This is a genomic window from Kitasatospora aureofaciens (assembly GCF_001188955.3).
GTDB classification, from domain to species: Bacteria; Actinomycetota; Actinomycetes; order Streptomycetales; family Streptomycetaceae; genus Kitasatospora; species Kitasatospora aureofaciens.
Genome location: NZ_JPRF03000017.1, coordinates 1 through 57671 on the forward strand (window position 1 = coordinate 1; position 57671 = coordinate 57671).

Below are 57671 nucleotides of genomic sequence, written 5' to 3' on the forward strand. Positions count from 1 at the left end.
GAGGCGGCGGCGCTCGGCGGGCTGCCCGCGCTGCGGCTGGACGCGGCCACCGTGCTGCCGGTGCTGCCCTCCGATCCGCAGACCGGCACCGCCCACGCGGCTGCCGGCCTGGGCCGCCGCTACCCGACGCCCCAGCAGCGCGCCGCCCGGCTCGGTCCGCCCCCGCAGCCCGACCAGTCCGCACCGGGCCGCCGCCCACCCGGTCCGCTACCCTCCCAGCGCGAACCCGCCCCGCGCGAACCCGCCCAACGTGAACAACGCGAACAACGCGAACAGCACGATCAACGCGAGGCCGCACAGGCCACCCCCGCCGTCCGCCCCGCCGCCGTCCTGGGCGGACCGGTCGGCACCCCGCCCGTCCCGTTCCCCCACGGAGGAGGAGCCACCATCGAGCAGCAGGCCGCCGCCGTCGAGTCGTCCGCCCCCGGCGTCCCGCCGCGCCGCGCCGACCAGGCCCCGCCCGGCACCGTCCCCGCTCCCGCCCCCGCCCCCGCCGAGGGGCAGCCGAGCGGCCGGCTGAGCCCGTTCCTCACCAACGGGCAGGCCGGCGAGCAGCTGGCCCTGCTGAACGAGGTCGGCGGCAAGGTCGGCACCACCCTGGACCTCGGCTTCACCGCCCGAGAGCTGTGCCAGGTGCTGGTCCCCCGGGTCGCGGACTTCGCCTGCGTGGACCTCGTGGACGGACTGATCTCGGACTCCGAACTGCCGGTCGCCCGTCCCGACGACGACACGATGCTGCGCCGGGTCGCCCTGGTCTTCAACCAGACCGGCGGTGCCTGGGACCACGTGCTCGCCGAGGGCTCGCTGGTCTGCATGCCGCGCCGGACCCCGCCCGGGATGGCCCTGCAGCTCAACCAGCCGGTGCTGGTCCCGGTGGTCAGCGCGGACGTCGCGGTCGACTACGCGATCGCCCTCGGCGGCGCCCGGCTGGCCCCGGTGGTCTCCGGCCGCTCGATGCTGGTGGTCCCGCTGTCCGCCCGGGGAACCGTGCTGGGCATCCTCAAGCTGCTCCGGCTGCCGGACCGCGCCCCCTTCGACGAGAGCGACGCCGCCACCCTCAAGGAGCTGGCGGTACGGGCCGCGCTGTCGCTGGACAACGCCCGGCTGCACCGCGCCGAGGCGCGGGTCGCCACCACCCTGCAGCGCTCGATGATCCCGACCCGCCCGCCGCAGATCCCCGGCGTGCAGATCGCCCACCGCTACCTGCCGGGCGATCCGAAGGCCGAGGTCGGCGGCGACTGGTTCGACGCGATCCAGCTGCCCGGCAGCCGGGTCGCCCTGGTGGTCGGCGACGTGATGGGCCACGGCATCCACTCGGCCGCCGCGATGGGCCGCTTCCGCACGGCGATGCAGACCCTCGCCGCCCTCGACCTGCCGCCCGGCCAGCTGCTGCGGCACCTGGACAACCTGGCCCAGAAGCTCGGCGACGACCACCTGGCGACCTGCCTCTACGCGGTCTACGACCCGATCAACCGGACCTGCGAGCTGGCCAGCGCAGGGCACGTCCCGCCCGTCCTGGTGCACCCGGACGGCACCGGCGAGCTGCTGGAGATCCCGGCCGGCGCGCCGATCGGCGTCGGCGGGGTGCCGTTCGTCGCCAAGACCATCGACGTCTCGGACGGCTCGATGCTGGTGCTGTGCACCGACGGGCTGGTCGAGGTCCGGGGCGGGGACATAGGAGCCGGCCTGGCGGCGCTGTGCGGCAACCTGATCGACCCGCAGCAGAGCCCCGAGCAGGCCTGCGACGAGGTGCTGCGCCGGCTGCACTCGGACGACCGCAAGGACGACGTCGCCCTGCTGGTGGCCCGCTTCGACGGGGTCGCCCCGTCCGAGGTGGCCACCTGGGACCTCACCGTGGACCACCGCGAGGTCCGCCGGGCCCGTTCGCTGGTCCGCGAGCAGCTGGCCGCCTGGCACCTGGAGGCGCTCAGCGACACCACCGAGCTGCTGGTCAGCGAGCTGGTCACGAACGCCGTCCGGGTCGCCCGGGACCGGGTGCAGCTCCAGCTGATCCGGGTGGACAAGCTGCTGGTCGAGGTCAGCGACGACAACCACAACCTGCCCTCGCTGGAGCCGGCCGAGCAGCTCGGCGAGACCGGCCGCGGCCTCACCCTGGTCACCAAGCTCGCCGAACACTGGGGCACCGCCCGCAAGGCGGTGGGCAAGGTCGTCTGGTTCGAGCTGCCCCTCCCGCACGCATGACAGCCGCGTACGGGCAACGCCCCGTACGCGGCCGACACGCCAGATGGAGCGTCCCTCAGGGGATGACGGCCCCCGCCGGACGGCGCCGGGCCTCCTTCGCGACCTCCAGGGAGGCGACCGTGGCCACCGAGGTGGCGGCGCCGACCCCGGCCAGCACCCGCGGCCAGAAGTCCCCGAACACCTCGACCGAGACGGCGATCAGCAGCGCGGTGATCACCGCGACCACGTGCTCCAGGCCGGCCAGGTTCGGCAGCACGACGGCCTCGCCGACCATCAGCACCACCACCAGGGTGGCGGTGAACCAGGCCCGGGTGCGGAACGCGATGCAGATCGCCAGCGCGACCACCGCGGCCGACGGCCCGGTGTCCCGCACGTAGGCGACCCACTTCGGGAAGCCGAACAGGTGGCCCGGCCCGATCGCCACCCCGACCCGGGCGAACAGCGTGCCCGCCAGGGTGCACGCGTAGGCGACCACCAGGGTCATCCGCCGGCCGAGCACGACCTCGGCGATCGCGAAGACCACGAACACCTGGGCCAGCGCCCCCCAGACCGGCAGGTCCAGCGCCGGCACGTACAGCGACAGCGGGGTCCGCAGCAGCGAGAGGTCGAGCGGCAACGAGGCCCGCACCACCCCGATGTGGTTGACGAAGCGCTCGCCGCCCGGCAGGTGCTGGACGATGCTGAACAGCAGGATCAGAAACGTCGCCATCGTGGCCAGCGGGAATGCGGCGAACCTCTTCCGCGCCACCGCGCCCCGGACCGTCAGGTACAACGTTCCCCACTCGGCGACAGCGGCCTTTCCGGCTGATGCCAGCGGCCCCTTTCGCACGCCCCCCGCGTGGGTCCTGTGAATCACAACTGTTTCTCCCGAATCCCCGAACTTGTCAGCTACTCCAACATTAGAAGCCCGTTAACAAATCCACATCGGCATGGATGGGGATTGAGGTCATCCTCAGGAGGGAGACGAATCCCCCCTCCGGACCCCCCTTACGACCGATGGCCCCAGGTCCCCCACGACCCTGGCCCTAGGTACACCCCCCGGCCGTCGGCCCCCCTCCGCCCCCCGACGGAGGGCTACCCCTTCCCGTCCCGCGCCGGCACCGGTACCCGGGGCGCCACCACGGCGGCGCCCGCGTGCCGACGACGGAACAGGGCGGGCAGGCTCGGCGCGACGATGAAACCCTCGGCGCGCGCGCTGGCGATGCCGATCCGCGGAATCTCGCTGCTCTTCTCGAACAGCAGGTAGCGCGGTTCCCAGATGGGCCGGTACTTGGCGTTCGCGCGGTACAGCGACTCGATCTGCCACCAGCGCGAGAAGAACCCGAGGACGGAACGCCACAGCCGCAGCACCGGTCCGGCGCCGAGCCGCGAGCCGCGCTCGAAGACCGAACGGAACATCGCGAAGTTCAGCGAGACCCGCTTCAGCCCCACCTCGTGGGCGCGCTGCAGCAGCTCGATCACCATGAACTCCATCAGGCCGTTCTCGGTGTCCCGCGCCCGGCGCATCAGGTCCAGCGAGAGCCCGTCCGGGCCCCACGGGACGAAGCTCAGCAGCGCCTTGAGCTCGCCCTCGCCGTCGCTGCACTCCAGCATCACGCAGCGGCCGTCGCCCGGGTCGCCGAGCCGGCCCAGCGCCATCGAGAAGCCGCGCTCGGTCGCCCCGTCGCGCCACTCGTCGGCCTTGGCCACCAGCTCGGCCATCTCCGCCTCGGAGATGTCCTCGTGTCGGCGGATCCGCACCGTGTACCCGGCCCGCTTGACCCGGTTGTACGCCTGTCGGACCACCCGCATCGCGCGGCCGTCCAGCGAGAACTCGTCCAGCTCGACGATCGCCTCGTCGCCCAGTTCCAGCGCGTCCAGGCCGTGCCGGGCGTAGATCACCCCGGCCTCCTCGGAGGCGCCCATCACGGCCGGCGCCCAGGCGTGCTCGCGGGCCTCGGACAGCCAGGCCTCGATCGCGCCCGGCCAGGCCTCCGGGTCCCCGATCGGGTCGCCCGAGGCCAGCGAGACCCCGCCGATCACCCGGTAGGTCACCGCCGACTTGCCGCTGGGGGAGAAGATCACCGCCTTGTCCCGGCGCAGCGCGAAGTACCCCAGCGAGTCCCGCTCGCCCTGCTTGTCCAGCAGGCCGCGCAGCTTCGCCTCGTCCTCGGGGGTGAGCAGCTCCTTGCCGCGCGGGCTGCGGAAGGCCACGTACAGCACCAGCAGGAACAGCACCGCGCCCATCGCGTTGATCGCGGCGTTGACCCAGGTCGGGGCGGCGATCACCGAGCGCAGGTGCTCGGTCGGGGTGACGGTGATCATCCGGCCGACCGAGTAGCGGAAGAGGTCCCACCAGCCGGCGCCGTTCAGCTCGTTGGTCAGCCAGACCAGCAGTGCACCGACCGCGCCGCCGAAGAACAGCCCGCCGACGAAGGTGGCCGCCGCGGTCTTCGGGTTGGAGCGGTCGCCCTTGGAGGTGAACTCCTTGCGCCCGATCAGCAGCGCCAGCACGAACAGGCAGGTCAGGACGGTGGAGACGTAGTTGAGCGGGTGCCTGTTGAAGTGCTCGCCGGGCACCACCATGACCGCCAGGTACAGCAGGGCGAAGACGCTGCCGAGAGCCGTGTTGAAGATCCAGGCGGCCCGCTTGCGCCGCCTCATCGCGACCGCGAGGAAGACCGACAGCACCGCGGCCGCCAGGCCGGAGGTCATCAGGTACGGGGTGAAGTACTCACCCTCGTTGTGCTCGGAGACCTGGTTGCGCCACGGCACCAGCAGCACCGTGGTCACGTTCAGCAGCGCCAGCAGCCTGAGGTACCAGACGGAGGCGACGGCGGCCCTCGGGCGCCAGCGGTCGAGCACGCCGACGGGCCGGGGCCCGGCGGACGTGGCGGACGGCTCCGACTTCACAGTGGACGACACAGCTCAATTCCAAACGATCAGATGGTGGGGCGCATCCGCAACGGCCCGGCGCCGGGCGCCCGCACGGGCCCGACGGACTGACCGACCGCCCATGCCCACCGACCGCCCGCATCGAGCGGCAGGTCGGAAAGGGCAGCCAACTCCATGGTTCCGCACCATTCCTGAGAATTACGTGAACCGGGTAGCGGATTCCCACCCCCGCCGAACGGCGGGGGTCCATATCCCCCATGCGTTCGGCGACCCGCCCCGCCTACCCCTACTCTCAGAGCGACCCCCGCGGACCGTCCGAACCCGGCCGCCCGAACCGAGGAGGCACCATCACCACCACCCGCGTGCTGATCGTCGACGACGAGATCCTGGTCCGCTCGGGCCTCGGCCTGATCGTCGGCTCCGCCCCCGACCTGGAGGTGGTCGGCGACTGCTCCGGCGGGCAGGCCGAGGAGCACGTCCAGCGCCTGCGCCCGCACGTGGTGCTGCTCGACATCCGGATGCCCGACCTCGACGGCATCTCGGTGCTGCGCCGCCTGCGCGCCCTGCCCGACCCGCCCGCCGTGGCGATGCTCACCACCTTCGACACCGACGAGTACATCGGCACCGCGCTGCGGGCCGGGGCGGCCGGCTTCCTGCTCAAGGACACCGCCCCCGAGCAGCTGGTGCACGCGGTCCGGGTGCTCGCCGCGGGCGGCAACATCCTCTCCCCGACCGTCACCAGCACCGTGATCGGCGGCTACGTGGACGGCGGCGGCCCGGACGCCGAGGCCACCGCGCTGGCCCGCACCCTGACCGTCCGGGAGCTCGACGTGCTCGCCCTGCTCGGCGAGGGCCTGTCCAACGCCGAGATCGCCGACCGGCTCTTCCTCGGCACCGGCACGGTCAAGGACCACATCAGCGCGATCCTCGGCAAGCTCGGCGCCGCCAACCGGGTGCAGGCCGCCGTGCTCGCCCACCGGGCCGGCCTGGTGCGACCCAAGCCCGGCGACGGGGCATGACGCCCGCCGACCAGCTGCCGTCCCGACGGCTGCCGGCCTGGTGCACCGCGCCCTGGCTGATGCTGCTGCTGCCCGTCCTGTACTCCCTGATGGACGCCGCGCTGGTGGCCCGGGACGCCACCTGGTGGCAGATGGCGCTCTCCACGCTGGCCGCGGTGGCGCTGTTCTGGCGCCGCCGCTTCCCGGTGACCGTGTTGCTGCTCACCATGCCCGGCACCTGGGTCGAGGCGATCTGGCTGGCCCCCATCACCGCCGTCTACACGGTGGCCACCGAGCGCCCCGGCGCGAGGGTGCTGTTCCCCTGCGCCACCCTGTTCACCCTGGTCTCCTTCTTCCACTGGCCGCTGCCGACCCCGGTCATCGACCTCAGTCGGAACACCGCCCTGGACGCCATCCAGGCCGTGATGCTGGCCGCCGGCCCGGCCGCCACCGGCCTGCTCTCCCGCACCCGGCGGGAGCTGGCCGCCCGGCTGGACGAGCTGACCCGGGGCCAGGAGCGGGAGAGCAGGCTGCTCGCCGAGCGGGTGCTGATCAGCGAGCGCGGCCGGCTGGCCCGGGAGATGCACGACGTGGTCTCGCACCAGGTCAGCCTGATCAGCATCCAGGCCGGGGCGCTCCAGGTGAGTACCGCCGACCCGGCCGCCGCCGGCGTCGCCCGCACCATCCGCGAGCTGTCCGTACGGACCCTGGACGAGCTGCGCCAGATGGTCGGGGTGCTGCGCGGCACCACCAACGGCCCGTTCCCGGCCGCCCCGCTCGCCCCCCAGCCCCGGCTGACCGACCTGCCCCGGCTGATCGAGCAGAGCGGCCTGGCCGCCGACACCGAGCTGAACCCCGGCGACCGCCCCTGGCCCGAGGCGGTCGAGCGGGCCGCCTACCGCACCGTCCAGGAGGCGCTGACCAACATCACCAAGTACGCGCCGGAGGCGGTGGTGCACGTGAGGGTCCGGGCTAAGGGACGCCGACTGCGGGTCGAGGTCCGCAACGAGGCGCCTCCGGTCCACCCGGCCGAGATCCTGCCGGGCGGCGGCCACGGACTGGTCGGCCTGCGCGAGCGGGCCCAGCTGCTGGGCGGCACCCTCACGGCCGGCCCCACCCAGGACGGCGGCTTCGAGGTCCGCGCCGAACTCCCCGCGAGCCGCTCCTGACCACCCGCGCCCGAGCCTCCGGGCCGGGCGCCCGAGCCGTCGCCCGTACGGAACGGACCGGCGCAGGGAACGAGAAAGCCCCGCAGATCCGAAGATCTGCGGGGCTTCGCTGTGCGCGAGGGGGGAGTTGAACCCCCACGCCCTTTCGGGCACTGGAACCTGAATCCAGCGCGTCTGCCTATTCCGCCACCCGCGCATGGGTGTTGTCTTCTTTGCCGTCCGGTCCTCGGAACCGCCGGTACCATGTGGCCCTTCGCGTTTCCTCGGTCCGGCTCCCTTCCGGGCGGCCCTTCCGACGTGGAAAACAGTAGCACGACCTGGGGGGCGGCTCCGAATCCGTTCCCCGGGGAGACCAACCGCATCCCGAACGGGTGCACGACGAACGGGTGAGCGAACGGCACGGACGGCTCCGATGGACACACCTGGCGTGCCGGACCCTGGATGCGTCACCCTGTGTGTCCGAGCCCACCCCCCGGCACCACGCGGTCCGGGAACCGTACGGAAGGGCCCGGCGTGGATACGATCAGTACGGAAGTACCGCAAGTAGGCACGACCGGATCCCCGGAGGAACACTCCACCGGGGGGCCGGGACGGCAGGCAGGCGAACGAGCCCTGGAAGGGGGTGCCCCATGGGGATGCTGAAGAAGTTCGAGCAGCGGCTGGAGGGTCTCGTCAACGGCACCTTCGCCAAGGTGTTCAAGTCCGAGGTCCAACCCGTGGAGATCGCCGGCGCTCTGCAGCGCGAGTGCGACAACAACGCGAGCATCTGGAACCGCGACCGCACCGTCGTGCCGAACGACTTCATCGTCGAGCTCAGCCCGCACGACCACGAGCGGCTCAGCCCCTACTCGGGACAGCTCGGCGCCGAGCTCGCCGGGATGGTCCGCGAGTACGCCGAGGCCCAGCGCTACAGCTTCATGGGCCCGCTCCAGGTGAACCTGGAGAAGGCCGACGACCTGGACACCGGCCTGTACCGGGTGCGCAGCCGCACCCTGGCCTCCGAGGAGCCCCAGCAGTACTCCCCGCCGCAGGCCCCGCAGCAGCAGTCCGGCTACGACCGCCAGCCGGCCGCCCCGGCCCCCGGCGCACCGTGGCAGCAGGGCGGCGCCGGGCAGTACAACGCGCCCCCGCCCCCGGCGATGCCCCCCGGCCCGCCGGCCGGCGGCAACGTCCGCAACTTCCCGGGCGCCGGCCACGGCGCCTCGGTCCGCCGCTGGATCGAGGTGAACGGCGCCCGCCACCAGATCACCGGCGCGGCCTGCGTCCTCGGCCGCTCGACCGAGGCGGACGTGCGGATCGACGACCCCGGGGTGTCCCGCAAGCACGCCGAGATCCGCCCCGGTACGCCTTCGATGGTCCTCGACCTGGGCTCGACCAACGGCATCGTGGTGGACGGACAGCACACCCAGCGCGCTACGCTCCGCGACGGCTCCCGAATCGTCGTGGGCTCCACCACCATCGTCTACCGGCAGGTCGAAGGGTAGTGTCCGAGTTGTTCGCGCGCCTCGCTCACCGACTGGCGGGACGGTCATGTCAGAACTGACCCTCACGGTCATGCGGCTGGGCTTCCTGGCCGTGCTGTGGCTGTTCGTCATCGTCGCGATCCAGGTGATCCGCAGCGACCTGTTCGGTACCAAGGTGAACCCCCGCACCTCCCGCCGTGGCGCCGCAACCGCGTCCGGCGGCGGCGCGGCCACCACCGCGGCAGCCGGACGTCCCGCGGCACCCGCCGCCCCCGCCGGCAGCGGGGGCCAGACCCAGGGCGGCGGCCGCCGTCGCGGCGCCCCGACCCAGCTCGTCGTGGTGCAGGGCTCGCTGGCCGGGACCACGGTCGCGCTGCAGGGCCAGACCATCACCCTGGGCCGCGCGCACGACTCCACCATCGTGCTGGACGACGACTACGCGTCCTCCCGGCATGCCAGGATCTATCCGGATCAGACTGGGCAGTGGACGGTCGAGGATCTAGGCTCCACCAACGGCACCTATCTGGACCGGCAGCGCCTGACCGCGCCCACCCCGCTCCAGCCGGGCATGCCGATCCGTATCGGCAGGACCGTCATCGAACTGCGGAAGTAGTAGCGCATGAGGGACAGCATCCCGTCCATGACCCAGAGGGGGGCACAGGTCGCATGACCCTGGTGCTGCGCTTCGCCGCCGGCTCCCACAAGGGACTGATCCGGGAGGGGAACGAGGACTCCGGCTACGCCGGGCCGCGGCTGCTGGCCGTGGCCGACGGCATGGGCGGCGCCGCGGCCGGCGAGGTCGCGTCCTCCGAGGTGCTCGGCTCGATCGTCCGCCTGGACGAGGACGTGCCGGGCGCCGACCTGCTGACCCTGCTGGGCGACGCCGTCCAGGGCGCCAACGACCGGCTCCGGCAGATGGTCGAGGAGGACCCGCAGCTGGAGGGCATGGGCTGCACCCTGACCGCCATGCTGTGGACCGGCCAGCGGATGGGCCTGGTGCACGTCGGCGACTCCCGCGCCTACCTGCTGCGCGACGGGTCGCTGGTGCAGATCACCCAGGACCACACCTGGGTGCAGCGCCTGGTCGACGAGGGCCGGATCACGCCCGAGGAGGCCGAGACCCACCCTCAGCGCTCGCTGCTGATGCGGGCCCTGGACGGCCGCGGCCAGGTCGAGCCCGACCTGTCGATCCGCGAGGTCCGGGCCGGCGACCGCTACCTGATCTGCTCCGACGGCCTCTCCGGCCCGGTCAGCCACCAGACCCTCCAGGACACCCTCGGCAGCTACTACTCGCCCGAGCAGACCGTGCAGGAGCTGATCCAGCTCGCCCTGCGCGGCGGCGGTCCGGACAACATCACCTGCATCGTGGCGGACGTCATCGACGTCGGCGCCACGGACACCATGAGCGGCCAGTTCAACGACGTCCCGGTGGTGGTCGGCGCGGTCGCCGACACCCCGCCGTCCTCGACCGCCGCCGACCACTCGATCGCGGACACCCCGGCGGGCCGTGCGGCCGGCCTGGGCCGCGGCCCGCAGGGCGCCTTCGGCCCGGCCGAGGGCTACCAGGACGGCTACGGCGCCGCCCAGGGCGGCTTCGGCCCGGCCGAGGGCTACGAGGGCGAGGAAGGCTACGGCTACCCCGCAGAGCCTTCGGTGTACGGCACCGACGAGTTCGACGAGGAGCAGCCCCCCAAGCGCAAGCGCCGGGGCCTGACCGTCCCGCTGGCCGTCCTGATCACGCTCGGCCTGCTCGGCGGCGCCGGCTACTTCGGCTACCAGTGGACCCAGGACCAGTACTACATCGGCGAGGACGGCGACCACGTCGCCATCTACCAGGGCATCAACCAGAACCTGGCCGGGCTGAGCCTCTCCTCGGTGCACGAGTCGCGCAGCGACGCCCCGCTGAAGTGGCTGCCGCAGGACCAGCGCACCCAGGTGAACCGGACCATCTCGGTCGGCAGCCTGAAGGACGCCGAGAAGACGGTCAGCGACCTCGCGGACTGGGCCAAGCTGTGCCAGAAGGCCGCCACCGCGCCCCCGCAGGGCACCCAGACCGCCCAGCCGGGCCAGCCGGCCCAGGCCACCAAGACCGACTTCGTGGCCGCCACGCCGGTCACCCCGGGCGAACGGGAGAAGCGCAACCCGCCCGCGGCCGCGCCCAGCACCTCGCCGACCGCGAGCGCCCCGGCCACGCCCGCTCCGACGCAGACCGCCACGCCCCCCGCGGCCGGCGCCCCGAGCGAGCAGGCCCAGCAGCCCCAGCAGGCGCCGCTGAGCGATGACGAGCGCACCCGGGCCGAATCCTGCCCGAAGCCGTGACGTCCGCGATCCGACACTGGTCCGCCCGGAGCGGGTCCGCCGGCCGGCAGGGAGCGGTCACCACGTGAGCAGCTACGACCTGAGCGGTGACACCGGCCGCGCCGGCGGCCGACGCCGGGCGGCGGCCGGGCGCGTCGTGCCGAGGCGCCGGGGCAACACCACCATCTCGCCCCAGGGCGCCCCGAACCGGCGCAACACCGAGCTGGCCCTGCTGGTCTTCGCGGTCCTGCTGCCGATCCTGGCGTACGCCAACGTGGGCCTGGCGATGGACTCCCGGCTGCCGGCCGGCATGCTCGGCTACGGCCTGGGCATGGGCGCGCTGGCGCTGGTCGCGCACCTGCTGGTGCGACGCTTCGCGCCGTACGCGGACCCGCTGATGCTGCCGATCGCCACCCTGCTGAACGGGCTGGGCGTGGTGATGATCTGGCGGCTGGACAAGGCCGGCCACCTGCTCAGCGGCAACTTCCCGGCGGCCCGCAACCAGCTGATGTGGTCGGCCCTCGGGATCACGCTGTTCATCGGCGTCATGGTCTTCCTGAAGGACCACCGGGTGCTCCAGCGCTACACCTACATCTCGATGGTGGTGGCGCTGGTGCTGCTCGCCGCGCCGGCCTTCTTCCCAGCCCGGGCGGAGGACTTCGGCGCGAAGATCTGGATCCGGATGGGCAGCTTCTCCATCCAGCCCGGCGAGTTCGCCAAGATCGTCCTCACCGTGTTCTTCGCCGGCTACCTGATGGTCAAGCGCGACGCGCTGGCCCTGGCCAGCCGCCGCTTCATGGGGCTGTACCTGCCGCGCGGCCGCGACCTCGGCCCGATCGTGGTGATCTGGCTGCTCAGCCTGCTGATCCTGATCTTCGAGAACGACCTCGGCACGTCGTTCCTGTTCTTCGGCCTGTTCGTGGTGATGCTCTACGTCGCCACCGAGCGGACCAGCTGGATCCTGTTCGGCCTGCTGATGTCGGTCGGCGGCGCGGTCGCGGTCGCCACCACCACCAGCCACGTCAAGGTCCGCATCGACGCCTGGCTCGACCCGATGGCCGCCTTCTCCGCGAACCCGCCCAAGGGCTCCACCGAGCAGATCGGCCAGTCGCTGATGGCGCTCGGCTCCGGCGGGGTGACCGGCTCCGGCCTGGGCCAGGGCCGCTCCTGGCTGATCAACTTCGCCGCCAAGAGCGACTTCATCCTGGGCTCCTTCGGCGAGGAGCTCGGACTCACCGGCCTGATGGCGATCTTCCTGCTGTACGCCCTGCTGGTGCAGCGCGGCCTGCGCACCGCCGTCGCCGCCCGCGACCCCTTCGGCAAGCTGTTCGCCGTGGGCCTCGCCTCGGCGATGGCACTGCAGGTGTTCGTCGTGGCCGGCGGGGTCACCGGACTGATCCCGCTGACCGGTATGACCATGCCGTTCCTCGCGCAGGGCGGTTCGTCCGTGGTCGCCAACTGGGCGCTGGTCGCGATCCTGCTGAAGATCAGCGACAGCGCACGCCGTCCCGGGGTCGAACCGGCCCCGGCCACCGAGGGCCAGGGAGGACCCGCCCGATGAACAAGCCGATCCGACGGGTCTCGATCTTCTGCCTCGTGCTGATCCTGGCCCTGATGGTGCGCACCAACTGGGTGCAGGGCGTCCAGGCCGACGCCTGGGCCTCCAACAAGAACAACAAGCGCCAGCTGTACGACCGCTACGCCCACCCGCGCGGCAACATCATCGTCAGCGGCCAGCCGGTGACGAACTCCGACTTCGTGAACGGGCTGCGCTACAAGTACAAGCGCTCCTGGATCAACGGTCCGATGTACGCCCCGGTCACCGGCTACTCCTCGCAGGCCTACGGCTCCAACGGGCTGGAGAACCTGGAGGACGGCATCCTCTCCGGCACCGACGACCGGCTGTTCTTCCGCAACACCCTGGACATGCTGACCGGCGAGCAGCAGCGCGGCGGCGACGTCGTCACGACCATCAACGCCAAGGTCCAGAAGGCCGCCTTCGACGCGATGGGCGACAAGAAGGGCGCGGTGGTCGCGCTCGACCCGAAGACCGGCGCGATCCTGGCCCTGGTCTCCACTCCGTCCTACGACCCGGGCACCATCGCGGGCAACGACGACGGCGACGCCTGGAAGGCCCTCAACTCCGACCCCAACAAGCCGATGGACAACCGGGCGCTGAAGTACACCTATCCGCCCGGCTCGACGTTCAAGCTGGTCACCGCGACCGCCGCGTTCGAGAACGGCATGTTCCAGAGCATCGACGACACCACCTCGACACCCGAGCCGTACATCCTGCCCGGCACCCAGACCCCGCTGAAGAACGAGAGCCCGAACGAGCGCTGCGAGAACGCCACCGTGAAGTCCGGGCTGGACCAGTCCTGCAACACGGTCTTCGCCAAGATCGGTGCGGACCTGGGCAAGGACAAGATGCGCGCGCAGGCCGAGAAGTTCGGCTTCAACAGCACCATCGACACCCCGGTCCGGGCCGAGAAGAGCGTCTTCCCGAACAGCGCCAGCCTGGACGGCACCGCCCAGGACTCGATCGGCCAGCACGACACCCGCGCCACCCCGCTGCAGGTCGCCATGGTCTCCGCCGCGATCGCCAACAACGGCAGCCTGATGCAGCCGTACCTGGTCGACCAGGAGCGCTCGGCCTCGCTGACCACCATCTCCAAGCACACCGAGAAGCAGTTCTCCCAGGCGATGAGCCCGGCCACCGCGCAGAAGATGCAGGACCTGATGGTCTCGGTGGTCCAGGACGGCACCGGCAAGAACGCCCAGATCCCGGGCGTCCAGGTCGGCGGCAAGACCGGCACCGCGCAGCACGGCGAGAACAACTCCGCACTCCCGTACGCCTGGTTCACCTCCTGGGCCAAGACCCCGGACGGCCAGTCGGTCGCGGTCGCGGTCGTGGTCGAGGACGGCTCGGACAACCGCGACGGCATCAGCGGCGGCCGGCTGGCCGCCCCGATCGCCAAGGCGGTGATGCAGGCCGCGCTCGGCAAGTAGGGCACCGCCCCCAGGGCCGAGGGTGAGGTGAATGTCACGATCGCCACCCGCGCCCGGATACCGGTCTGATATCGGCCGACGGCTGACTCCGGTCCGGTGCGGTGCGACCGGTAGCGTATCCGCCAGCAGCGGGTGTGCCCGTTGCCGCCCGCGAGGCGGCGCACGGCCCGGCCGGAGAACCGGTCGCGGCGCGCGCGGCGTCACCCAGAGCGTGCGGGGACACCTACGTCACAACCTCACCGGCGGGTGAGGGAGAGGGTCGGAACTATGGAAGAGCCTCGTCGCCTCGGCGGCAGGTACGAGCTCGGCGGCGTCCTCGGACGCGGCGGCATGGCCGAGGTGTACCTCGGCCATGACACCCGGCTCGGCCGTTCCGTCGCAGTGAAGACGCTCCGGGCCGACATGGCCCGGGATCCGTCGTTCCAGGCCCGCTTCCGCCGCGAGGCACAGTCCGCGGCCTCCCTGAACCACCCGGCGATCGTCGCCGTGTACGACACCGGCGAGGACTACATCGACGGGATCTCCATCCCGTACATCGTGATGGAGTACGTCGAGGGCTCCACGCTGCGCGAGCTGCTGCACTCCGGCCGCCGGCTGCTGCCCGAGCGGGCCCTGGAGATGACCATCGGCATCCTCCAGGCCCTGGAGTACTCGCACCGGGCCGGCATCGTGCACCGCGACATCAAGCCCGCCAACGTGATGCTGACCCGGCAGGGCAACGTCAAGGTGATGGACTTCGGCATCGCCCGTGCGATGGGTGACGCCGGGATGACCATGACCCAGACCTCGGCCGTGATCGGCACCGCCCAGTACCTCTCCCCCGAGCAGGCCAAGGGCGAGCAGGTCGACGCCCGCTCCGACCTCTACTCCACCGGCTGCCTGCTCTACGAGCTGCTGACCGTCCGCCCGCCCTTCGTCGGCGACTCCCCGGTCGCGGTGGCCTACCAGCACGTCCGGGAGGAGCCGCAGCCGCCGTCGGTCTTCGACCCCGAGGTGCGCCCCGAGATCGACGCGATCGTGCTGAAGGCGCTCGCCAAGGAGCGCGACTACCGCTACCAGAGCGCCGACGAGATGCGCGACGACATCGAGCGCTTCCTCGACGGCCTCCCCGTCGCCGCCGCGCAGCAGGCCGCCGCCTACGGCATGGGCGCGGCCGGGTACGGCTACGACCAGAACGGCTACCCGCAGCAGCACGATCCGTACGGCCAGACCAACATGCTGCCGCAGCAGCCCGGCGGCGGCCCGACCACCCTCCTGCCGCAGGCCGGCGCCCAGGGGCACGACGGCTACCAGGACGACGGCTACGGCCAGACCTACGCCGGCGCCCCGGGCGGCGGCCGCGACGGCTACGACGACGGCTACGGCCAGGGCGGCGGTCGGCGCGGCGAGGACCGCCCGAAGAAGAGCAACACCTCCTGGATCGTGCTGGCGGTGGCCGCCGTGCTGGTCCTGGTCGGCACCTTCTTCGTGGCCCAGGCGATGTTCAGCGACAAGGGCGGAACCAACACCGCGAAGGTGACGGCACCCAACCTGGTCGGCAAGGGCCTGGCGGACGCCAGGACCGCGGCGACCGCGGCCGGCTCCAAGCTCACCGTCGCCGAGGGCGACAAGATCGCCTGCCCGGACACCAACGTCAAGAAGGACCAGGTCTGCACCCAGACCCCGACGGCCGGCACCCAGGTCGCCGAGGACGCCCGCATCACCGTGCAGCTGTCCTCCGGTCCGGCCAAGCAGCAGATGCCGCCCCTGACCGGCAAGACCAAGGACCAGGCGATGCAGGCGCTGGCCTCGGCCGGTTTCACCAACGTCGCCACCCCCGACTACAAGGACGACGACACCGCCCCGCAGGACACCGTCGTCGCCCAGGACCCGGCGGCAGGCGCGACCGTCGACCCGAGCGCCCCGGTCAAGCTGACGGTCTCGCAGGGCAAGACCAAGGTGAACGTCCCGAGCGTGGTGGGTTCGCAGAAGGAGGACGCGCAGAGCCAGCTGCAGGGCCTCGGCCTCCAGGTCGACACGTCGAAGAGCACGCCGACCAACGACCCGACCAAGGTCAACACCGTCGCCTCGCAGTCGGTCGCCCCGAACAGCAAGGTCCCGGCCAACACGAAGATCTCCCTGACGATCTACAAGGCGCCGGACAAGTCCACCGTCCCGCCGCTGCAGAACTCCAAGCTGTCGGACGCCATCGCCGCGCTGTCCAAGGCCGGCCTGGGCTACACCGTGGTCAGCGGCCCGCAGGACCTGAACGCGGTCGTCATCCAGAGCAACCCGGGCGCCGGCACCCAGCTGGACCCGAACACCCAGGTGCAGCTCTTCACCCGACCCGCCGATCCGGCCAAAGGGGGCGACCCCCTCACCACACCCCCCGGCAAAGGGGGGAACGACCACTAAGCCCTTCTTCCCCTGGTTCTGAGGGCAGGTCATTCCGAGCACCGGGAACCCGAGGGCCCGTCGCGTCGATCGCGACGGGCCCTCGGGCGTTTCCCGGGTCAGGGGCTGAGGGGGCCTCAGGAGTGCCGCAGCTCCGGCGGCGGGGTGCGCCGGGCGTCCATGGCGTCCACCCGCACCAGGCTCCCCCAGACGGCCATCCGGTACCGCGAGGTGTACACCGGCGTGCAGGTGGTCAGGGTGATGTAACGGCCGGGGGCGGTGTACCCGGAGCTCGCCGGGACGGGCGCGACGATGCCGGTGTCGTACTTGGACGTCTCCGGCAGGGTGTTGTCGACCTTGTAGACGTACCACTCGTCCTTGGTCTCGACCACGATCGCGTCTCCCCTGTGGACGGCGTCCAGGTCGTGGAACCTGGCGCCGTGGCCGTCCCGGTGGGCGGCCAGCGCGAAGTTGCCGGTCCGGTCCCACGGCATCGCGGCCCTGTAGGGCTGCTCGTACACACCCGCCACGCCCTCGTCCAGGACGGCGGTGGAGGTGCCCATCCGGATCAGCACCTGGTAGTCCCGGCCCATCGCCGGGACGTGCAGGAAGCCCACGTCGTCCCCGATCGCGGGCGGCGGCACGGCGGCCGCCCCGCCCGGCCCGGGGGCGGCGCCGGACCCGCCGGGGCCCGGGGTCGGGCCGGCCGCCCAGGAACTTCGCAGCCTGTCCGAGGCGGCGGCCGCGGAGCGGTCCGCCTGCACGTTGGTCCACCACAGCGAGTAGGCCACGAACAGGCCGAGCACCAGGCCCAGGGTGATCAGCAGTTCACCGAAGACGCCCAGTGCGGCCAGTGCCCGGCCCCGCCCGCCGCGGGCCTTCCCGGCGGCCCCTCCGGGCGGGGGAAAGTCCTCCTCGGCCGGCTCGGCCGACCGCGCGGTCCCGTCGTCCTGCATCTGTGCTGCTCCCCCTCCGAAACCTGGCCCCCGGGCGGCTATCCGCCCGTGATCGCGGCCGGCTTGCCCTGGCTCCGCGGCCGTTCCTCGACCAGTTTGCCAAACAGGATGAGACGGAACTTCGAGGTGAACTCCGGGGTGCAGGTGGTCAGTGTGATGTACCGGCCCGGGCCGGTGTACCCGGAGCCGTTCGGCACCGGCTTGATCACGCTCACGTTGTTGGGGGAGGTCTGCGGGATGCCGCCGGTGAGCTCGTAGGTGTAGTAGCCGAAGGCGGTCTCCACCACGACCTTGTCGCCCTTGCCGAGCTCGTTGATGTACCGGAACGGCTCGCCGTGGGTGTTGCGGTGGGCGGCCAGCGCGAAGTTGCCCGACTGGTCGCCCGGCATCGCGGTGCCGGTGTAGTGACCGACCAGCCCCTTGTCGAGCACCGCCGACTTGGAGGTGCCCTCGGCGATCGGGAACTTCAGCCCCAGCTTGGGCAGGTAGATGATGGCGAAGCCCTTGCCGGGCTCGAACACCTCGGGCTTGTTCGGGTCCGGGGCCGGCTGCCCCGCCCCGGGCGGCTGGGCGTCCCACTGCTGCTCCAGCTGGTTGCGGGCCCCGCTGGCGGCCTCGTCGGCCTGCACGTTGGTCCACCAGAGCTGGTAGGCGACGAACAGCAGCATCACCACACCGAGGGTGATGCACAGCTCGCCGACGAAACGGGCGGCCACCACGGCCGCCGACTCCTTGGGGCGCGGTCCACCGGCGCCCCGGCCCTTCGCCCGGCGCCGTCCACCTCCCGCGCGGACAGAGGTCCGGCCCTGGGCGGCCCGGCGGCGCTCGGCCCGGCCGCCGGTCGGCGGGGCGGGCTCGGTGACCGGCTCGGCGCCGTCGGCGGGCAGTCTCAGCTGGAGGGTCTGGTCGGGCAGCCACGGGTACTCGGGCCCGCCCTCGACGGGCTGCTCGGCCTGCTCGTACACGCCCCAGCCGTCCTCGGACGCGCTCTGGACCGGGTGCTCCTGCGGGTGGGGGCTCCCGACGCCGTACGACGGCGCGTCGTACGGCTGCGCGCCCCCGTACTGCTGCGCGCCCCCGTACGGGTCGGCCCCCGACTGGTAACGCCCCTCCGGACGCACCGCGGTCACGCCGCTCAGCCCCGGCCGATCACCGGGGCGAGCCCGGCCGACCGGTCCACGGCCTGCGGGAAGCCGCACTCCGCCAGCCAGTTGGCGAGCATCCGGTGCCCGCCCTCGGTCAGCACCGACTCGGGGTGGAACTGCACGCCCTCGACCGGCAGTTCACGGTGTCGAAGGCCCATGACCACACCGCTGGCGGTCCGGGCGGTGACCACCAGCTCGTCCGGCACGGTGGCCGGGTCGACGGCCAGCGAGTGGTAGCGGGTCGCCGTCAGCGGCGAGGGCAGGCCCTCGAACACCCCGCCGTCCTCGTGCTCGACCGGCGAGGTCTTGCCGTGCAGCAGCTCCGGCGCCCGGCCGACCACCGCACCGTAGGCGACCGCGATCGACTGCAGGCCCAGGCAGACGCCGAACACCGGCAGCCCGATCCCCGCGCAGTGGTGCACCATCGCGATGCAGACCCCGGCCTCCTCGGGCGCCCCGGGCCCGGGGGAGAGCAGCACCCCGTCGAAGCCCTCCTCCCCCGCGCGGCGGACGGCGTGCTCGACGGTCACCTCGTCGTTGCGCACCACCTCGCAGGTGGCACCGAGCTGGTACAGGTACTGGACCAGGTTGAAGACGAAGCTGTCGTAGTTGTCCACGACCAGGATGCGGGGCGGGGTCGACTGGGTGGTCATGCGCGCGTGGTCTCCGTGGGATGCGGTGCTGGGGGGAAGTTCCGGGCCCGCCGGGTCAGCCGGCCGAGGCGCCGTCGCCACCGTCCACTGTGACGTCACCGAAGGGGAGCAGCGGTTCCGCCCACGGGAAGACGTAGGTGAAGAGGAGGTAGACGATCCCCAGGATCAGGAGCAGCGAGATGACGGCCCGGACCAGGGTGTTCCCCGGCAGATGACGCCAGATCCAGCCGTACATGGTGCTCCCTCTAGGTAGCGGACTGGGGTCAAGAGTAGACCCGGGATCAACGGCCGCGGGGCCGGTCCGCCACCGGCGCGGCCGCGGTCAGTCCGCCGACCGCAGTTCGGTGGTGCCGGAGTAGCCGGGCAGCGTCAGGTCGCCGCTCTCCTGGACCTTCCAGCCCAGGCCGTACGCCTGGACGTACTGCAGGTAGTTGCGGATCGTCGGGTCCGCCTCGACGGCCGAGCGCAGGGCGTCCGTCTTCCCCACCGCCTTGATCACGTAGGGCGGGGAGTAGACCCGGCCCTGGAGCAGCAGGGTGTTGCCCACGCAGCGGACGGCGCTGGTGGAGACCAGCCGCTGGTCCATCACCTGCACGCCCGCGGCACCGCCCCGCCACAGCGCGTTGACCACCGCCTGGATGTCCTGCTGGTGGATGACCAGGTCGTTGACGCCCGGCTCGGGGACCCCGGGGATGCGCGCGGTGGCGTTCGGCGGGGCGTCGTTGAGGGTGACGGTCAGTCCGCCGCCCTGCACCGGCTCCAGGGCTGCGCCGCGCCGCAGGCCGTCCAGCTGCGCCGCGTCGGCGGGGTCGTGGCCCTGCTGCTCGGTGAGTTCCTGCGCCCGGGCCTGGAGGTCGGCCAGCTGGGCCTGCGCCTGCTGGTTCTGGGAGCTGCGCTGGCGGATCACGTCGCCGAGGCTCAGCAGCGAGTTGTCGGTCCGCAGGTCGGTGCCGCGGGCGGTCTGCGCGCTGATGTAGAAGAGCAGACCGGCGAGCGCGAACACGGCGCAGGTCAGGGCACGGCCGACAATTCGGATGCCGGACCGACGGGTGACGGCCTTCCCGGGGGGAATCGACAAATTAGTCACCGTACCCTTATCTCCTTGAGACCCGCCGAGCCACTACGCTAACGGACGCCGGTGGCAGGCCGGGGAGCGGTCCCAGAGCGCTCTCCGCGACCGACCGTCGGCGTCTCACCCGCTGCACCTCTGCGCGGTCTCACAGCGCATCGACAGGAGAGCTCCTCGTGCCGAAGTCTCGACTCCGCAAGAAGTCCGACTACACCCCGCCGACCACGGCCGCGGTGAAGATCAGTTCGGGCCGCGGTTGGGTCGCGCCGCTGATGCTGGCACTGTTCCTGATCGGCCTGGTGTGGATCGTCACCTACTACGTGACCAGCGGCAGCTTCCCGGTCGAGAGCTGGCGGAACTGGAACATCCTGGTCGGCTTCGGCTTCATCGCGGCCGGGTTCGGCGTCTCCACCCAGTGGAAGTGACGCCCCGCGCGTCCTGAGGCCCGGGTTCGGGCCCTTCCCGCCGCTTCGGATCCGACCGGACCCGGAGCGGCGGTTCGGCGTGCCCGGAACCGGTGGGAGCCGGAGGGAACCGGTCGGGAAGGCTTCCGGCCGACCGCCGTCGGACAGTCCCACGATCAGACGGTCACGCTTATCCACATGGTTATCCACACTGGGGAAAAGTCCCCACAGCCTGTGGATAACTTTTCCCGGCCGGTCCGTCCACAGCTGTGCACAACTCCCCCCAAGCGCGGAATTCGCACAGCAGGACACGCGTAGAACAGCAGTCCACAACCGGCTGGGCACACGAGCTGTGCACAACCCCGCACCCGCTGTGGACAAACGCCTTGGGGCGTCACGCCCCGTAGAGGGCCATCCCGCTCAGCAGCATCGCCGCCTCCACCGCCACGGCTCCGACCACCGTCAGCGCCTGGACCGCGCCGCGCCGCTCGCGCGGGGCGTACATCAGACCGAGGGCGACCAGTCCGCCGACCACCAGGCCGCCGATGTGCGCCCGCCAGTCGATGTTCTGGCGGGAGAAGGTGACCACCAGGTTGAAGACCAGGAAGGCCACCGCGGGGGCCAGTGGCCCCCGGTTCCGCAGCTGCATCACGATCGTGGCGCCGATCAGTCCGAAGACCGCACCGGAGGCCCCCACCGAGTTCATCCAGTCGCCGGCCACCAGGAAGGCGAAGGTGCTGCCGCCCAGTCCGGCGAGCAGGTAGAGGGCCAGGTAGCGCAGCCGGCCGAGCGCCTCCTCCAGCGGCGGGCCGAGCCAGAGCAGCACCAGCATGTTCAGCCCGACGTGCCACCACTGGAGGTGCAGGAAGGTGGCGGTCAGCAGCCGGTACCACTGGGCCGGGCCGTCGGCGACGCCGTACGGGCCGCCGGGGTGCGCCCGGCCGGCACTGGCCAGCGACCAGACCTCGCCCAGCCGGGGGTTGAGGACGTAGGCGGCCAGCACCCAGACCACGATGTTGATCCCGACCAGGGCCCGGGTCACCACGCCGCCGTCCACGGTCAGCGCCCCGCCGAACCGGGTGGTCGCCCGCCGCGTCCCGGCGTGGCCCCCGCCCACGCACTCCGGGCACTGGAAGCCCACCGCGGCGCCCACCATGCACCGCGGGCAGATCGGCCGCTCGCAGCGGGTGCAGGAGATTCCGGTGGCCGTCTGCGGGTGCCGGTAGCAGCCGGGCGGCCCGCCCTCGGGAGAACGGTCCGTGGACTGTCGCGGCTCGTCCGGGAGCATCAGCGGTTTCCCCTTCCGTACCCCACCACCGGCGCCGCCAGCCTACTGCGGCACCCCGCCCCGACACCCCGGGAACGAGCCGTGCCCGCCCCTCCCGGGCCCGGCCTCCGCGGGGACCCGCAGACGGCCCACTCCGAAGTGCCGGAGGACGAATCAGGATGCATGATCAGCATTCAGGTGGATATGTGCATAAAGGACGCCACCCAGGAGGAGAGACTCGTGAGCTTTTCGGACTCGGCCCGTGAGACCGCCACCCGGACCCGGGACACCGCCGCACAGTTCGCGGACGGCGCCAAGCAACGCCTCGGGCCCGCCATGGACGCCCTCGGGCCCAAGGCCACCCAGGCTGCCCACCACCTCCGCGTCCACTACGACCGGCACCTCGCCCCACAGTTCGGCCATGCCTTCGCCAGCCTGCCCCCCGAGGCCCAGCAGAACGTCCTGAAGGCCCTCCACCGCGCCCAGGAAGCCGCGCTGGCGGCCCGCCTGTCCGCGAGCCGCGCCGCCGACCAGGCCCGCACCACGGTCGGCCCCAGGGTCTCCCAGGCCGTCGAGGCGGTCTCCCCGGTCGCCCATGAGGCCCAGACCCGCGGCGCCGCCGCGCTCACCGCGCTCCATGGCAACGTCAGCTCGGCCGAGATCAGCCGACTCGCCGCCCGGAACGCCAAGCGCCGGCAGCGCTGCGGCAAGCGGACCACCGGCCTCGCGCTGGCCGGGGTGCTGGCGATCGGCGGCGGCATCGTCGCCTGGCAGTGGTGGCGCCGGCACAGCAACCCGGAGTGGCTGGTCGAACCGCCCGTCGCCACCGCCCCGGTGAACGGCCTCCTCCCGGAGGAGCCCACCGAGGACGACCGGCCGCAGTCCTAGCCGCAGACCCAGCCGCCGCGGTCCCAGCCGCGGAAATGCCGGAGGGCGGCCGACCTGTCTTCCAGGTCGGCCGCCCTCCGGGCGTTGTGGAGCATAGGAGACTCGAACTCCTGACATCTGCCTTGCAAAGGCAGCGCTCTACCAACTGAGCTAATGCCCCTCGACGGCACGGCTCGTGCCAACGGGCACTAGCGTACCGGGTTCCGGCGCGATTCCGGGAGCCGTCCCCCTGGGGGAACCGGCCGGTCCGTTCGGGTGAACGGGCCGACCGGTCCGGGAGGCGCGGATCAGCGCCCCCGAAGTTCGTCGATCGTCAGATCGCCCGGGACTCAGCGACCGGCCGGAACCGGGTCGGTGGCCTCGGTCCACAGGTCCTGCTCGGCGCGGTCCGCCTGGACCTGACGGTAGACAAAGAAGCCGCCGAGGGCGACCAGGGCGACCAGGAGGAGCTTCTTCACCGCGGGACCTCGTCCTTCTTGCGTTGGTGGACTCAGGAGCCGGGGCTCCGGCCGGAAGGACCGGGCCGACGAGTCCAGATGTGTTTCGAGCGCGAACGGGCGGCCGGGTGCCAGACTGCCCTTGCGGCCGATGATACACACCGGTGTCCCAATCGTGACCAGCCACCGGCGCGGTCAACGCGGCGGTCCGGTCCGAGGATTGACGGCGCACCTCGTTCCGTCCGGATCGTCCGCACGCGGCGGACCCGGAATTCGCCCGGGAACGCCGAAGGGCCCGGAGTGGATCACTCCGGGCCCTTCGGGGCGGTGGGCCTAACAGGACTTGAACCTGTGGCCTCTTCCTTATCAGGGAAGCGCTCTAACCGTCTGAGCTATAGGCCCTCGCTGTACAGCAGAGCGTACCGGAAGCCGCCCGATCTGCGAAAACGACGCCGAAGGGCCCGGAGTGGATCACTCCGGGCCCTTCGCGGTGGTGGGCCTAACAGGACTTGAACCTGTGGCCTCTTCCTTATCAGGGAAGCGCTCTAACCGTCTGAGCTATAGGCCCTTGCCGCACTGAAAGATTAGCGGACCGACCGCCGATCCCCCAAATCCGTTCCGGCCGGGGTCGCGGCAGTGGCCCCGGGGGCCGGGCGCACCAGCCACTCCTCGCGGGTCGGCGGCAGGCCCGCCCCGCCCGCCTCGGTGCTGCGCACGGCGAGGACCTGGTTGATGCCGATCCGGTTCTGCTCGAAGGCGAGCGCGGAGGCGGCCATGTACAGCCGCCAGACCCGGGCACGGCCGATGCCGACCAGCCGGACCGCCTCCGTCCAGTTCGCCTCCAGGTTGGCCACCCACTCGCGCAGGGTCAGCCCGTAGTGCTCGCGCAGCGCCTCGACGTCCCGGACCTCGAAGCCCGCCTCCTCCAGCCGGGCCACGGTGGAACCGACCGGGGAGAGCTCGCCGTCCGGGAAGACGTAGCGGTCGATGAAGGGGCTGGTGCGGTGCGGTTCACCCGGGTAGTCGGGGCGGCGGGCGATCTGGTGGTTGAGCAGCCTGCCGCCGGGCGCCAGCAGCCGGTACAGCCCGTCGGCGTAGATCCGGTACTGCTCCGAACCGACGTGCTCGGCCATGCCGACGCTGGAGATCGCGTCGAAGGGCCCGTCGACGATCTCCCGGTAGTCCTGGAGCCGGACGTCGACCCGGTCGGCCAGGCCGGCCTCCTCGACCCGTGCCCGGGCCAGCGCGACCTGCTCCTTGGAGATCGAGACCCCGACCGCGGTGACGCCGTAGTGCTCGGCCGCGTGCAGCAGCAGCGAGCCCCAGCCGCAGCCGACGTCCAGCAGCCGCATCCCGGGCCGCAGGCCGAGCTTCCGGCAGATCAGGTCGAGCTTGGCCTCCTGGGCGGCCTCCAGGCTCTTCGCCTCGGGCGTCCAGTAGGCGCACGAGTAGACCATGGACGGGCCCAGCACGAGGCCGTAGAAGTCGTTCCCGACGTCGTAGTGGTGGCTGATGGCCGCGCGGTCCCGGCTGCGGCTGTGCAGCCGCCCGCGGGCCTTGCGGACCTCCTCCGGGGGCGGGGTGGGCTCCGGGCCGAGCGCCCCGGCCCGCAGGGCGACGGCGAGCACCCGGCGGCCCTTGGCGCCGAGGACGTCGCGCGGCCCGAGGGCCATGGTGCGGATCTCCGGCAGCTCGGCGAAGCGGGCGACCGCGGAGAGCGTCTCGTACAGGTCGGTGCCGGGGGCGAGCTCCAGGTCCCCCGCGACGTAGGCCCGGGCCAGGCCCAGCTCGTCCGGCTGCCAGAGCAGCCGGCGCAGCCCCCGGCGGTTGCGCAGGACCACCGTGGGCGCCCCGGGCGGCCCGGCGACGCTGCCGTCCCACGCCTGCACCCGCAACGGGACCGGGATGCCCAACAGCCCGTCCAGGGCCTCCACCAGTTGACCTGCGAGCTTCGCCACCGCGCGCCTCCGTCCAGCCGTCCTGCGGAACCTCACCTGACCCGGTCGACCGACCGGGGCGGCCTGCGGCACTCCCAGGCGTGGGAACGGGCGGCGTCCAGCTAATCCCACGGCGGGTGGCCCGTTTCCGGGCGGCACGCCGCGGGGGCCGGCTGTCACCCGAAATGCCGACGGGCCCCGCAGGCTGCAACAGCCTGCGGGGCCCGTACATTCCGCCCGTGGGCGGCGAACTGACCCGGGGTCAGGATCCGGCCGGGATCAGTCCTCCTCGGCCAGGGTCAGCTCGACGCCGCCGGTGAAGCCGGCCGCCGCGTTGTAGATGAACGCCGAGAGCGTGGACAGCGCGGTCAGCAGGACGACGTCGACCACGGCGATCAGCGTGGTGAACATCATGACCTTGCCGAAGCCGATGTAGTCCATCAGGTTGAGCTGGCTGCTGGCATTGTCCGCACCGCCGCCGGTGACGTCCTTGAGCGTCTTGGTCAGCGAGTCGAAGACGCCGAGCGAGTCCAGGGTCATCCACAGCACGGCCGAGGCCACGATGACGATGATGCCGACGGCCAGCGACAGCAGGAAGCTGACCTTCATCACCGACCACGGGTCGACCTTGGTGACCCGCAGCCGGGCCTTGCGGGTGCGGCCGAGGCCGCCCCCGACGGTCGCGGGCCCGCCGGAGGGGCGGCGCGCCGCCCCGGGGACGGGGGTGCCGCCGGGCGGGGTGTTGCCGCCGGTCCGGGTGCCCCGGGCCGGGGTCGGCTGCCCCTTGGCGTAGGTGGTCGGCTGCGAGAAGCCGCTCTGGCCGCCGCCCTGGCTGCCGGACGGGGTCTGGCCCCCGTAGGTGGCGCCGCCGCCCTGGCCGGCTCCGCCGACCGGCGGCATCAGCGAGGTGGACGCGGCCGAGTGCTCGGTCGGGGTCTGTTCCGGCACGCCGCCGTACGTACCCCCGCCCTGCGCGCCCGGACGGCCGCCGGAGGGTCCTCCCGCAGCACCCGTGGCTCCACTCACCTGGTCCTCCCGCACTTCCCACCAGGGCGGCGCCGCCCTGGTCCGTCACTCGTCATCCAGCGCCCGGCGGGATTGCCCGGTACTGGTCGGCGTCCGGTGCCGCCGCGCCCACTCCTGTGGACGCGGCGGCACCGGTCCGCGGTTCGGTTCAGTCCTCGGCGTCGCCGCCGACCGCCGTCCCCGCACCTTCGGCCGTCTCGGTGGACTCGGTGACCTCGTCCTCCGCCGTCTCGTCGTCCTCGGCCTCCGCGTTGCGGGCCATGCCCACGACCGCGTCGCGCTTTCCGAGGTTGATCAGTTGGACGCCCATGGTGTCACGTCCGGTTTCACGAACCTCGGAAACCCTCGTGCGGATCACCCCGCCCGAGAGGGTGATCGCCATGATCTCGTCGGTGTCGTCGACCACGAGCGCGCCGACCAGCGAGCCCCGGCCCTCGACGATCTTCGCCGCCTTGGTGCCGTAGCCGCCGCGTCCCTGGACACGGTACTCGTCGACGGCGGTCCGCTTGGCGTACCCGCCGTCCGTGGCCGTGAAGACGTAGGTGCCCGGACGGACGACGTTCATCGAGAGCAGCTCGTCGTCCTCGCGGAAGGCCATCCCCTTGACGCCGGAGGTGGCGCGGCCGGTGGACCGCAGCGCGTCGTCGGTCGCGGTGAAGCGGATCGACTGGGCCTTCTTGGAGACCAGCAGCAGGTCGTCCTCGGCGGAGACCAGCTCGGCGCCGATCAGCTCGTCGTCCCGGCCCTCCTCGTCCTGGCGCAGGTTGATCGCGATCAGGCCGCCGGAGCGCGGGGAGTCGTAGTCCTTCAGCGGGGACTTCTTCACCAGGCCGGCCCGGGTGGCGAGGACCAGGTACGGCTTGTCCTCGTAGGTGCGCACGGCCATCACCTGGGCGATGTGCTCCTCCGGCTGGAAGGCCAGCAGGTTGGCCACGTGCTGGCCGCGGGCGTCGCGGCCGGCGTCCGGCAGCTCGTAGCCCTTGGCGCGGTAGACCCGGCCCTTGTTGGTGAAGAACAGGATCCAGTTGTGGGTCGTCGTCACGAAGAAGTGGTCGACGATGTCGTCCTGCTTGAGCTGGGCACCGCGCACGCCCTTGCCGCCGCGCTTCTGCGAGCGGTAGAGGTCGGAGCGGGTCCGCTTGACGTAGCCGCCACGGGTGATCGTGACGACGATGTCCTCTTCGGCGATGAGGTCCTCGATGGAGAGGTCGCCGTCCGAGGGGATGAGGGTCGAGCGCCGGTCGTCGCCGTACTTCTCGACGATCGCGGCGAGCTCCTCGGAGATGATCCCGCGCTGGCGGACCGGCGAGGCGAGGATCGCGTTGTACTCGTCGATCTTGCGCTGCAGCTCGTCGTGCTCGTCGGTGATCCGCTGGCGCTCCAGGGCGGCCAGGCGGCGCAGCTGCATCTCCAGGATCGCGTTGGCCTGGAGCTCGTCGATCTCCAGCAGGCCCATCAGGCCGGTGCGGGCGGCGTCGGCGCTGGCCGAGGCCCGGATCAGCGCGATGACCTCGTCGATCACGTCCAGGGCCTTGAGCAGCGCGCGCAGGATGTGGGCGCGCTCCTCGGCCTTGCGCAGCCGGAAGGTGGTGCGCCGGACGATGACCTCGACCTGGTGGTTGACCCAGTGCCGGATGAAGGCGTCGAGCGACAGGGTGCGCGGCACGCCGTCGACCAGGGCCAGCATGTTGGCGCCGAAGTTGGTCTGCAGCTCGGTGTGCTTGTACAGGTTGTTCAGCACGACCTTGGCGACCGCGTCGCGCTTGAGCACGACCACCAGGCGGGTGCCGGTGCGGGACGAGGACTCGTCGCGGACGTCGGCGATGCCGGCGATCTTGCCGTCCTTGACCAGGTCGGCGATCTTCAGCGCGAGGTTGTCCGGGTTGACCTGGTACGGCAGCTCGGTGATCACCAGGCACTGGCGGCCCTGGATCTCCTCGACCTCGACCACGGCCCGCATGGTGACCGAGCCGCGGCCGGTGCGGTAGTAGTCGTCGATCCCGCGGCGGCCGACGATCAGCGCGCCGGTGGGGAAGTCGGGGCCCTTGATCCGCTCGATCAGGGCCTCCAGCAGCTCCTCGGCGGAGGCCTCCGGGTTCTCCAGGTACCAGAGCGCGCCGGAGGCGACCTCGCGTAGGTTGTGCGGCGGGATGTTGGTGGCCATGCCGACCGCGATGCCGGTGGCACCGTTGACCAGCAGGTTGGGGAAGCGGGCGGGCAGGACGGTCGGCTCCTGCGAGCGGCCGTCGTAGTTGGGCGCGAAGTCGACGGTCTCCTCGTCGATGTCGCGCATCATCTCCATGGCCAGCGGCATCATCTTGCACTCGGTGTAGCGCATGGCCGCGGCCGGGTCGTTGCCCGGGGAGCCGAAGTTGCCGTTGCCGTCCACCAGCGGCATCCGCATCGACCACGGCTGGGCGAGGCGGACCACGGTGTCGTAGATCGAGGTGTCACCGTGCGGGTGGTAGTTGCCCATCACGTCGCCGACGACGCGGGCGCACTTGTAGTAGCCCTTCTCGGGCCGGTACCCGCCGTCGTACATCGCGTAGAGCACGCGGCGGTGCACCGGCTTGAGGCCGTCGCGGACCTCGGGGAGCGCCCGGCTGACGATCACGCTCATCGCGTAGTCGAGGTACGAGCGCTGCATCTCGGTCTCGAGCTCGACCGGCTCGATCCGCATGGTCGCCTGGGCGGTGGCCTCGGCTGCCTCGGGGGTCTCGGGCTGGTCGCCTTCGGGACGGTTGTCGTCGACCACTGGTGGTCAGTTTCCTTTCACGCGGACTGGTACGTGCGGGGCCTGGGGTGCAGGCGTCACACGTCCAGGAAGCGGACGTCCTTGGCGTTGCGCTGGATGAAGGAGCGGCGGGCCTCGACGTCCTCGCCCATCAGCACGGAGAACAGCTCGTCGGCGCGGGCGGCGTCCTCCAGGGTGACCTGGAGCAGCAGCCGGTGCTCGGCGTCCATGGTGGTGACGCGGAGCTCCTCGGCGTTCATCTCGCCGAGACCCTTGAAGCGCTGGATCGCGTCATCCTTGGGCAGCCGGCGCCCGGCCTCCACGCCTGCGGCGATCAGCGCGTCGCGCTCGCGGTCGGAGTAGGCGTACTCGAAGTCGTCCTTGCCCCACTTGATCTTGTACAGCGGCGGCATGGCGAGGTAGACGTACCCGGACTCGACCAGCGGCCGCATGAAGCGGAACAGCAGGGTCAGCAGCAGGGTGCGGATGTGCTGACCGTCGACGTCGGCGTCGGCCATCAGGACGATCTTGTGGTACCGCAGCTTGGAGTCGTCGTAGTCCTCCTGGATGCCGCAGCCGAAGGCCGAGATCAGCGCCTGGACCTCGGTGTTCTGCAGCACCTTGTCGATCCGGGCCTTCTCGACGTTCAGGATCTTGCCGCGGATCGGCAGGATGGCCTGGGTGCGCGGGTCGCGGCCCTGCTTGGCCGAGCCGCCGGCGGAGTCACCCTCGACGATGAAGATCTCGCACTCGGACGGGTCCTTGGACTGGCAGTCCGAGAGCTTGCCCGGCAGCGAGGCGGACTCCAGCAGGCCCTTGCGACGGGTGAGGTCGCGGGCCTTGCGGGCGGCGACGCGCGCGGTGGCGGCCTGGATGGACTTGCGGATGATGTCCGCGGCCTCGTTGGGGTTGCGGTCCAGCCAGTCGTTGAGCTGCTCGTGGACGACCTTCTGGACGAAGGTCTTCGCCTCGGTGTTGCCGAGCTTGTCCTTGGTCTGGCCCTCGAACTGCGGCTCGCCGAGCTTGACCGAGATGATCGCGGTCAGGCCCTCGCGGATGTCCTCGCCGGAGAGGTTGTCGTCCTTCTCGCGGAGCAGCTTCTTGTCCCGCGCGTAGCGGTTGACCAGGCCGGTCAGCGCGGCGCGGAAGCCCTCCTCGTGGGTACCGCCGCCGTGGGTGTGGATGGTGTTGGCGAAGCTGTAAACCCCCTCGGTGTAGGAGGAGTTCCACTGCATCGCGACCTCCACCGAGATCGCCTTGTCCTTGTCCTCCGCCTCGAAGTCGATCACCGAGGGGTGGATGACCTCGCCCTTGCGGGAGTTGAGGTGGGCGACGAAGTCGGCGATGCCGCCGTCGTACTTGTACGTGACGGAGAGCGGCTTGCCCTCCTCGTCCACGTGCTCGGGGCGCTCGTCGGTCAGCGAGATCGACAGGCCCTTGTTGAGGAAGGCCATCTCCTGGAAGCGCCGGGAGAGCGTCTCGAAGGAGTAGACGGTGGTCTCGAAGATGTCGGGGTCGGCCCAGAAGGTGACCGTGGTGCCGGTGCGGTCGGTCTCCGCGCCCTTGACCAGGGCGGCGGTCGGCGCGCCCATCTTGTAGTCCTGGGTCCAGACGTTGCCGTCCTTGTGGATCTCCACCGAGAGCCGGGTGGACAGCGCGTTCACGACCGAGACGCCGACGCCGTGCAGACCGCCGGAGACGGCGTAGCCGCCACCGCCGAACTTGCCGCCCGCGTGCAGGACGGTGAGCACGACCTCGACGGCGGGCTTGTCCTGGCCGGGGACGATGTCCACCGGGATGCCGCGGCCGTTGTCGACGACGCGGATCGCGCCGTCGGCCATGATCGTGACGTCGATGGTGTCGGCGTACCCGGCCATCGCCTCGTCGACGGAGTTGTCCACGACCTCCTGCACCAGGTGGTGCAGGCCGCGCTCACCGGTGGAACCGATGTACATGCCGGGGCGCTTGCGGACGGCGTCGAGGCCTTCCAGCACCTGGATGTTGCTACCGGTGTAGGAAGACTGGTCGGTGGTCTGGTCTGGGGTCTGGCTGGGGTTGCCGGAATCGGCCACGAAGCGCCCTCTCTGGCACAGCGCGGGCCGCAATCCCACCCCGTGCGGGCGAGCGTGCGACCACGGCGTTTCGACTCGGTTGCCACTAGCAACAGTGTTTGGCTTTCAGTCTACCGGTACGACTGACAGAGATGGGCGTTTGGCAGCCCTTGAAGGCAGATACGCCGCCCTGAATCCCCTCTGCACGTGTCCCGATACTCGCCCCGGGGGCCGGAGGCGCCTGGAAGGGCCGTCAGGGGTTCCGGAAGATCGTGGTCCGATCCCGGCCGGGGTCGAGGGGCGCCGGCGGGGCTCAGCCCCAGGTGTCGCCGGGGCCCTTGCTCCCCGGGGCGCGCAGCCGGCCGTAGCCGCGGACCGGCGCGGCCGGGCCGAGCACCTTGATGGTCCGGACCGTGCCGTGGCCCAGCTCGTGGTTCAGGCGGGCCACCAACTGCCGTGCCAGCCACCGAAGTTGGGTGGCCCATGCGGTGGAGTCGCACTGCACGGTGAGCACCGCGGCCGCCTCGTCGTAGGAGGAGGGGTGGCAGTGTGCGGAGATGTCCGGGCCGACGATCTGCGGCCAGCGGCCCATCACCCCGCCGACCGCGGCGGAGGACTCCCAGCCGCGTTCGGTCAGCAGCCGGTTCAGCGCCGCGCCCAGCGGGACCGGGTCCCGGCCGTCCGAACGGGCACCGCTGCGCAGGCCGTGCCGCTTCGCCTCGCGCTTCTGCTGGACCTGCTCACCGCGCTGGCGGGCCTGGGCGCGGGCGGCCCGCAGGGCGGACCGGGCGAGGTCGGCCCCGGTGGGCCCCTCGGCGCCGGGGCCGGGGGAGGTCTCCGCCGACTCGCTCACGGCGATCTCCTTTCCCCAGCCTGTGGACAACCCGATGAGCCGTCCAGCCTACGGGAGCGCACGAACGCCGGGGCGTCGGGCGTCGGCGGGTGCCGCGCTGCGGTACGGGTAGGGATGCGGTACGAGTGCGGGTCGGCGGGCGGGGATCAGGCGTCGATCCGGCGGACGGCGCCGTCGGAGACCGCGAACCGGGCGCCCGCCAGCGCCTTCGGCACGTCCTCGGCCACCGCCGCGGTCACCAGCACCTGCTCGCCGTCGGCCACCAGCTCGGCCAGCCGGTCCCGGCGGGCGGCGTCCAGCTCGGCGAACACGTCGTCCAGGATCAGCACCGGCTCGCCGCCGTCCGCACGCAGCAGCTCGTACGAGGCCAGCCGCAGCGCGAGCGCGAACGACCAGGACTCGCCGTGGCTGGCGTAGCCCTTGGCGGGCAGCGGGCCGAGCTTGAGCACCAGCTCGTCGCGGTGCGGGCCGACCAGGGTGATCCCGCGCTCGACCTCCTGCTTGCGGACCGCCTGCAGCGCCTGCAGCAGCTGCTCCTCGGCCTGCTCGCGGCTGGTCGGCAGCTCGCCCTCGAAGGAGCTGCGGTACTCCAGCGCGGTCTCGCCGCCGCCCGGGGCCAGTTGGCCGTACGCGGCCGTCACCAGCGGCTGCAGCGCGGCCACCAGCTGGATCCGGAAGGCCGTCAACTCGGCTCCGGCGCGGGCCAGATGGCCGTCCCAGACCTCCAGGGTGGACAGGTCGGCGCCCTTGCCGCCGCCGGCCCGGCGGGCCATCGCGGCGGTCTTCAGCAGGGCGTTGCGCTGCTTGAGCACGCGCTCGTAGTCCTGCCGGACCCCGGCCAGCCGGGGCGCGCGGGCGGTCAGCAGCTCGTCCAGGAAGCGCCGGCGCTCGCCCGGATCGCCCTTGACCAGGCTGAGGTCCTCGGGGGCGAACAGCACGGTGCGCAGCAGGCCCAGTACGTCGCGCGGGCGGACGTTGTCGGAGCGGTTGATCCGGGCCCGGTTGGCCTTGCCCGGGGTGAGCTCCAGCTCGACCAGGGTGGAGCGGCCGCGGTCCACCACCGAGGTGCGGATCACCGCGCGTTCGGCGCCCAGCCGGATCAGCGGGGCGTCGGTGGCGACCCGGTGGCTGCCCAGGGTGGCGACGTAGCCGATCGCCTCGACCAGGTTGGTCTTGCCCTGGCCGTTGGGCCCGACGAAGGCCGTCACGCCCGGGTCGAGGGGAACCTCGGCCCGGGCGTACGACCGGAAGTCGGCGAGCGACAGGTGCGCGACGTGCATGGCTGTGGACTGCGCTCGCCTTCTGTGGAGAACTCTTCGGTTACTTGGACTCGACCGCGTGGCCGCCGAACTGGTTGCGCAGCGCGGCGATCATCTTCATCTGCGGCGAGTCGTCCTGGCGGGAGGCGAAGCGGGCGAACAGCGAGGCGGTGATCGCCGGCAGCGGCACGGCGTGGTCGATCGCGGCCTCGACGGTCCAGCGGCCCTCGCCGGAGTCGGCGGCCCAGCCGCGCAGCTTGGCCAGGTGCTCGTCCTCGTCCAGGGCGCGGACGGCGAGGTCCAGCAGCCAGGAGCGGATGACGGTGCCCTCCTGCCAGCTGCGGAAGACCTCGCGCACGTCGGTGACCTCGGGGGCGGCCTCCAGCAGCTCCCAGCCCTCGGCGAAGGCCTGCATCATCGCGTACTCGATGCCGTTGTGGACCATCTTGGCGAAGTGGCCGGCGCCCACCGCGCCCGCGTGCACCGAGCCGAAGTCGCCCTCGGGCTTGAGCGCGTCGAAGACCGGCTGGACCCGGGCGACGTGCTCGGCGTCGCCGCCGTACATCAGCGCGTAGCCGTTCTCCAGGCCCCAGACGCCGCCCGAGACGCCGCAGTCGACGAAGCCGATGCCCTTGGCCGCCAGCGCCTCGGCGTGCTTGATGTCGTCGGTCCAGCGGGAGTTGCCGCCGTCGACCACCACGTCGCCGGGGGAGAGCAGCTCGGCGAGCTCGTCGACGGTCGCCTGGGTCGCGGCACCGGCAGGGACCATCACCCAGACCACGCGCGGGCCCTGGAGCTTGGTGACGAGCTCCTGCAGGCTCTCGACGTCGGAGATCTCCGGGTTGCGGTCGTATCCGATGACGGTGTGGCCGGCGCGGCGGATCCGCTCGCGCATGTTGCCGCCCATCTTGCCGAGACCGATGAGGCCGAGCTCCATGACCAAATCCTTACTGTGGGGACGTGCCTGGCGGCGGCGCCGTTGCCGCACTCCCCGAGCCTACGCTTCCGACCGCTACGGGCTCCGCGCGGTCGGGCCGACCGGGGGAGACGTCCACAGGCTGTGCACAGCGGGTGTGCACAGCCTGTGGGTGACCGACCGGTTCGGCGCTCGGCCCTGGCGGAGGGATCAGCCAGAGAGGCGGACCGGCATGATCAGGTACTGGTAGGCCTTGTCCTCCTCGGAGTCCACCGAGACCTTGCCGCTGAGCAGCGCGGGCTTGGTCGGGGTGGTGAAGCTCAGCTGGGCGAACGGGGAGTCGATGGCCTTGAGGCCCTCCTCCAGGTAGCCCGGGTTGAAGGCGATCGAGATGTCGTCGCCCTCCAGGTCGGCCTCGATCCGCTCGGTGGCCTGGGCGTCGTCGCCCGAACCGGCCTCCAGGGTCAGCACGCCCTGCTCGAAGTTGAGTCGGACCGGGGTGTTGCGCTCAGCGACCAGCGAGACGCGCTTGAGCGCCTCCAGGAAGGGCTGGGTCTGGATCGCGGCGACCGCGCTGAACTCGGTCGGGAAGAGGCTGCGGAACTTGGGGAACTCGCCCTCCAGCAGCCGGGTGGTGGTGCGGCGGCCGGCGCCCTCGAAGCCGATCAGGCCCTCGCCCGCGCCGCCCGAGGAGAGCGCGATGGAGACGGTGTCGCCGCTGCCCAGGGACTTCGCGATGTCCTGCAGGGTCTTGGCGGGCACCAGGGCGACCGCGGAGATGTCCGACTGCTCGGGCTTCCACAGCAGGTCGCGGACGGCGAAGCGGTAGCGGTCGGTGGCGGCCAGGGTGATCCGGTCGCCCTCGATCTCGACCCGGACGCCGGTGAGCACCGGCAGGGTGTCGTCCCGGCCGGCGGCGACCGCGGCCTGGCTGACGGCCGAGGCGAAGACGTCACCGGAGACGGTGCCGGTGGCGGTCGGCATCTGGGGCAGCGCCGGGTACTCGTCCACGGGCAGGGTCGGCAGGGTGAAGCGGGAGCTGCCGCAGACCACGCTGACCCGCTGGCCGTCGGTGGAGATCTCCACAGGCCTGTTGGGGAGGTTGCGCGAGATGTCGTTGAGCAGTCGACCGGAGACCAGGACGGTGCCGGCCTCCTCGACGTCCGCCTCCAGCTCGACCCGGGCCGAGACCTCGTAGTCGAAGCCGGACAGCGCCAGGCTGCCCTCCTGCGCGGTCAGCAGCAGGCCGGCCAGCACCGGCACCGGCGGCCGTGCCGGGAGGCTGCGGGCAGCCCAGGCCACCGCCTCCGCGAGGACGTCACGCTCCACACGGAACTTCACCGGTAACCGCCTCCTGGTTCGAGCGCTCCCGCTCGCACTCTGGTTCGTCTGATCTTGATCGTCGGTCCGCCTGTCCGCCGAGCTCTGCCACTCCGCTTCCAGTCGCCAAGGACAGTCTGACGTACTCCACCGACAGACGGGGCAGACGGGCGGAAGCGAACCGAACGGATGCCCGGGAGCGGTTGTCCACAGATTTCGGGGCCACCCACTTTGAAAGCAGGTTCACGGTCTATCTGTGTAGCGGTAGTAGTAGGGCCTGTGGAAACCGTGGATAACCCCGTTTCCGCAGGTCAGCACCCGAATTTTGTCCACAGTGGGTGTGGACGGCGGCTGTGGACGGGCAGCCCGCGCTGTGGACAGCCGAGCGTTACCCACAGGGCACCCTGGGTATCCACAGGTTATCCCCAGGGCTGTCCCCAGATCCGGGCCCGGTTATCCACGGGCGCCGGTCAACTTTTCGTGACGCCTTTCACACCAGGGTATGAACGGTAGCTCACGGTTGTCGAACTGTGGACCCCGCTGTGGACAACCTGGGGATAACCGCTCCGCGCCTGGGGACAACCGGTGGATAACCCGAACGGCCCACTGGTGACCCGTCAATTGTCCACACCCTGTGGATAACCGTTGTGCACAAGTCCACAGGCACCTGACCTGCGCGGAAGAGCGTAGCGGCGACGGGCCTGTGGACGAATTCTGGATAACTCCGGACTCCCCAGCCTGTGGACCGTGCAGAAGGGGCCCGCCCTGTGGACAACCGCCCTGCGCGCCCGCGGTTTTCGAATCACCGGTCAGTTGTTCGGCGCGCGCCGGGGACTGGTGGCCCGTCCGTCGCCCGGATCCCTGCCCGGCCGACGTCCGGCGCACACCTGTGGACACGCGAAAAGGGCGTCAGGATCGCTCCTGACGCCCTTTTCCGGCCAGCGGGGAAGGCGGGGCCCGACGGGCCCGACTCCGCGGTGCGCCCTAGCTCTTGATGCGGTTGGTGAGCTCGGTGACCTGGTTGTAGATGGACCGCCGCTCGGCCATCAGCGAGCGGATCTTGCGGTCCGCGTGCATCACCGTGGTGTGGTCGCGGCCGCCGAACTGCGCGCCGATCTTCGGCAGCGACAGGTCGGTGAGCTCCCGGCACAGGTACATGGCGATCTGGCGGGCGGTCACCAGCACCCGGCTGCGCGAGGAGCCGCAGAGGTCGTCCACGCCAAGGCCGAAGTACGCGGCGGTCTGCTGCATGATGACCTGCGCGGTGATCTCCGGGCCGGCGTCCTCGTCCCCGCCCGGGATCAGGTCCTTGAGGACGATCCCGGCCAACTCCAGGTCCACCGGCGCCCGGTTGAGGTTGGCGAAGGCGGTGACCCGGATGAGCGCGCCCTCCAACTCCCGGATGTTGCGGGTGATCCGGGACGCGATGAACTCCAACACGTCGGCGGGAGCGTTCAGTTGTTCCTGGATCGCCTTCTTGCGCAGGATCGCGATCCGGGTCTCCAGCTCCGGCGGGGTGACGTCGGTGATCAGGCCCCACTCGAAGCGGTTGCGCAGCCGGTCCTCCAGCGTGGTCAGCAGCTTGGGCGGCCGGTCCGACGAGAGGACGATCTGCTTGTTCGCGTTGTGGAGGGTGTTGAAGGTGTGGAAGAACTCCTCCTGGGTGGACTCCTTGCTCGCCAGGAACTGGACGTCGTCCACGAGCAGGATGTCCATGTCCCGGTAGCGGCGGCGGAAGGTGTCCGCCTTGCCGTCCCGGATCGAGTTGATGAACTCGTTGGTGAACTCCTCCGAGGACACGTAGCGCACCCGGGTGCCCGGGAAGAGGCTGCGCGAGTAGTGCCCGATGGCGTGCAGCAGGTGGGTCTTGCCCAGCCCGGACTCGCCGTAGATGAAGAGCGGGTTGTAGGCCTTGGCCGGGGCCTCGGCGACCGCCACCGCCGCCGCGTGCGCGAAGCGGTTGCTGGCGCCGATGACGAAGGTGTCGAACAGGTACTTGGGGTTCAGCCGGGCGGCCGGCTCGTCCTTGCGCGAGCCGCCGGCCGGGGGAGCGCCGGGCGGGGCGGGCACCCCGGGGACGGCGGGGCGCTCGGTGGACCGCTCGGGGGCGGCCTTCTCGGCCGGGCGGCCGCCGGCGGGCCGGGAGCCGTGGCCGCGGCGGCCCGCGCCGGTGCGCGGCTGCTCGCCGGGGCCGGGGCCGTACGCGCCGCCGAAGAGGTCGCCCTGGGTGGTGGAGGGCGGGCTGGGCAGGGGGCGCGGCGCCGGGCGGCGCTCGGGCTCCTCGGGCTCGTGGTAGGGCGCCTGGGGCTCCTGGTAGCCGGACCACGGCTGGGCCGGCTGGCCGCCGTAGGGCGCGGGGCGGTGCTCGTAGCCGCCGATGTCGTAGCGGGGGCGCTCGTAGTCCTGTTCGTACGGCTGCTGCTGGTAGCCCTGGTCGCCGTAGCCCTGGTCCTCCTCGGCCGGGCCAGGGTACGGCTCGGCGGGGGGCTGGGCGACGGGCGCGGTCGGCACGGCGTTGGCGTCGACCATCACGGCGATCCGGACCGGCCGGCTGAGCTCGCGGCTGAGCGCATCGGTCAGCTGGGGCAGCAGCCGACCCTCCAGCACCTGCTTGGCCCGCTCGTTGGGGGTCGCCAGCAGGGCGGTGTCGTGCATCATCCACATCGGCTGGGTGCGCTGCACCCACTGTTTGTCCATCTCCCCGACGTCGGGGTCGCTGACCAGCCGCTCGACGACCCTCGCCCAGACCGGGACGAGGTCGCTGTTGACATCAGCCACTGGTGCACGCTTTCCAAGAACAAACCAGACAAGTTCTGCAACGGTAGTCAGCGAACAGGGACGGATCAAGTCGTTGTCCACAGGCTGTGGGTAAACCACCTCCGGGCGGCTGGTTTGACCCTCGAGCCCCGTCCCGCGTACCGTAACCAGGTCGAGTTGTCGATGGCCGCTGCCGCATGTCCGCGGGTCCACCCGCTCCATAAGGCGCGCAGCACGGGCGCCGTGGATTGCCTCAGACCCCAGCCGAACTGGGGCGATGGGCCGGATTTCCGAATCAGGGGAGATCACGCGGACGCACGGTGACGGCCAAGCGACCCCCCGTCATCCTACGATTCACCTCAGGAGCCCCCGAGTGAGCAAGCGCACCTTCCAGCCGAACAACCGTCGTCGCGCGAAGACCCACGGCTTCCGGCTGCGTATGCGTACCCGCGCCGGCCGCGCCATCCTGGCTGCCCGCCGTGGCAAGGGCCGCGCCAGCCTGTCCGCCTGATCCACGCCAGAGTCTGTTGTGCTGCCCTCCGAGAATCGGCTGCGGCGGCGCCAGGACTTCGCGACCGCGGTGAAACGCGGTCGCCGGGCCGGCCGGCCCCTTCTGGTCGTCCATCTCAGCAGAGACGGTGACCCGCAGGGGCAGACCGACCGGACCAGCGACTCCCGCCCGCACGTCGCCGAGGGGACTCCTTCGGCGCGTGCGGGTTTCGTCGTGAGCAAGGCCGTTGGCCCGGCGGTCGTTCGCAATCTGGTCAAGCGCCGGTTGCGCCATCTCCTCCGTGATCGTCTGTCCAGGCTGCCCGCCGGTAGCCTGATAGTGGTGCGTGCGCTGCCCCAGGCCGCGACCGCCTCGTACCAGGACCTCGAACGGGACCTGGACGCGGCGCTCAAGCGGTTGCTGAGGGCCGAGCCCGCCGCGACGGCGCCGACGGGAGCAGGGCGATGAAGTACCTGCTGATGGGTCTGATCAGGGTCTACCAGTGGACCATCAGCCCACTGCTCGGTCCGGTCTGCCGTTACTACCCCTCCTGCTCGCACTACGGCTACGAGGCCGTGAAGGTGCACGGAGCGGTCAAGGGCGGCGGGCTGACCGTCTGGCGCATCCTGCGCTGCAACCCCTGGTCGCCCGGTGGGGTGGACCACGTTCCGCCCCGCAAGCACCCGGTGTGGCACCGCCGGCTGCGAGACTGGCTGAGCAGCCGGTCCGCCGCCGAGGAGCCGGTGACCCCCACCCCCGCCGGTCCGGACCCCGAGGGCCCGGCGACCATTGGCCCGGAGCGGCCAATCCACCTGTCCAAGGAGTCTGACCGGTGACCTTCGGTTTTCTTAACCCCCTCTACACGGCGGTGTCCTGGATCATCGTCCAGTTCCACTCGCTGTACAGCCACGTCTTCAACCCGGACGGCGGCTGGGCCTGGGGTCTGGCCATCGCCTCGATGGTGGTCGTCATCCGGATCTGCCTGATCCCGCTCTTCGTGAAGCAGATCAAGGCGACCCGGGCCATGCAGGCGATCCAGCCGAAGATGAAGGCCATCCAGGAGCGCTACAAGAACGACCGGCAGCGCCAGTCCGAAGAGATGATGAAGCTGTACAAGGAGGCGGGGACCAACCCGTTCTCCAGCTGCCTGCCCATCATCGTCCAGGCGCCGTTCTTCACCGCCCTCTACGGCGTGCTGTCCAAGGTCGCCAAGGGCCAGGACATCGGCGTGATCCACGGCTCCCTGCTGGTGAGCGCCGGCAAGGCGCACATCTTCGGTGCCCCGCTCTCCGCGACCTTCCTCGGCAGCCCCGAGACCAGTGTCAAGATCGTCACCGCGGTGATGATCGTGATGATGTCGCTGTCGCAGTTCGTCACCCAGCGCCAGCTGATGACCAAGAACGTCGACCTCACGGTCAAGACGCCGTTCATGCAGCAGCAGAAGATGCTGATGTACGTCTTCCCGGTCATGTTCGCCGTGATGGGCATCAACTTCCCGGTCGGTGTCCTGGTCTACTGGCTGACCACCAACGTCTGGTCGATGGGCCAGCAGCTGGTCGTCATCCACAACAACCCGACCCCGGGCAGCAAGGCCTTCCAGGAGCGCCAGGAGCGCCTGAAGAAGGCCGGGCGCCTGCGCGCGGACGGCACGGAGATCAAGGGCGCGCTCTGGGGCATGCTGCCCCCGTCCAAGGCGGCCATCGCCGAGGCGGCCTCCGCCTCCGCCGTGATCGAGGAGTCGGTCCGGGCGAGCCGCCAGCAGCCCCGTCGCCAGACCAAGGCCCAGCGCCAGCACGGCGGTGCCACCCAGGCGGCCGAGCCGGGCGGGGACACCCCGGTCGAGCAGCCTGCCGAGGAGGCCGTCGCGGCCGACCCCGGCACCAAGCCGGCGGCCGCCAAGCAGACCGCGGGCAAGCCCGCCGGCACCAAGCAGGGCACCCGGCAGCAGCCCAAGCGCGGCGGCCAGCGGCCGAAGAAGAAGTCCTGACCGGCCCCTGGCCTCGTTGTGGCAGCTGCGAAGAGCTTCGTTCCCCGCCCGCCAGCCGGGCCCATCTCCGAAGGAGTCCATCAGTGACGGAAGGCACCACCTCCGCCGTCGAGACCGAGGCCGCTGCCGGCGCCGACGAGAGCCTCGTCGCCCGCCTGGAGCAGGAGGGCGACATCGCGGCCGACTACCTGGAGGGTCTGCTCGACATCGCGGACCTCGACGGTGACATCGACATGGACGTCGAGGGCGACCGCGCCCTGGTGTCCATCGTCAGCGACGGCAACGACCGCGCGCTGCAGCGACTGGTCGGCCAGGACGGCGAGGTGCTGGAGGCCCTGCAGGAGCTGACCCGGTTGGCTGTCCACCGGGAGACCGGCGAGCGCAGCCGCCTCATGCTGGACATTGCCGGCTTCCGGGCCCGCAAGCGCGAGGAGCTGGCCGCGCTGGGCGCCGAGGCCGCCGAGCAGGTCAGGAGCACCGGCGAGCAGGTCAAGCTGCGGCCGATGACGCCGTTCGAGCGCAAGGTCGTCCACGACGCGGTCGCGGCCGCCGGTCTGCGCAGCGAGTCGGAGGGCGAAGAGCCCCAGCGGTGCGTGGTCGTGCTGCCGGCCTGAGGCCGGCGGATCGATGACCGGTCGCCACGGCGACCGGTGAGATTTACCGGACGCGACCCCGTCCGCCTCGTGCGGGCGGGGTCGTTGTTCCTTCTGGGATGTTTCACGTGAAACAGTGCGTTGAGCGGGTCGGTGGATCCGGAGATCGGAGAGGTCGAGATGGACACGGAGAGCGCGGCCACCGGCCGTCCGGGGGCGGACGTGAACCCTGACGCCGAGGGGCGGACCGCCGAGGCGGCCGAGACGTCCGAGGCGCCCGAGCTGGACGTGCTGGCCGAGGCGCCGGCCGCCGCCCGGGAGGTGTTCGGCGACCGCTTCGACGCCGCTGTCCGCTACACCGAGCTGCTGGCGACCGCCGGTGTCCGGCGTGGGCTGATCGGGCCCCGCGAGGTGCCCCGGCTGTGGGACCGGCACGTGCTCAACTGCGCGGTGCTGGCCGAGCTGCTGCCCTCCGGCTCCACCGTGTGCGACGTGGGCTCTGGTGCCGGTCTGCCCGGTATCCCGGTGGCCCTGGCCCGGCCGGACGTCTCGGTGACCCTGCTGGAGCCGCTGCTGCGCCGGACCACCTTCCTGGAGGAGGTCGTCCGGGAGCTGGCACTGGAGAACGTCACGGTGCTGCGCGGCCGCGCCGAGGAGATGGTCGGCAAGCTCGCGGTGGACGTGGTGACCGCCCGGGCGGTGGCGCCGCTGGACCGGTTGGCCGGCTGGGGCATGCCGCTGCTGCGCCCGCACGGGCAGATGCTGGCGCTCAAGGGCGACAGCGCCGAACAGGAGCTGGCCGACTCGCGCGCCGGGCTGGCCAAGCTGGGCGCCGTCGAGTGGAGCGTGATCTCGGTCGGCGAGGGCACCCTGGAGACCTCGACCCGGGTGGTCCAGGTCAAGGCGGGGGAGAGCCCCGGCGGCGTGAAGGCCGCGACCCGGCGCGCCAAGGTGGCCCGGGCCGGTCGCAACGCCGGCGCCAAGAACGGCACCACCGCCGGCCGGGGCGGTCGACGCCGCAGCCGCTGACCGCCGGACGGCCCTGACGCCGGACGGCCCTGACGCCGGACGGCCCTGACGACGGGCGGACGGTCCTCCTGAGGGGGGAACCGTCCGCCCGTCGTCGTTCGGGTGACGGGCGGGCCGACAACCGGACATCGGAGTGTCGCAACGTCAGATTTCCGACATAGCGGGCATGGTGTTTCGCGTGAAACGTCGCTCCTTGCTCTCCGGAATCCTTGCCCGCAGCCGGGCGGCGACTGTTGCCGCTCCGGTTTCACGTGAAACACTGAGCCCCATGCAGGACTCGGAGACCGTCGACCAGATCGATGACACGCCCATCGCACGGGCTGCCCAGGCTGCGGTTCAGGCGATCGGCCGAGCGGGGGAGGGGCTGCCCCGGCCCGCGGCCACCCGGGTGATCGTGGTCGCCAACCAGAAGGGCGGGGTGGGCAAGACCACCACCACCGTGAACATGGCCGCCTCGCTGGCCATGCACGGGCTGCGCGTCCTGGTGGTCGACCTCGACCCCCAGGGCAACGCCTCCACCGCCCTCGGCATCGACCACCACGCCGAGGTGCCGTCCATCTACGACGTCCTGGTCGAGGGCAAGCCCATGGCCGACGTCGTCCAGCCGGTCGTGGACGTCGAGGGGCTCTTCTGCGTGCCGGCCACCATCGACCTGGCCGGCGCCGAGATCGAGCTGGTCTCGCTGGTGGCCCGGGAGAGCCGGCTGCAGCGCGCCATCGCCGCCTACGAGCAGCCGCTGGACTACATCCTGATCGACTGTCCGCCCTCGCTGGGCCTGCTGACGGTCAACGCCCTGGTGGCCGGTCGGGAGGTGCTGATCCCGATCCAGTGCGAGTACTACGCGCTGGAGGGCCTCGGCCAGCTGCTGCGCAACGTCGAGCTGGTGCGCGCGCACCTCAACCCCGCGCTGCACGTCTCGACCATCCTGCTCACCATGTACGACGCCCGGACGAGGCTGGCCGCCCAGGTCGCCGAGGAGGTCCGGACCCACTTCCGGAACGAGGTGCTGAGCACGGCGATCCCGCGCTCGGTCCGCATCTCGGAGGCGCCCAGCTACGGGCAGACGGTGCTGACCTACGACCCGGGCTCGACCGGGGCGCTCTCGTACCTGGAGGCCGCCCGCGAGCTCGCGCAGCGCGCGGTCGGCCCGGGCGGCGGCTCGTTGGTGGGTCAGCAGCGGGGCGGCAGCAGTACGGGGCACGGCGCCCCGGTGGCACAGCACGGTACGACGGAGGGTCATCAGTGAGTGGTCGCAGGGGTCTGGGACGAGGGCTGGGGGCGCTGATCGGCCCGGCCGCGCCGGCGGACGGCGGGGCGGCGCAGCCGGTCACGGCCACGCCCGCGCCGACCCCGGTGGTGACGACCGGCACGACGTCGCCGGCCTCGGTGCCGGTGCTGCCGGGCGGTCGCGCCACGGTGGCGGCCCGGGCGGCCGTCGGACGGCGGCCGGAGCAGCCGGCGCCGGTCCCCGGTGCCTCCTTCGCCGAGCTGCCCCTGGACGCGATCACCCCCAATCCGCGTCAGCCGCGCGAGGTGTTCGACGAGGACAAGCTCGCCGAGCTGGTCGCCTCCATCAAGGAGGTGGGCCTGCTCCAGCCGATCGTGGTGCGCCAGATCGAGGCGGGGCGCTACGAGCTGATCATGGGCGAGCGCCGCTGGCGGGCATCCCGTGAGGCGGGCCTGGAGCGGATCCCGGCGATCGTCCGGGCCACCGAGGACGACAAGCTCCTCCTGGACGCCCTCCTGGAGAACCTCCACCGGGCCGAGCTGAACCCGCTGGAGGAGGCGGCCGCCTACGACCAGCTGCTGCGGGACTTCTCCTGCACCCACGAGGAGCTGGCCGACCGGATCGGCCGCTCGCGCGCGCACGTCTCCAACACCCTGCGGCTGATGAAGCTCCCGGCGTCCGTCCAGCGGCGGCTGGCGGCCGGCACGCTGACGGCCGGGCACGCGCGGGCGCTGCTCCCCCTGACGGACCCCGAGGCCCAGGAGAAGCTGGCCGCGCGGATCATCGCCGAGGGCCTCACGGTGCGCAGCGTGGAGGAGCTCGTCGTCCTGATGCGCTCCGAGGAGCCGCGGGAGGCGAAGCGCCAGACGCCGAAGGCGGGCAAGATCATCTCCCCGGCCTTCAACGACCTGGCGAGCCGGCTGTCGGACCGCTTCGACACCCGGGTCAAGGTCGAGGTGTCACAGCGCGGCGGCAAGCTGGGCAAGGGCAAGGTGGTGCTGGAGTTCGGTTCGGTGGAGGACCTCAACCGGATCCTGGACAGCATGGCCCCGGGCGAGGACGGTCTGCGGCTGTCGCAGGGCTGAGCCCGTCCGGACCGGGGGCGACGACCCGATGGGTGCATGTGCCACGTGAGCGCTGTTTCACGTGAAACATGCACCCATCGGCGTTCGTGGGGGAATGCTCGACCGTGAAAGGGAGGAGGAGGTACGGGCCATGGGACGCCGGATCGCTCCGCTGACGCTGGACAACCTCGCGGACCTGCCGACGGGCTGCCGCTCCTGCGTGTTCTGGGAGCTGGACCCGGTCAGCGCCAAGGAGGCGGTGGAGTCGGGGAAGCCGGAGCTGGAGAAGGAGGGGTGGATCTCCGCGGTGCTGCTGGAGTGGGGTTCCTGCGGCCGGATCGTCTACGTGGACGACCAGCCTGCCGGTTTCGTGCTCTACGCGCCGCCCGCCTACGTGCCCCGCTCCCAGTCCTTCCCGACCAGCCCGGTCTCGCCGGACGCCGTTCAGCTGATGGTCAGCCGGGTGCTGCCGGGATACCAGCGGCAGGGGCTGGGCCGGGTGCTGGTGCAGACCGTCGCCAAGGACCTGCTGGGGCGCGGGGTGCGGGCGATCGAGGCCTTCGGCTCGGCGGGCCGGGTGTCGACCAGCTGCGTGCTGCCGGCCGACCACCTGCTCGCGGTCGGCTTCAAGACCGTACGGCCGCACCCGCGCTACCCGCGGCTGCGGCTGGAGGCCCGAACCACCCTGTCCTGGCGCGGCGACGTGGAGGGGGCCCTGGAGCGGCTGCTCGGCGGCGGGCGGAAGGAACCGGCGCTGCGGCCGTTCTGAGCGGTGCCGCAAAAGCAGCGGCGGGACTCCCCGACCGGAGAGCCCCGCCGCCGTTCGACCGGTGGCCGGAAGACCTAGATCAGGCCGTCCAGCTCGCGCAGCAGCGCGGCCTTCGGACGGGCACCGGTGATCTGCTTCACCGGCTGGCCGCCCTTGTAGAGGATCAGGGTCGGGATCGAGATGACGTTGTACTCGGCGGCGGTCACCTGGTTGGCGTCCACGTCGAGCTTGGCAACGGTCAGCTTGTCGCCCTGCTCGGCCGCGATCTCCTCCAGGATCGGGGCGACCTGGCGGCACGGGCCGCACCAGGTGGCCCAGAAGTCGACCAGTACGGGCTTGTCGCTCTCCAGGACGTCGGACTTGAACGTCGCGTCGGTGACGGTGGTGGTGGCGCCGGCCACGGGAACTCCTCGGGTTAGGACGGAGGGGGCTGCTGCCAGGTGAACAACGGACGGGCCCGTTCTGTTTCTGCCTGGCCGGGGGCGGGGGTGTTTCACGTGGAACACCCCCGCGGGGTTCGCTCGGGGCGAGGGGGTCAGACCGCGACGGCGGCGGCCTTGTTCTCCGCGTCGTCCAGCGCGGCCAGGTAGCGCTCGGCGTCCAGCGCGGCGGAGCAGCCGGTGCCGGAGGCGGTGATGGCCTGGCGGTAGGTGTGGTCCACGACGTCGCCGGCGCCGAAGACGCCCTCGACGTTGGTCCGGGTGGAGGGGGCGTCGACCTTCAGGTAGCCCTCGGCGTCGAGCTCCAGCTGGCCCTTGAACAGGTCGGTGCGCGGGTCGTGGCCGATCGCGATGAACAGGCCGGTGACCGCGAGCTCGCGGGTCTCACCGGTGGTGGTGTCGCGGAGGGTGACGCCGGTCAGCTTCGGGTCGCCGTGGATGGCCTCGACCGCGCTGTCCCACTCGAAGCGGATCTTCGGGTCGGCGAAGGCGCGCTCCTGCATCGCCTTGGAGGCGCGCAGGCTGTCCCGGCGGTGGATGATCGTGACGCTCTTGGCGAAGCGGGAGAGGAAGGTCGCCTCCTCCAGGGCCGTGTCGCCGCCGCCGACCACCGCGATGTCCTGGTCGCGGAAGAAGAAGCCGTCGCAGGTCGCGCACCAGGAGACGCCGCGACCGGAGAGCTTGTCCTCGTTCGGCAGGCCCAGCTTGCGGTGCTGGGAGCCGGTGGTGACGATCACGGCGCGGGCCTTGTGCACGTTGCCCTCGGAGTCGGTGACGGTCTTGATGTCACCGGTGAGGTCGACCGCGACGATGTCGTCCGGGATCAGCTCGGCGCCGAAGCGCTCGGCCTGCGCCCGCATGTTGTCCATCAGCTCGGGGCCCATGATGCCGTCCCGGAAGCCCGGGAAGTTCTCGACCTCGGTGGTGTTCATCAGCGCACCACCGGCGGTGACGGCCCCCTCGAAGACCAGCGGCTTGAGGGAGGCACGGGCCGTGTAGAGCGCAGCCGTGTACCCGGCCGGGCCGGAACCGATGATGATCACGTTACGGACGTCGCTCACTGCTTCTCCTGGTTCGCATCGCGACCCGCGTTTGCTGCGGGGAGGGCGGTCATGCTCCGCCGCCCGGGACAACGACTGACCAGTCTCTCGCATTCCCAGGCGGATCAGTACCAGGTGCCCGAACTCCGGAAGCGGCGTGGCGTCCTGGTCGTCGATCGCATGGGAACGGCCGGCCGGTGGCTGGGAACGGTCGCTCAGTGGCCGGGGACGGTCCGGTGCAGGACGACCGGGCCGCAGTCGGGGGAGCGCAGGTAGACGTCCACGTAGCCGGCTCGGCCGGGGGCCGGGTAGACCAGCACCTCGACCGGGGAGCCCTGGTAGCTGCCCCGGTCGGTGGCCAGCGGGGTGCCCGGCGCGGGGGCCTGGCAGGCGGCCGGGGAGGCGGGGGCGGCGGGCGAGTCCGGGCCGGACAACTCGGGCCGGGCGCCCTCGGCGGGGGCGGCACCGGACCTGGCCGGTCCGGTGGCGCGCAGTCCGGGCTCGGCGCCGGAACGGGCGAGCAACTGCTGGACCTGCGCGGCCAGTTGGTCCTCCCGGTAGGCGGTTCCGGGGCCCGCCAGGTGCGGGGTGCGGGCACTCTGGTCCTCGGGGAGGCCGGCCGAGGCGGCCGAAGCGGCCGAGGTCCCGGAGCCCTCGGAGTGGTCCAGCAGCAGGGCTCCGCCGAGGCCGAAGGCGGCCAGCGCGGCGGCGGCGCCGAGCAGCACGGCGAAGCGCCGGCGGCGGAGCCGGGGACGGCCGGGGCCGGAGGAGGAAGGGCCGGAGGATGAACCGGGGCGGGACGGGGGCGCGGAGGGTGCCGGAACGGCCCGTACGGGCGTGGCAGGGGCGTCCGTCCGGCGGGCGTCGGCGGGGGACCTCCGGGGGCTCTCCTGCGGGCGGTCCGCGCCCCCGGTCGCTTCGGTGCGAGCGGTTTCGGTGTGAGCGGCTTCGGCGAGGGCGGCGTCCAGCCGGGCGGCGACGTCGGCGGGCACCGGCTCGGGCTCGACGGCGCCGAGCAGGGCCTGCACCTCGGCCAGGGCGTCGGCGGTCTCCCGGCACTCGGCGCAGCCGTTCAGGTGCCGGTGCAGCGTCCGGGCGGCCTCGGCGGGCTCGACCAGACCCTCGGCGAGGTCGGCCAGCTCCTCGACGGAGGGGTGGGCGTCGGCGGGCTCGGGGGAGGAGAGGGGGGCGGTCATCGCGTGCTCGCATCTCCTTCCAGCATCGTGCGGCCGGTGCTCGGGCCTGTCCCTGTGACGGTGCGGGGGCCGGTCGGGTTCCCCTGGGCGTCGTGGCGCGGCGGCGGGGCCGTACCGGGTGAGCCGGACGCCCCGCGGCCCGGCGCCCCGCGACCCGGCGTTTCACGTGAAACATCCTGCCGCGCGCCGTCCGTCTCGCGCAGGTGCCGGACCAGCGGGAGCAGCCGGGCCCGGCCCCGGGCGCAGCGGCTCTTCACCGTGCCCACCGGGACGCCCAGCAGTTCGGCGGCCTCGGCGACGGGATAGCCCTGCATGTCGACCAGGACCAGCGCGGCCCGCTGCTCGACGGGCAGCTCGGCGAGGGCCGCGGTCAGCTCCCGGTGCACCTCGGCCCGGACCACCGGGGAGTCGGCCGGTTCGGCCGTGCCGACCAGGCTGTCCAGCCGCTGCGGGTCGTCGTCCAGCGGGGTGGTGCGCCGGGTGGCGCTGCGCCGGGCGCGGTCCAGGCAGGCGTTGACCACGATCCGGTGCAGCCAGGTGGTGACCGCCGAGCGGCCCTGGAAGCCGGGGGCGGCCCGGAAGGCGGAGACCAGGGCGTCCTGGAGGGCGTCCGCGGCCTCCTCGCGGTCCCCCAGGGTGCGCAGGGCGACCGCCCAGAGCCGGTCGCGGTGACGGTTCACCAGTTGCCCGAAAGCCTGCGGATCGCCGGCGACGTGCCGGGCGAGCAACGCCGCGTCGTCGTCCGCCACTGTCACCCCTCGACCCCTTGCCGTCGTTCCGGTGCGCCGGGGTGCGGTCAGCCGGAGACCTTGACCTCGGCGACGTGGCCGCGGTACCTGCCGTCGCCATCCTTCGCCAGAGCGGTCAGCCAGATCAAGAGGTAACGCGTGGTGACCGGTGAGTCGAGGGTGTAGTCCACGGTGTTGCCGGACTTCTTGCCGAGGGTGGTGAAGCTGTCCGGCCTGAGCTGCGACGGGTTGGCGACGGCCGCAGGGGGCACCCGCAGCTCTGCGGTCTGCTCGCCGCCCTGGAACTGCACGGTCACCGAGGAGACCGACTGCGGCGAACCGAGGTCGATCATCAGGCCGGTGCCCGACTGGAGCGCGGGCGGCCTGGGGCCGAACTGGTCGACGAACCAGCCGGTGGTCCAGGCGGTGCCCGGGTCGCCGTCGATGGCGTTCTTGATGCTCTCGGTGCCCTGGGGCCCGTCGCCCAGTGGGTTGTACGACTCCGCGCCCTTGATGGTGACCGGCGCCGGAGCGTGCGTCGGCGGGTGCGTGCTCGGCGCGGCGGTGCTGACCGTGGGCTGCGGGGTCGCGACGGCCTGACCGTTGTTGCGCAGACTGCCGACGAACTGCCAGGAGGCGACGCCGATCGCGCCCAGTGCGACCGTCCAGGCGGTGGCCTTGACCACCCGGCGCAGCCGGCGCCTGGTGCGCCGGGCGGCGGTCGGCCGGGAGGAGGCCGGCAGCGGGGCGACCGTCGTGTCGGCGACCCGGGTCGGGTTGGGCGCGGTGGGCAGGGCGTGGGTGTTGTGCCGGGGCGGCGCTGGGAAGGCCGGCAGCTCGGGCTCGGGCTGTCGGATCCGGGGCATCTGCGCGATCACCCGGACCAGCTCCTCCGGGGTGGTGATCGGCTCGGCGTGGTGCGGCGGGTGGTCGAACAGGGCGCGCGCCGCGAGTTCGGACAGGCCCTTGTGGACGCCCGCACGGACCTGGTCCGGCGCGGCGTTCTGCAGGCCTCTGGGCAGACCCTTGAGGTCGTAGCGGTCCTCGGGGTACGGCCAGCGGTGGGTGAGCGCGGCGAACAGCAGAGCGCCGATCGCCCGGGTGTCGGTGCGCGGGGCATCCTCGGTGGAGTCCTCCGGGGGCAGCCCGCGCAGGGCGGCGTCCACCGCGATGCCGTTGATCCGGTACTGGCCGCTGTCGGTGCGCAGCACGCAGCGCGGGGTGAGCCGCAGGTGGGCCTGGCCGCGGCGGTGGGCGGCGGCGACGGCGTCGGCGACCTGGCGCACCATCTGGTACGCCTCGTGCGGCTCCATCGGGCCGTCGGTGAGCAGCTTGGCGAGGTCGGAGGCGTGCGGCAGCCACTCCCGCACGACGAAGACCAGCTCGCCCTCCTGGACGGCGTCCAGCACCTGGACGAAGCGCGGGTCGCCGAGCAGGGCGGCGGACTTGGCGGCGGCCAGCACCTTGCGGGCGCGCTGGTGGCCGGAGGCCATCAGGTGGACGCCGACGGCCCGGCGCAGCTTCTCGTCGACGGCGCGCCAGCTGCTGAAGGTCTCCGTCTGGGAGATGCACTCCTCGAGCAGGTAGCGGTTGCCGATCTTGTCGCCGCTGTGCCGCATCGGGGCGGGGAGGGTGCGCGGGAGGGTGGCGGTGTCGCGCGGGTCGACCGTGGGCTGGGGATCGGTCGGGCGGCGCTTGTCGGAGGCGGCCGCGGGCGCGGGGGAGGGCTTCTTCCGCGGGGTGCCGGCCGCCAGTTCGGCGGCGATCTCGTGGACCGAGAGCGGGGCGGTGATCTCCGAGGTCTCCTCGCTGACGGACGCCTCCGGGGCCGGCTCGGCGCCCCGGTCGTCGTCGGCCGGAGCGTCCTCGTCGCCGGCTGTGGAGGCGGCCGTGGAGGTGGCCTTCGCTCCGTCCGTGGAGGTGGCCTTCCCTCCGGCTGTGGAGGCGGCCTTCCCTCCGTCCGTGGAGGCCGCCTTCGGTCCGGCCTCGGCAGCGGCCCCGGGTCCGGCTTCGGAGCCGGCCGTGGACCCGGCCCTGGGGGCGTCCGCGGAGGGGGCGTCGGCGGTGCCCGCCGGGGCGGTCTTCCCGCCCCCGAGCTCGTCGATCGCCGCAGCCAGCGCGGCCTCGTCCGCCGCCGCGTCAGCTGCTGACGTGTCGACGACCGCCTTGGTGCCATCAGCCACCGTGGTCCTGCCTCCCCTTGTGTCGCCCCGGCCGAGAGAGTCGCTGGAGCGCGCGGATAGGCCGCCCTGTGCTCCAGGACAATTGTGCCCACTCTTCTCCACCGGGTACGACCGCTGAGACGTCCGCTCGGTTGCCCACGGGTGGAGAGATGTCGTGCAGACCCGACACCGGGCCGCCACGTCGCGGCCCGGGCGTTCCCGGTAGTGGGGGCGGCTCGGAATGCGGCCGGACGGGCGGAGGCGGTGGTCGCCCCGGTTGACGCCCGGTCAGGGCGTCCGCCCGTTCGGCCGGTTGACCGGTCGGTCAGCGGCCCAGTCGGCCGCGGACCATGCCCAGCATGGCGTTCATCTCCTCGATGCGCAGGCGCTTCGCGAGGAACACGAACACCAGCAGCTGGAGGCCACCGGCCAGAACCACCGACAGCACGCTGCCCGCCCAGCCGGCCAGCACCTGCTGGACCGCCAGGCTGACGCCGAGGCCGACCGCCGCGGCCGGGACGCAGGCGGCGGCCAGCCGGCTGTACGTCTTGCCGATCCGCTTGGTGTCCAGCCCGCCGATCTTCTTCTTCAGCTTCGGCACCGCGACCGTCACTCCGACGGCGTAGGCGAGGCCGTAGCCGAAGGCCATGCCGGTCACCGTCCACTGCGGAGGCAGGGCGGCCCAGCAGATCAGCGAGAAGCCGGCCTGGCAGGCGGCCACCCAGACGGTGTTGGAGAACGGCGTCCTGGTGTCCTCGTAGGCGTAGAAGCCGCGCAGCATCACGTACTGGGCCGAGTACGGGATCAGCCCGAGCGCGAAGGCGGAGAGCATCAGACCGACGTTGGTCGCGTTGTCCAGGGCCGTGCTGCCGCCGCCGACCGCGTAGATCGAGCGGCCGATCGCCGGGCCGAGCGCCAGGAACAGGAAGGCCGCCGGGACGACCGCCACCGCGGTGGTGCGCAGCCCGTACGACAGGTCGTCGCGGACGGCGCCGGCGTCCTCGTCGGCCGCCGCCCGGGAGAGCCGGGGGAGCACCGCGCTCATGATCGAGACGGTGATGACGGCCTGCGGGAGCTGCCAGATCAGCAGGGCGTTGGAGAAGGCCGACAGGCCGACGCCGCCGTGGCCGCCCTGCTCGGCGGCGCTGCCGGCCGCGGTGGCCAGCTGGGTGATGACCAGGTAGCCGGCCTGGTTGGCGAGCACGAAGAAGAAGGTCCACTTGGCCAGCCGGGCCGCCTTGCCCAGGCCGTGGCCGCGCCAGTCGAAGCGCGGACGGAAGTGGAAGTCCGCGGCCCGCAGGTACGGGACCATCGCCAGCGACTGGACCACCAGGCCGAGCAGGGTGCCCAGGCCGAGCAGCCGGACGCCCTCCGGGGAGATGTTCTCCGGGGTGACCTGGGAGCCGTTGTAGCCGCCGTAGACCCAGATGTACGCGCCGAAGGTGAAGACCACCACGATGTTGTTGAGGACCGGGGTCCACATCATCGCGCCGAAGCGGCCGCGGGCGTTGAGGATCTGGCCCATCACCACGTGGACGCCCATGAAGAAGATGGTCGGCAGGCAGTAGCGGGCCAGCGCCACCGTGGTGTCCGCGCGGGCGGGGTTGGTCATCATCGGGTGGGCGATCAGCTGGACCAGCAACGGCGCCCCGAGGACCGCCAGGAACACCACGCCGCCGAGTCCGACCATCACCAGGGTGAGCAGCCGACTGGCGTAGGCGGTGCCGCCGTCCTCGTCGTTCTTCATGCTGCGCACCAGCTGCGGCACGAAGACCGCGTTCAGCGCGCCGCCGCCGATCAGGATGTACAGCAGGGTCGGCAGGGTGTTCGCCGCGTTGTACGAGTCACCCATGACCGCGATGCCGATCGCGCCGGCGATCACCATGGTCCGAAGGAAGCCGGTGCCACGGGAGACCAGGGTGCCGGCCGCCATGATCGCGCTGGAGTTCAGCAGGCTGGCGACCTTGCCGCCACCGCCGGCCGCCGGGGCGGGCGCGGCTGTGGGCCGGGCGGTCCGCTCCTCGGCGAGGTCCGCCCGCGGCTCGACCGCCGGGGGCACCGCGACGGCGGCCACCTGCATGGTGGCCTCGTCCTCGGAGAGCGGCGGGTCGAACTCGATCGGCGGCACGAAGGGGCGCTGCCCGTCCGGGCCGCCGTACTGCGGCTGCCCCGGGTAGCCGCCCGCCGGCGGGTACGGCGCGGGGGCGCCCGGCGGCGTCTGGGCGCCCGGAGGCACCTGGGCGGCCTGGGGCACCGGCGCGACCGGCTGGACCGGCTGGACCGGGGCGGGCTGGGGCACCGGCTGCGGGCCGGCGGCCTCGGGCTGGTGGCCGCCGCCGAACAGCGCGTCCACCCCCACGTACTCGGTGGTCTCGGTGTCCCAGGCGGAGTGTGCCGGGCCCGGCTCCCACTGCGGCCGGGGCTGCTCGGCACCGCCCCACTGCGGGGCGGCCGGATCGGCCTGCTGCGGCCAGCCGGCCTGCGCCGGGGGAGTGTCCCAGCCGGGCTGCACGGGCGGCACCGGGGGCGAGAACGGCGTCGACGGCACCGGGGTCGGGTAGCCGCCGCCCTGCGGCGGAAGCTGCGGCGGCACGTCGTACGCGGTGGCCGGCGGCGGCGTGGCGGCGGGCCGCCCGGCCTGCAGTCCGTACGGGTCCTGGCCGTCCTGCTGGGACCCGTACGCGTCGGCCGCGTACGGGTCCTGGGCGTAGGTGTCGGCCACGTACCAGTCGCCGGACGGCGACTCGGCGCCCGGCCGGCTCTCAGCGCGGCCCGGCGGCCGCTCCTCGCTGCGCCCGGTCATGTCACCTCTTCGCTGTCGTGGGGGGTGGCCGGCCCGGCGTCGCGGGTGGTCGGCGGTATCAAGGACCAACCTTCTCATCACCGGCGGTCCGATCCAGGCCATCCGGGCTGCTGGCGCGTGGTGTCTGCGCGAGACTGCCGCCCGTGGAACCGCTCCCGGAGGGGTCCGGTTCGGAGGCCTCCGGCTCCTCCGGCTCCTCCGGCTCCTCCGTTTCCTGCGGTTCGTCCGGCTCGTCCGGCTCGGCCCCGGCGGCGCCGTCCGGCCCGTCCGTCGCCGGGCCGTCGCCGACCGGCTGGTCGCCGTCCTCGTGCGGCTGACCGCCGCGCCGCTTGCGCTGGCGGAAGAAGCGCAGCGCGGCCAGCACCAGCAGCACGGCGGCGCCGGCGAAGACGTACAGCACCCCGTTGGTGACCGAGGTGACCTCGACCCTGAACACCTGGGGGTCGCCGTAGGGCCTCGGATCGGGGCCGGTGGTGTACAGCTGGGCGGTCATGGTGACCGGGCCGTTGTTGCGGGCCTCGGCGTTGAAGCGCAGCGTGACGCTCTGCGAGGCCGGGAGGACCAGGTCCTCGTCCTTGCCCACCCGCAGCCGGTTCGGCTGGCTCGAGGTCAGCCGCAGCTTCAGGTTGGTGACCGTCTGGGTGAGGTCGTTGCGCACGCTGACCTGGAGCTGGCCGGTGTTCCCGGCCAGGGTGACCACGGTCTTCTTCGGCACCTGGACGGCGTTCGTGAGCTCCGTCAGGTACTTGTCGACGCCCCGGCGGTAGTTGTCGCCGGCCGTCGTCCGGGTGCGCCACTCGGTGGACAGCGAGCGGACCATGGCGGCGCTGAACGGGCCGCGCACCCGCTGCGGCAGGGTGAGCACCCGCATCAGGGTGTCCAGATCCCGCTGGACCTTGTCGGTGCCGCTCAGGGCGTCGGCCGGCAGTTCGGTGGCCCGGACCTGGGTCGGGTAGTCGGCGGACGACGGGACGGCGGTGTTGGCCTTCGGGTCCGGCGCCACCTCGGTCAGCGTGTCCAGCTTCACCGGGGTCAGCCACTTGTCGGTCGCCGTCTGCAGCGCGCCGGCCAGCACCTTGGCGGTGGCGGCGGTCATCTCGCGCGGCGGCATGACCAGCAGGCCGCGCTGGTTCTGCGGCTGCTCGTGGGTGATGGTGAAGGTCTCGGCCAGGAAGCGCTGGGCCGCCTCGGTCTGGTCCTGCGGGGAGCTCAGGTCCTTCTGGAAGAGCGAGGAGACCGTGTCGTCGGCGACCACGGCGCTCTGTCCGTTGCCGATCGGGCGCACGGCGGTCGGGGTGTAGTTCACCGACTCCGGGTCGGGCATGCTCGCGCCGTTGGCCAGCACCAGGCTGCTGCCCGCCTGCCGGGCGATGCCGGCGATCTGCTGGTCGAGGTAGCCCTGGTACGGCCAGGCCACGTCGGAGCGGGTGTCCACGAAGAGCCGGCCCTCGACGGTCAGCCGGCCGGCGGTGGCCGCCTTGTCCAGGGCGGTGCCCATGCCGGTCAGGTCGGCGCCGTTGTGGGCGATCGAGGCGAGGTCCGGGTCGGCGTACGGCAGCGCGATGACCTGGTTGCCGGACTTGGCGACGGCCGCGCGCAGCTTGTTCAGCCAGGCCTCGGCGGCGGGCGAGGCGTCGTGCGAGACGGTGTTGTCGTCCTTGGCGGGCTTGCCCGCCGCCTCGCTGCCCGGCTTCTGGACCCGGTACCTGCCGGTCATCGCGAACGCGGCGTCCAGCAGGTCGGGGTCGATCACCCAGCTCAGGCCGGTCAGCTTGGAGCCGGTGTCGACCAGCTCGTACAGCCGGCCGCCCGGCGCGAACTCGGTGGCCAGGCTGTCGTCGCGCAGCACCGGGAGGGTCTGGTCGTTGTCGGCGGTGGTCTGCGCGGCCAGCACCGGCGCGTGCACCAGCGGCCAGAGGGTGGTGACCTTCGTCGGCTGGGCCTCGGTGCCGCCCTGGGAGAAGGGCAGGAAGGTCCGGGCAATGCCCAGGGCACGGTCGCGCGGGTTGTCGGCGGTCGAGCCCCAGGCGTCCACGGCGAGCTCGTAGACGCCGCTCTCGGACAGCCCGAGGTCGCTCACCGCGACGCTGAGGGTGTACGGCAGGCTCTGGCCGGGCTTCAGCTCCGGCAGGGCGTACTGCGGGCTGTCCAGCTCCGTGCCGTCGTCGCCCCTCGGCGTGGTGCGGGAGGCCACGCCCTGGAGCTCGCTGCGCCGCTGCAGGGGCTTGCTGCTGACCGGCTTGCGGACCGCCGCGTGAGCGCCCTTGAGGGCCGACTTGCCGGAGTTGGTGACGTGGCCGGTGATGGACACGGTGCCGTTGGGCACGGCCAGCTGCGGGGTGACCGTCTCGATGCTCAGCACGACCGGGTACTCCGCGGTGGCCGCGGCGTCGGCGGCCGGGCTGATGTTGCCGCCGGCCGGGAGCGCCATGGCGGGAACGGCCGTGAACAGGGTCAGGGCGGCCGCGCAGGCGGCGGCGAAGCGGCGGGCGAGGCGGCCCGTACTCCGTCCGTCGGCGGGACGTCCGTGGGGGCCCGTGGCCCGTCCAGGCTGTCGGTGCGCCCCCAGGCCCGAGTGCCGTGCCGGCTCACTCACTCGTTTCGCCCTCGCCGTTCTGTTCGATCGCTCGCTGCTGATGCTGTCCGCCCGGCGCTGCTGCCGGACGTTCCCCGCTCGACGTTCTTCGTTCGACGCTGTACGCCACCCTGCTGCCGCGGAGGGTTCCGTCGGCACGGCGGCGGTACGCGACACCGCATCCCCGGTTCCGGTGTCCGCGATCCGTCCACCGGCATGGTAACGATCCAGCCAGGCGAGCAGTGTTGCGGGCTGTGGGAAGAGACGCCCGAAACGCGCGGGCGGTTGACCTTCCGGGGCACGTACCCTTGTGAGCCGTGTCCACTGCCAATGAGCCCACCGCGCGCACCGATCGTTCCAGCACCGCCACCCAGGTCGTCCCAGGCCTGAGCGAGGCCCAGGCCCTGGGGCTGCAAGAGCTGCTGCGGGTGTCTCCGGTGGCCGACGAGATCGCCCGCCGGTTCCAGGCGGCCGGTCACCGGCTGGCCCTGGTCGGCGGCTCGGTGCGGGACGCGCTGCTCGGCCGGCTCGGCAACGACCTGGACTTCACCACCGACGCCCGCCCGCAGCAGGTGCTCAAGCTGGTCAAGGGCTGGGCGGACGCGGTCTGGGACGTCGGCATCGCCTTCGGCACCGTCGGGGCCCGCAAGGACACCCCCGAGGGCTCCTTCCTGATCGAGATCACCACCTACCGGTCCGAGGCGTACGACCGCACCTCCCGCAAGCCCGAGGTGAGCTACGGCGACACCATCGAGCAGGACCTGGTCCGCCGGGACTTCACGGTCAACGCGATGGCCGTCGACCTGCCCGGCCGCGGCTTCGTCGACCCGCACCACGGCCTGGAGGACCTGGAGGCCAGGGTGCTGCGCACCCCCGCCACGCCCGAGGAGTCCTTCTCCGACGATCCGCTGCGGATGATGCGGGCCGCCCGCTTCGCCGCCCAGCTGGACTTCGACCCGGCGCCCGGGGTGGTCGCCGCGATGACCGCGATGGCCGAGCGGATCACCATCGTCTCGGCCGAGCGGGTGCAGGCCGAGCTGAACAAGCTGCTGCTGGCCGACCACCCGGTGAAGGGCCTGCGGCTGCTGGTCGACACCGGCCTGGCCCGGCACGTGCTGCCGGAGCTGCCCGCGCTGAAGCTGGAGCGCGACGAGCACCACCGGCACAAGGACGTCTACGAGCACTCGCTGACCGTCCTGGAGCAGGCCATCGACCTGGAGCAGGACGGCCCGGACCTCACCCTGCGCCTCGCCGCGCTGCTGCACGACATCGGCAAGCCGCGCACCCGCCGCTTCGAGTCGGACGGCCGGGTCTCCTTCCACCACCACGAGGTGGTCGGCGCCAAGATGACCCGCAAGCGGATGCGCGAGCTCAAGTACTCCAAGGAGCTCACCGAGGACGTCTCGCGCCTGGTCGAGCTGCACCTGCGCTTCCACGGCTACGGCGGCGGCGAGTGGACCGACTCCGCGGTGCGCCGCTACGTCACCGACGCCGGGCCGCTGCTGGAGC

General features: G+C 72.1%; 46 protein-coding genes and 4 tRNA genes (1 of these 50 running past the window's edge). 21 read left to right on the top strand and 29 right to left on the bottom strand.

Annotated elements, in window-relative coordinates; translation table 11 throughout:
- Positions 1-2202: ATP-binding SpoIIE family protein phosphatase (locus tag HS99_RS09820; RefSeq protein WP_063737825.1), on the top strand; the 2202-nt coding region annotated here is incomplete at its 5' end.
- 55 nt (positions 2203-2257) lie between these two features.
- Here HS99_RS09820 and HS99_RS44735 read toward each other — a convergent pair.
- Together HS99_RS44735 and HS99_RS09830 are read right to left on the bottom strand one after the other, a co-directional pair.
- On the bottom strand, positions 2258-2911 hold the full coding sequence (locus HS99_RS44735) for a hypothetical protein (RefSeq protein WP_157846547.1): 654 nt from the start codon (positions 2909-2911) through the stop codon (positions 2258-2260).
- A 365-nt stretch (positions 2912-3276) separates the two neighbouring features.
- The gene (locus HS99_RS09830) at positions 3277-5106 is read right to left on the bottom strand and encodes a phosphatidylglycerol lysyltransferase domain-containing protein (RefSeq protein ID WP_078656174.1); all 1830 of its coding nucleotides are present in this window, start codon (positions 5104-5106) and stop codon (positions 3277-3279) included.
- 317 nt (positions 5107-5423) lie between these two features.
- Between HS99_RS09830 and HS99_RS09835 the strand changes: the two genes are divergently transcribed.
- The gene (locus HS99_RS09835) at positions 5424-6095 is read left to right on the top strand and encodes a response regulator (protein ID WP_030278225.1); all 672 of its coding nucleotides are present in this window, start codon (positions 5424-5426) and stop codon (positions 6093-6095) included.
- Positions 6092-7243 (top strand): sensor histidine kinase, encoded by a 1152-nt coding sequence (locus HS99_RS09840; RefSeq protein WP_030278226.1) that lies wholly within the window; start codon positions 6092-6094, stop codon positions 7241-7243. The genes HS99_RS09835 and HS99_RS09840 overlap by 4 nt, the downstream gene beginning before the upstream one ends.
- A gap of 112 nt (positions 7244-7355) precedes the next feature.
- Here HS99_RS09840 and HS99_RS09845 read toward each other — a convergent pair.
- Positions 7356-7439 (bottom strand) — tRNA-Leu (locus HS99_RS09845).
- Between the two features lie 433 nt (positions 7440-7872).
- Here HS99_RS09845 and HS99_RS09850 point away from each other — a divergent pair.
- The 6 genes from HS99_RS09850 to pknB all read left to right on the top strand — a co-directional run bounded on the left by HS99_RS09850 (position 7873) and on the right by pknB (position 16407).
- The gene (locus tag HS99_RS09850; RefSeq protein ID WP_030552137.1) at positions 7873-8727 is read left to right on the top strand and encodes an FHA domain-containing protein; all 855 of its coding nucleotides are present in this window, start codon (positions 7873-7875) and stop codon (positions 8725-8727) included.
- 46 nt (positions 8728-8773) lie between these two features.
- Entirely contained in the window at positions 8774-9319 is a 546-nt protein-coding gene (locus HS99_RS09855) for an FHA domain-containing protein FhaB/FipA (protein WP_030278228.1), read from the top strand.
- 53 nt (positions 9320-9372) lie between these two features.
- A complete protein-coding gene (locus tag HS99_RS09860) occupies positions 9373-11025 on the top strand; it encodes a PP2C family protein-serine/threonine phosphatase (protein WP_030552135.1) in 1653 nt (550 codons plus the stop codon).
- 136 nt (positions 11026-11161) lie between these two features.
- Positions 11162-12565 carry an FtsW/RodA/SpoVE family cell cycle protein gene (locus tag HS99_RS09865; RefSeq protein WP_030278230.1) on the top strand — a complete coding sequence of 468 codons (1404 nt, stop codon included), beginning with the start codon at positions 11162-11164 and terminating at the stop codon, positions 12563-12565.
- On the top strand, positions 12562-14013 hold the full coding sequence (locus HS99_RS09870) for a peptidoglycan D,D-transpeptidase FtsI family protein (protein ID WP_030278231.1): 1452 nt from the start codon (positions 12562-12564) through the stop codon (positions 14011-14013). Before HS99_RS09865 ends, HS99_RS09870 begins: the two co-directional genes overlap by 4 nt.
- A 267-nt stretch (positions 14014-14280) precedes the next feature.
- Positions 14281-16407, top strand: a complete 2127-nt coding sequence (gene pknB / locus HS99_RS09875; RefSeq protein ID WP_030278232.1) for a Stk1 family PASTA domain-containing Ser/Thr kinase — start codon at positions 14281-14283, stop codon at positions 16405-16407.
- Positions 16408-16523: 116 nt separating this feature from the next.
- On the opposite strand, the gene HS99_RS09880 is transcribed toward pknB, so the two are convergent.
- From HS99_RS09880 to HS99_RS09900, 5 genes are all read right to left on the bottom strand, one after another.
- A complete protein-coding gene (locus HS99_RS09880; protein WP_030552132.1) occupies positions 16524-17342 on the bottom strand; it encodes a class E sortase in 819 nt (272 codons plus the stop codon).
- 38 nt (positions 17343-17380) lie between these two features.
- Positions 17381-18472 carry a class E sortase gene (locus HS99_RS43960; RefSeq protein ID WP_030552131.1) on the bottom strand — a complete coding sequence of 364 codons (1092 nt, stop codon included), beginning with the start codon at positions 18470-18472 and terminating at the stop codon, positions 17381-17383.
- 5 nt (positions 18473-18477) lie between these two features.
- Positions 18478-19140 carry an aminodeoxychorismate/anthranilate synthase component II gene (locus HS99_RS09890; protein ID WP_030278235.1) on the bottom strand — a complete coding sequence of 221 codons (663 nt, stop codon included), beginning with the start codon at positions 19138-19140 and terminating at the stop codon, positions 18478-18480.
- A 55-nt stretch (positions 19141-19195) separates the two neighbouring features.
- Positions 19196-19375, bottom strand: a complete 180-nt coding sequence (locus tag HS99_RS09895) for a hypothetical protein (protein WP_030278236.1) — start codon at positions 19373-19375, stop codon at positions 19196-19198.
- A gap of 87 nt (positions 19376-19462) precedes the next feature.
- Entirely contained in the window at positions 19463-20218 is a 756-nt protein-coding gene (locus HS99_RS09900; RefSeq protein ID WP_030278237.1) for a DUF881 domain-containing protein, read from the bottom strand.
- A gap of 167 nt (positions 20219-20385) precedes the next feature.
- Between HS99_RS09900 and crgA the strand changes: the two genes are divergently transcribed.
- On the top strand, positions 20386-20634 hold the full coding sequence (gene crgA / locus HS99_RS09905) for a cell division protein CrgA (protein ID WP_030278238.1): 249 nt from the start codon (positions 20386-20388) through the stop codon (positions 20632-20634).
- 373 nt (positions 20635-21007) lie between these two features.
- Here the strand turns inward: crgA and HS99_RS09910 are convergent, their stop codons facing one another.
- Entirely contained in the window at positions 21008-21901 is an 894-nt protein-coding gene (locus HS99_RS09910) for a rhomboid family intramembrane serine protease (protein ID WP_030278239.1), read from the bottom strand.
- Between the two features lie 219 nt (positions 21902-22120).
- Here HS99_RS09910 and HS99_RS09915 point away from each other — a divergent pair, with 219 nt between their 5' ends.
- Positions 22121-22768 carry a DUF5324 family protein gene (locus tag HS99_RS09915; protein ID WP_078656177.1) on the top strand — a complete coding sequence of 216 codons (648 nt, stop codon included), beginning with the start codon at positions 22121-22123 and terminating at the stop codon, positions 22766-22768.
- An 87-nt stretch (positions 22769-22855) separates the two neighbouring features.
- Here the strand turns inward: HS99_RS09915 and HS99_RS09920 are convergent.
- From HS99_RS09920 to dnaA, 13 genes are all read right to left on the bottom strand, one after another.
- A tRNA-Ala gene (locus HS99_RS09920) sits at positions 22856-22928 on the bottom strand.
- Between the two features lie 169 nt (positions 22929-23097).
- On the bottom strand, positions 23098-23226 hold the full coding sequence (locus HS99_RS45785) for a DLW-39 family protein (RefSeq protein WP_014137031.1): 129 nt from the start codon (positions 23224-23226) through the stop codon (positions 23098-23100).
- Between the two features lie 307 nt (positions 23227-23533).
- Positions 23534-23607 (bottom strand) — tRNA-Ile (locus HS99_RS09925).
- Positions 23608-23696: 89 nt separating this feature from the next.
- Positions 23697-23773 (bottom strand) — tRNA-Ile (locus HS99_RS09930).
- A gap of 16 nt (positions 23774-23789) precedes the next feature.
- The gene (locus HS99_RS09935; RefSeq protein ID WP_030597565.1) at positions 23790-25163 is read right to left on the bottom strand and encodes an SAM-dependent methyltransferase; all 1374 of its coding nucleotides are present in this window, start codon (positions 25161-25163) and stop codon (positions 23790-23792) included.
- A gap of 258 nt (positions 25164-25421) precedes the next feature.
- Positions 25422-26090 carry a DUF3566 domain-containing protein gene (locus HS99_RS09940; protein WP_050366672.1) on the bottom strand — a complete coding sequence of 223 codons (669 nt, stop codon included), beginning with the start codon at positions 26088-26090 and terminating at the stop codon, positions 25422-25424.
- A 226-nt stretch (positions 26091-26316) separates the two neighbouring features.
- Positions 26317-28848, bottom strand: coding sequence for a DNA gyrase subunit A (gene gyrA, locus HS99_RS09945; RefSeq protein WP_046385535.1), 2532 nt, complete (start codon positions 28846-28848; stop codon positions 26317-26319).
- Positions 28849-28979: 131 nt separating this feature from the next.
- Positions 28980-30974, bottom strand: a complete 1995-nt coding sequence (gene gyrB, locus HS99_RS09950) for a DNA topoisomerase (ATP-hydrolyzing) subunit B (RefSeq protein ID WP_206267850.1) — start codon at positions 30972-30974, stop codon at positions 28980-28982.
- A 292-nt stretch (positions 30975-31266) separates the two neighbouring features.
- Positions 31267-31806, bottom strand: coding sequence for a DciA family protein (locus tag HS99_RS09955; protein WP_030278245.1), 540 nt, complete (start codon positions 31804-31806; stop codon positions 31267-31269).
- Positions 31807-31952: 146 nt separating this feature from the next.
- On the bottom strand, positions 31953-33086 hold the full coding sequence (gene recF / locus HS99_RS09960; protein ID WP_030278246.1) for a DNA replication/repair protein RecF: 1134 nt from the start codon (positions 33084-33086) through the stop codon (positions 31953-31955).
- A gap of 40 nt (positions 33087-33126) precedes the next feature.
- Positions 33127-34002, bottom strand: a complete 876-nt coding sequence (gnd, locus tag HS99_RS09965; protein ID WP_030278247.1) for a phosphogluconate dehydrogenase (NAD(+)-dependent, decarboxylating) — start codon at positions 34000-34002, stop codon at positions 33127-33129.
- A gap of 189 nt (positions 34003-34191) precedes the next feature.
- Complete coding sequence (gene dnaN, locus HS99_RS09970; RefSeq protein WP_030278248.1) at positions 34192-35322, bottom strand: DNA polymerase III subunit beta; 1131 nt, start codon at positions 35320-35322, stop codon at positions 34192-34194.
- A 963-nt stretch (positions 35323-36285) separates the two neighbouring features.
- Positions 36286-38079: a chromosomal replication initiator protein DnaA gene (dnaA, locus tag HS99_RS09975; RefSeq protein WP_030552122.1), complete on the bottom strand. Its 1794-nt coding sequence runs from the start codon at positions 38077-38079 to the stop codon at positions 36286-36288.
- A gap of 352 nt (positions 38080-38431) precedes the next feature.
- On the opposite strand from dnaA, the gene rpmH reads away from it, so the two are divergent.
- The 9 genes from rpmH (at position 38432) to HS99_RS10020 (ending at position 45218) form a co-directional block, all read left to right on the top strand.
- Positions 38432-38569 carry a 50S ribosomal protein L34 gene (gene rpmH, locus HS99_RS09980; RefSeq protein ID WP_030059672.1) on the top strand — a complete coding sequence of 46 codons (138 nt, stop codon included), beginning with the start codon at positions 38432-38434 and terminating at the stop codon, positions 38567-38569.
- 18 nt (positions 38570-38587) lie between these two features.
- Entirely contained in the window at positions 38588-39016 is a 429-nt protein-coding gene (gene rnpA, locus HS99_RS09985; protein ID WP_030278250.1) for a ribonuclease P protein component, read from the top strand.
- The gene (yidD, locus tag HS99_RS09990) at positions 39013-39384 is read left to right on the top strand and encodes a membrane protein insertion efficiency factor YidD (RefSeq protein WP_046387248.1); all 372 of its coding nucleotides are present in this window, start codon (positions 39013-39015) and stop codon (positions 39382-39384) included. The genes rnpA and yidD overlap by 4 nt, the downstream gene beginning before the upstream one ends.
- Positions 39381-40535 carry a membrane protein insertase YidC gene (gene yidC / locus HS99_RS09995; protein ID WP_030278252.1) on the top strand — a complete coding sequence of 385 codons (1155 nt, stop codon included), beginning with the start codon at positions 39381-39383 and terminating at the stop codon, positions 40533-40535. The genes yidD and yidC overlap by 4 nt, the downstream gene beginning before the upstream one ends.
- Before the next feature lie 83 nt (positions 40536-40618).
- On the top strand, positions 40619-41149 hold the full coding sequence (locus HS99_RS10000) for a Jag family protein (protein WP_030278253.1): 531 nt from the start codon (positions 40619-40621) through the stop codon (positions 41147-41149).
- Positions 41150-41308: 159 nt separating this feature from the next.
- Positions 41309-42157: a 16S rRNA (guanine(527)-N(7))-methyltransferase RsmG gene (gene rsmG / locus HS99_RS10005; RefSeq protein WP_030278254.1), complete on the top strand. Its 849-nt coding sequence runs from the start codon at positions 41309-41311 to the stop codon at positions 42155-42157.
- A gap of 295 nt (positions 42158-42452) precedes the next feature.
- On the top strand, positions 42453-43403 hold the full coding sequence (locus HS99_RS10010; protein ID WP_046387249.1) for a ParA family protein: 951 nt from the start codon (positions 42453-42455) through the stop codon (positions 43401-43403).
- On the top strand, positions 43400-44470 hold the full coding sequence (locus HS99_RS10015) for a ParB/RepB/Spo0J family partition protein (RefSeq protein ID WP_030278256.1): 1071 nt from the start codon (positions 43400-43402) through the stop codon (positions 44468-44470). Before HS99_RS10010 ends, HS99_RS10015 begins: the two co-directional genes overlap by 4 nt.
- Positions 44471-44600: 130 nt before the next feature.
- The gene (locus tag HS99_RS10020; protein WP_030278257.1) at positions 44601-45218 is read left to right on the top strand and encodes a GNAT family N-acetyltransferase; all 618 of its coding nucleotides are present in this window, start codon (positions 44601-44603) and stop codon (positions 45216-45218) included.
- Positions 45219-45292: 74 nt separating this feature from the next.
- On the opposite strand, the gene trxA is transcribed toward HS99_RS10020, so the two are convergent.
- From trxA to HS99_RS10055, 7 genes are all read right to left on the bottom strand, one after another.
- Positions 45293-45619: a thioredoxin gene (gene trxA, locus HS99_RS10025; RefSeq protein WP_030278258.1), complete on the bottom strand. Its 327-nt coding sequence runs from the start codon at positions 45617-45619 to the stop codon at positions 45293-45295.
- Between the two features lie 134 nt (positions 45620-45753).
- Complete coding sequence (gene trxB, locus HS99_RS10030; RefSeq protein ID WP_030278259.1) at positions 45754-46719, bottom strand: thioredoxin-disulfide reductase; 966 nt, start codon at positions 46717-46719, stop codon at positions 45754-45756.
- A gap of 194 nt (positions 46720-46913) precedes the next feature.
- On the bottom strand, positions 46914-47894 hold the full coding sequence (locus HS99_RS47720; protein ID WP_030552118.1) for an RsmA family anti-sigma factor: 981 nt from the start codon (positions 47892-47894) through the stop codon (positions 46914-46916).
- Complete coding sequence (gene sigM, locus HS99_RS10040; RefSeq protein WP_030278261.1) at positions 47891-48649, bottom strand: RNA polymerase sigma factor SigM; 759 nt, start codon at positions 48647-48649, stop codon at positions 47891-47893. The genes HS99_RS47720 and sigM overlap by 4 nt, the downstream gene beginning before the upstream one ends.
- Positions 48650-48690: 41 nt before the next feature.
- Complete coding sequence (locus HS99_RS10045) at positions 48691-50805, bottom strand: protein kinase family protein (RefSeq protein WP_050366674.1); 2115 nt, start codon at positions 50803-50805, stop codon at positions 48691-48693.
- 304 nt (positions 50806-51109) lie between these two features.
- Positions 51110-53587, bottom strand: a complete 2478-nt coding sequence (gene murJ, locus HS99_RS10050; protein WP_051835508.1) for a murein biosynthesis integral membrane protein MurJ — start codon at positions 53585-53587, stop codon at positions 51110-51112.
- A 58-nt stretch (positions 53588-53645) separates the two neighbouring features.
- Positions 53646-56183 carry a DUF6049 family protein gene (locus tag HS99_RS10055; protein WP_141763684.1) on the bottom strand — a complete coding sequence of 846 codons (2538 nt, stop codon included), beginning with the start codon at positions 56181-56183 and terminating at the stop codon, positions 53646-53648.
- Positions 56184-56548: 365 nt separating this feature from the next.
- On the opposite strand from HS99_RS10055, the gene HS99_RS10060 reads away from it, so the two are divergent.
- Positions 56549-57671: the 5' portion of a CCA tRNA nucleotidyltransferase gene (locus HS99_RS10060; RefSeq protein ID WP_030278265.1), read on the top strand. It continues 305 nt past the right edge of the window; only the first 1123 of its 1428 coding nucleotides appear in the window; it begins with the start codon at positions 56549-56551; its stop codon lies beyond the right edge, outside the window.

What these genes read in the sequence shown, in the direction of transcription:
- HS99_RS09880 (WP_030552132.1), bottom strand. Translation starts at nt 17,342, where the DNA reads ATGCAGGACGACGGGACCGCGCGGTCGGCCGAGCCGGCCGAGGAGGAC.
- HS99_RS10020 (WP_030278257.1), top strand. Translation starts at nt 44,601, where the DNA reads ATGGGACGCCGGATCGCTCCGCTGACGCTGGACAACCTCGCGGACCTG.
- HS99_RS09910 (WP_030278239.1), bottom strand. Translation starts at nt 21,901, where the DNA reads ATGCTCCCGGACGAGCCGCGACAGTCCACGGACCGTTCTCCCGAGGGC.
- gnd (WP_030278247.1), bottom strand. Translation starts at nt 34,002, where the DNA reads ATGGAGCTCGGCCTCATCGGTCTCGGCAAGATGGGCGGCAACATGCGC.
- pknB (WP_030278232.1), top strand. Translation starts at nt 14,281, where the DNA reads ATGGAAGAGCCTCGTCGCCTCGGCGGCAGGTACGAGCTCGGCGGCGTC.
- HS99_RS47720 (WP_030552118.1), bottom strand. Translation starts at nt 47,894, where the DNA reads ATGACCGCCCCCCTCTCCTCCCCCGAGCCCGCCGACGCCCACCCCTCC.
- HS99_RS09855 (WP_030278228.1), top strand. Translation starts at nt 8,774, where the DNA reads ATGTCAGAACTGACCCTCACGGTCATGCGGCTGGGCTTCCTGGCCGTG.
- gyrA (WP_046385535.1), bottom strand. Translation starts at nt 28,848, where the DNA reads ATGCGGATCGAGCCGGTCGAGCTCGAGACCGAGATGCAGCGCTCGTAC.
- HS99_RS09860 (WP_030552135.1), top strand. Translation starts at nt 9,373, where the DNA reads ATGACCCTGGTGCTGCGCTTCGCCGCCGGCTCCCACAAGGGACTGATC.
- HS99_RS09870 (WP_030278231.1), top strand. Translation starts at nt 12,562, where the DNA reads ATGAACAAGCCGATCCGACGGGTCTCGATCTTCTGCCTCGTGCTGATC.
- HS99_RS09850 (WP_030552137.1), top strand. Translation starts at nt 7,873, where the DNA reads ATGGGGATGCTGAAGAAGTTCGAGCAGCGGCTGGAGGGTCTCGTCAAC.
- yidD (WP_046387248.1), top strand. Translation starts at nt 39,013, where the DNA reads ATGAAGTACCTGCTGATGGGTCTGATCAGGGTCTACCAGTGGACCATC.
- rsmG (WP_030278254.1), top strand. Translation starts at nt 41,309, where the DNA reads ATGGACACGGAGAGCGCGGCCACCGGCCGTCCGGGGGCGGACGTGAAC.
- murJ (WP_051835508.1), bottom strand. Translation starts at nt 53,587, where the DNA reads ATGACCGGGCGCAGCGAGGAGCGGCCGCCGGGCCGCGCTGAGAGCCGG.
- HS99_RS09890 (WP_030278235.1), bottom strand. Translation starts at nt 19,140, where the DNA reads ATGACCACCCAGTCGACCCCGCCCCGCATCCTGGTCGTGGACAACTAC.
- HS99_RS44735 (WP_157846547.1), bottom strand. Translation starts at nt 2,911, where the DNA reads ATGGCGACGTTTCTGATCCTGCTGTTCAGCATCGTCCAGCACCTGCCG.
- HS99_RS09895 (WP_030278236.1), bottom strand. Translation starts at nt 19,375, where the DNA reads ATGTACGGCTGGATCTGGCGTCATCTGCCGGGGAACACCCTGGTCCGG.
- recF (WP_030278246.1), bottom strand. Translation starts at nt 33,086, where the DNA reads ATGCACGTCGCGCACCTGTCGCTCGCCGACTTCCGGTCGTACGCCCGG.
- HS99_RS09840 (WP_030278226.1), top strand. Translation starts at nt 6,092, where the DNA reads ATGACGCCCGCCGACCAGCTGCCGTCCCGACGGCTGCCGGCCTGGTGC.